The organism is Variovorax sp. P5_A3, from assembly GCF_056400665.1.
In genome coordinates this window covers 55,225-110,700 of sequence record NZ_JBFUKW010000006.1, presented here as the reverse complement: position 1 = coordinate 110,700, position 55,476 = coordinate 55,225, and the positions used below count along the sequence as shown (strand labels likewise).

At 66.8% G+C, this 55,476-nt stretch carries 54 protein-coding genes and 1 pseudogene (2 of these 55 cut by a window edge); 42 read left to right on the top strand and 13 right to left on the bottom strand.

Translation table 11 applies throughout. From position 1 onward, the window contains the following. The 3 genes in view from AC1D3B_RS11440 to AC1D3B_RS11430 are tightly spaced (at most 24 nt apart) and all read right to left on the bottom strand, a layout consistent with a single transcriptional unit that may run on beyond the window. Positions 1 to 832, bottom strand: partial view of a branched-chain amino acid ABC transporter permease gene (locus tag AC1D3B_RS11440; RefSeq protein ID WP_478190784.1) — the 5' portion only. 47 nt of this gene lie to the left of the window's left edge; the window shows 832 of its 879 coding nt (coding positions 1–832); the start codon lies at positions 830 to 832; the stop codon falls past the left edge of the window. Between the two features lie 8 nt (positions 833 to 840). After that, positions 841 to 2,052 carry an ABC transporter substrate-binding protein gene (locus AC1D3B_RS11435; protein WP_478190783.1) on the bottom strand — a complete coding sequence of 404 codons (1,212 nt, stop codon included), beginning with the start codon at positions 2,050 to 2,052 and terminating at the stop codon, positions 841 to 843. Between the two features lie 24 nt (positions 2,053 to 2,076). Further along, positions 2,077 to 2,838 (bottom strand): SDR family NAD(P)-dependent oxidoreductase, encoded by a 762-nt coding sequence (locus AC1D3B_RS11430; RefSeq protein ID WP_478190782.1) that lies wholly within the window; start codon positions 2,836 to 2,838, stop codon positions 2,077 to 2,079. 147 nt (positions 2,839 to 2,985) lie between these two features. On the opposite strand from AC1D3B_RS11430, the gene AC1D3B_RS11425 reads away from it, so the two are divergent. The 10 genes from AC1D3B_RS11425 (at position 2,986) to AC1D3B_RS11380 (ending at position 13,125) form a co-directional block, all read left to right on the top strand. Next, positions 2,986 to 3,978, top strand: coding sequence for an NADP-dependent oxidoreductase (locus AC1D3B_RS11425; RefSeq protein WP_478190781.1), 993 nt, complete (start codon positions 2,986 to 2,988; stop codon positions 3,976 to 3,978). Position 3,979: 1 nt separating this feature from the next. Further along, positions 3,980 to 5,197 (top strand): 3-hydroxyacyl-CoA dehydrogenase, encoded by a 1,218-nt coding sequence (locus tag AC1D3B_RS11420; protein WP_478190780.1) that lies wholly within the window; start codon positions 3,980 to 3,982, stop codon positions 5,195 to 5,197. 139 nt (positions 5,198 to 5,336) lie between these two features. Beyond that, a complete protein-coding gene (locus AC1D3B_RS11415; RefSeq protein WP_478190779.1) occupies positions 5,337 to 6,893 on the top strand; it encodes a long-chain-fatty-acid--CoA ligase in 1,557 nt (518 codons plus the stop codon). A 25-nt stretch (positions 6,894 to 6,918) separates the two neighbouring features. Continuing rightward, the gene (locus AC1D3B_RS11410; protein WP_478190778.1) at positions 6,919 to 8,064 is read left to right on the top strand and encodes an acyl-CoA dehydrogenase family protein; all 1,146 of its coding nucleotides are present in this window, start codon (positions 6,919 to 6,921) and stop codon (positions 8,062 to 8,064) included. 16 nt (positions 8,065 to 8,080) lie between these two features. Beyond that, positions 8,081 to 8,950 (top strand): SDR family oxidoreductase, encoded by an 870-nt coding sequence (locus AC1D3B_RS11405; RefSeq protein WP_478190777.1) that lies wholly within the window; start codon positions 8,081 to 8,083, stop codon positions 8,948 to 8,950. A gap of 4 nt (positions 8,951 to 8,954) precedes the next feature. After that, a complete protein-coding gene (locus tag AC1D3B_RS11400) occupies positions 8,955 to 9,575 on the top strand; it encodes a histidine phosphatase family protein (RefSeq protein WP_478190776.1) in 621 nt (206 codons plus the stop codon). Continuing rightward, complete coding sequence (locus AC1D3B_RS11395; RefSeq protein ID WP_478190775.1) at positions 9,572 to 10,606, top strand: phosphotransferase family protein; 1,035 nt, start codon at positions 9,572 to 9,574, stop codon at positions 10,604 to 10,606. Before AC1D3B_RS11400 ends, AC1D3B_RS11395 begins: the two co-directional genes overlap by 4 nt. Continuing rightward, a complete protein-coding gene (locus AC1D3B_RS11390; RefSeq protein WP_478190774.1) occupies positions 10,603 to 11,097 on the top strand; it encodes a hypothetical protein in 495 nt (164 codons plus the stop codon). Before AC1D3B_RS11395 ends, AC1D3B_RS11390 begins: the two co-directional genes overlap by 4 nt. 22 nt (positions 11,098 to 11,119) lie before the next feature. Next, positions 11,120 to 12,331: an ABC transporter substrate-binding protein gene (locus tag AC1D3B_RS11385; protein WP_478190773.1), complete on the top strand. Its 1,212-nt coding sequence runs from the start codon at positions 11,120 to 11,122 to the stop codon at positions 12,329 to 12,331. Beyond that, on the top strand, positions 12,328 to 13,125 hold the full coding sequence (locus AC1D3B_RS11380; RefSeq protein ID WP_478190772.1) for an enoyl-CoA hydratase: 798 nt from the start codon (positions 12,328 to 12,330) through the stop codon (positions 13,123 to 13,125). Before AC1D3B_RS11385 ends, AC1D3B_RS11380 begins: the two co-directional genes overlap by 4 nt. Before the next feature lie 117 nt (positions 13,126 to 13,242). On the opposite strand, the gene AC1D3B_RS11375 is transcribed toward AC1D3B_RS11380, so the two are convergent. The 6 genes from AC1D3B_RS11375 to AC1D3B_RS11350 all read right to left on the bottom strand — a co-directional run bounded on the left by AC1D3B_RS11375 (position 13,243) and on the right by AC1D3B_RS11350 (position 20,247). After that, entirely contained in the window at positions 13,243 to 14,358 is a 1,116-nt protein-coding gene (locus AC1D3B_RS11375; RefSeq protein WP_478190771.1) for an Rv3169 family protein, read from the bottom strand. A 66-nt stretch (positions 14,359 to 14,424) separates the two neighbouring features. Next, positions 14,425 to 15,456, bottom strand: a complete 1,032-nt coding sequence (locus AC1D3B_RS11370) for a DUF7064 domain-containing protein (RefSeq protein ID WP_478190770.1) — start codon at positions 15,454 to 15,456, stop codon at positions 14,425 to 14,427. Positions 15,457 to 15,479: 23 nt separating this feature from the next. Then, positions 15,480 to 16,487, bottom strand: a complete 1,008-nt coding sequence (locus AC1D3B_RS11365; RefSeq protein WP_478190769.1) for a TRAP transporter substrate-binding protein — start codon at positions 16,485 to 16,487, stop codon at positions 15,480 to 15,482. Between the two features lie 73 nt (positions 16,488 to 16,560). Continuing rightward, positions 16,561 to 18,441: a TRAP transporter large permease gene (locus AC1D3B_RS11360; protein ID WP_478190768.1), complete on the bottom strand. Its 1,881-nt coding sequence runs from the start codon at positions 18,439 to 18,441 to the stop codon at positions 16,561 to 16,563. 1 nt (position 18,442) lies between these two features. Further along, positions 18,443 to 18,997, bottom strand: a complete 555-nt coding sequence (locus tag AC1D3B_RS11355; protein ID WP_478190767.1) for a hypothetical protein — start codon at positions 18,995 to 18,997, stop codon at positions 18,443 to 18,445. After that, the gene (locus tag AC1D3B_RS11350) at positions 18,997 to 20,247 is read right to left on the bottom strand and encodes a phosphotransferase family protein (RefSeq protein ID WP_478190766.1); all 1,251 of its coding nucleotides are present in this window, start codon (positions 20,245 to 20,247) and stop codon (positions 18,997 to 18,999) included. Before AC1D3B_RS11350 ends, AC1D3B_RS11355 begins: the two co-directional genes overlap by 1 nt. 331 nt (positions 20,248 to 20,578) lie before the next feature. Between AC1D3B_RS11350 and AC1D3B_RS11345 the strand changes: the two genes are divergently transcribed. The 13 genes from AC1D3B_RS11345 to AC1D3B_RS11285 all read left to right on the top strand — a co-directional run bounded on the left by AC1D3B_RS11345 (position 20,579) and on the right by AC1D3B_RS11285 (position 33,695). Beyond that, positions 20,579 to 21,370 carry an enoyl-CoA hydratase/isomerase family protein gene (locus AC1D3B_RS11345; protein WP_478190765.1) on the top strand — a complete coding sequence of 264 codons (792 nt, stop codon included), beginning with the start codon at positions 20,579 to 20,581 and terminating at the stop codon, positions 21,368 to 21,370. A 3-nt stretch (positions 21,371 to 21,373) separates the two neighbouring features. After that, entirely contained in the window at positions 21,374 to 22,282 is a 909-nt protein-coding gene (locus tag AC1D3B_RS11340; RefSeq protein ID WP_478190764.1) for an acyl-CoA thioesterase, read from the top strand. Positions 22,283 to 22,424: 142 nt separating this feature from the next. After that, positions 22,425 to 23,672, top strand: coding sequence for an acyl-CoA dehydrogenase family protein (locus AC1D3B_RS11335; protein WP_478190763.1), 1,248 nt, complete (start codon positions 22,425 to 22,427; stop codon positions 23,670 to 23,672). Further along, entirely contained in the window at positions 23,669 to 24,718 is a 1,050-nt protein-coding gene (locus AC1D3B_RS11330; protein ID WP_478190762.1) for a phosphotransferase family protein, read from the top strand. The genes AC1D3B_RS11335 and AC1D3B_RS11330 overlap by 4 nt, the downstream gene beginning before the upstream one ends. Before the next feature lie 31 nt (positions 24,719 to 24,749). After that, the gene (locus AC1D3B_RS11325) at positions 24,750 to 25,415 is read left to right on the top strand and encodes a nitroreductase (protein ID WP_478190761.1); all 666 of its coding nucleotides are present in this window, start codon (positions 24,750 to 24,752) and stop codon (positions 25,413 to 25,415) included. Between the two features lie 131 nt (positions 25,416 to 25,546). Then, positions 25,547 to 26,413, top strand: a complete 867-nt coding sequence (locus tag AC1D3B_RS11320) for a MaoC/PaaZ C-terminal domain-containing protein (RefSeq protein WP_478190760.1) — start codon at positions 25,547 to 25,549, stop codon at positions 26,411 to 26,413. Positions 26,414 to 26,424: 11 nt separating this feature from the next. Continuing rightward, positions 26,425 to 27,297: a branched-chain amino acid ABC transporter permease gene (locus tag AC1D3B_RS11315; protein ID WP_478190759.1), complete on the top strand. Its 873-nt coding sequence runs from the start codon at positions 26,425 to 26,427 to the stop codon at positions 27,295 to 27,297. After that, the gene (locus AC1D3B_RS11310; RefSeq protein WP_478190758.1) at positions 27,297 to 28,358 is read left to right on the top strand and encodes a branched-chain amino acid ABC transporter permease; all 1,062 of its coding nucleotides are present in this window, start codon (positions 27,297 to 27,299) and stop codon (positions 28,356 to 28,358) included. The genes AC1D3B_RS11315 and AC1D3B_RS11310 overlap by 1 nt, the downstream gene beginning before the upstream one ends. Next, complete coding sequence (locus tag AC1D3B_RS11305; RefSeq protein ID WP_478190757.1) at positions 28,345 to 29,043, top strand: ABC transporter ATP-binding protein; 699 nt, start codon at positions 28,345 to 28,347, stop codon at positions 29,041 to 29,043. The genes AC1D3B_RS11310 and AC1D3B_RS11305 overlap by 14 nt, the downstream gene beginning before the upstream one ends. Next, on the top strand, positions 29,040 to 29,735 hold the full coding sequence (locus AC1D3B_RS11300) for an ABC transporter ATP-binding protein (protein ID WP_478190756.1): 696 nt from the start codon (positions 29,040 to 29,042) through the stop codon (positions 29,733 to 29,735). The genes AC1D3B_RS11305 and AC1D3B_RS11300 overlap by 4 nt, the downstream gene beginning before the upstream one ends. Before the next feature lie 23 nt (positions 29,736 to 29,758). Beyond that, positions 29,759 to 30,946: an ABC transporter substrate-binding protein gene (locus AC1D3B_RS11295; RefSeq protein WP_478190755.1), complete on the top strand. Its 1,188-nt coding sequence runs from the start codon at positions 29,759 to 29,761 to the stop codon at positions 30,944 to 30,946. A gap of 25 nt (positions 30,947 to 30,971) precedes the next feature. Continuing rightward, a complete protein-coding gene (locus AC1D3B_RS11290) occupies positions 30,972 to 32,528 on the top strand; it encodes a class I adenylate-forming enzyme family protein (protein WP_478190754.1) in 1,557 nt (518 codons plus the stop codon). A gap of 21 nt (positions 32,529 to 32,549) precedes the next feature. After that, positions 32,550 to 33,695, top strand: a complete 1,146-nt coding sequence (locus AC1D3B_RS11285) for a CaiB/BaiF CoA transferase family protein (protein WP_478190753.1) — start codon at positions 32,550 to 32,552, stop codon at positions 33,693 to 33,695. A 13-nt stretch (positions 33,696 to 33,708) separates the two neighbouring features. Here AC1D3B_RS11285 and AC1D3B_RS11280 read toward each other — a convergent pair whose 3' ends face one another. Further along, a complete protein-coding gene (locus AC1D3B_RS11280) occupies positions 33,709 to 34,296 on the bottom strand; it encodes a histidine phosphatase family protein (protein ID WP_478190752.1) in 588 nt (195 codons plus the stop codon). A 50-nt stretch (positions 34,297 to 34,346) separates the two neighbouring features. Here AC1D3B_RS11280 and AC1D3B_RS11275 point away from each other — a divergent pair, with 50 nt between their 5' ends. Next, a complete protein-coding gene (locus AC1D3B_RS11275; RefSeq protein ID WP_478190751.1) occupies positions 34,347 to 35,228 on the top strand; it encodes an alpha/beta fold hydrolase in 882 nt (293 codons plus the stop codon). On the opposite strand, the gene AC1D3B_RS11270 is transcribed toward AC1D3B_RS11275, so the two are convergent. Then, on the bottom strand, positions 35,206 to 36,240 hold the full coding sequence (locus AC1D3B_RS11270) for a zinc-binding dehydrogenase (RefSeq protein ID WP_478190750.1): 1,035 nt from the start codon (positions 36,238 to 36,240) through the stop codon (positions 35,206 to 35,208). The genes AC1D3B_RS11275 and AC1D3B_RS11270 overlap by 23 nt on opposite strands. A 113-nt stretch (positions 36,241 to 36,353) precedes the next feature. Between AC1D3B_RS11270 and AC1D3B_RS11265 the strand changes: the two genes are divergently transcribed. The 13 genes from AC1D3B_RS11265 (at position 36,354) to AC1D3B_RS11205 (ending at position 49,082) form a co-directional block, all read left to right on the top strand. Continuing rightward, the gene (locus AC1D3B_RS11265) at positions 36,354 to 37,145 is read left to right on the top strand and encodes an SDR family NAD(P)-dependent oxidoreductase (RefSeq protein WP_478190749.1); all 792 of its coding nucleotides are present in this window, start codon (positions 36,354 to 36,356) and stop codon (positions 37,143 to 37,145) included. Between the two features lie 34 nt (positions 37,146 to 37,179). Continuing rightward, positions 37,180 to 37,968 carry an SDR family NAD(P)-dependent oxidoreductase gene (locus tag AC1D3B_RS11260; protein WP_478190748.1) on the top strand — a complete coding sequence of 263 codons (789 nt, stop codon included), beginning with the start codon at positions 37,180 to 37,182 and terminating at the stop codon, positions 37,966 to 37,968. Positions 37,969 to 38,110: 142 nt separating this feature from the next. After that, positions 38,111 to 39,805 carry a GMC family oxidoreductase gene (locus AC1D3B_RS11255; protein WP_478190747.1) on the top strand — a complete coding sequence of 565 codons (1,695 nt, stop codon included), beginning with the start codon at positions 38,111 to 38,113 and terminating at the stop codon, positions 39,803 to 39,805. Between the two features lie 44 nt (positions 39,806 to 39,849). Continuing rightward, complete coding sequence (locus AC1D3B_RS11250) at positions 39,850 to 41,337, top strand: aldehyde dehydrogenase family protein (RefSeq protein ID WP_478190746.1); 1,488 nt, start codon at positions 39,850 to 39,852, stop codon at positions 41,335 to 41,337. An 18-nt stretch (positions 41,338 to 41,355) separates the two neighbouring features. Beyond that, positions 41,356 to 42,261, top strand: a complete 906-nt coding sequence (locus AC1D3B_RS11245; RefSeq protein WP_478190745.1) for a LysR family transcriptional regulator — start codon at positions 41,356 to 41,358, stop codon at positions 42,259 to 42,261. A gap of 136 nt (positions 42,262 to 42,397) precedes the next feature. After that, positions 42,398 to 42,763: a hypothetical protein gene (locus tag AC1D3B_RS11240; protein ID WP_478190744.1), complete on the top strand. Its 366-nt coding sequence runs from the start codon at positions 42,398 to 42,400 to the stop codon at positions 42,761 to 42,763. Then, positions 42,760 to 43,161, top strand: coding sequence for a hypothetical protein (locus AC1D3B_RS11235; RefSeq protein WP_478190743.1), 402 nt, complete (start codon positions 42,760 to 42,762; stop codon positions 43,159 to 43,161). The genes AC1D3B_RS11240 and AC1D3B_RS11235 overlap by 4 nt, the downstream gene beginning before the upstream one ends. Positions 43,162 to 43,419: 258 nt before the next feature. Next, a complete protein-coding gene (locus AC1D3B_RS11230) occupies positions 43,420 to 44,418 on the top strand; it encodes a Bug family tripartite tricarboxylate transporter substrate binding protein (RefSeq protein ID WP_478190742.1) in 999 nt (332 codons plus the stop codon). Between the two features lie 16 nt (positions 44,419 to 44,434). Then, positions 44,435 to 45,658 (top strand): ABC transporter substrate-binding protein, encoded by a 1,224-nt coding sequence (locus tag AC1D3B_RS11225; protein ID WP_478190741.1) that lies wholly within the window; start codon positions 44,435 to 44,437, stop codon positions 45,656 to 45,658. Positions 45,659 to 45,720: 62 nt separating this feature from the next. After that, positions 45,721 to 46,605 carry a branched-chain amino acid ABC transporter permease gene (locus AC1D3B_RS11220; protein ID WP_478190740.1) on the top strand — a complete coding sequence of 295 codons (885 nt, stop codon included), beginning with the start codon at positions 45,721 to 45,723 and terminating at the stop codon, positions 46,603 to 46,605. Positions 46,606 to 46,612: 7 nt separating this feature from the next. Beyond that, positions 46,613 to 47,608, top strand: coding sequence for a branched-chain amino acid ABC transporter permease (locus AC1D3B_RS11215; RefSeq protein ID WP_478190739.1), 996 nt, complete (start codon positions 46,613 to 46,615; stop codon positions 47,606 to 47,608). A gap of 124 nt (positions 47,609 to 47,732) precedes the next feature. Then, entirely contained in the window at positions 47,733 to 48,050 is a 318-nt protein-coding gene (locus AC1D3B_RS11210) for a non-heme iron oxygenase ferredoxin subunit (protein WP_478190738.1), read from the top strand. 51 nt (positions 48,051 to 48,101) lie between these two features. Next, positions 48,102 to 49,082, top strand: coding sequence for a Bug family tripartite tricarboxylate transporter substrate binding protein (locus tag AC1D3B_RS11205; RefSeq protein ID WP_478190737.1), 981 nt, complete (start codon positions 48,102 to 48,104; stop codon positions 49,080 to 49,082). 34 nt (positions 49,083 to 49,116) lie between these two features. Here AC1D3B_RS11205 and AC1D3B_RS11200 read toward each other — a convergent pair whose 3' ends face one another. Then, entirely contained in the window at positions 49,117 to 49,914 is a 798-nt protein-coding gene (locus AC1D3B_RS11200; protein WP_478190736.1) for an N-acyl homoserine lactonase family protein, read from the bottom strand. Positions 49,915 to 50,076: 162 nt separating this feature from the next. Between AC1D3B_RS11200 and AC1D3B_RS11195 the strand changes: the two genes are divergently transcribed. From AC1D3B_RS11195 to AC1D3B_RS11175, 5 genes are all read left to right on the top strand, one after another. After that, on the top strand, positions 50,077 to 51,099 hold the full coding sequence (locus AC1D3B_RS11195; RefSeq protein ID WP_478190735.1) for a LacI family DNA-binding transcriptional regulator: 1,023 nt from the start codon (positions 50,077 to 50,079) through the stop codon (positions 51,097 to 51,099). Positions 51,100 to 51,224: 125 nt separating this feature from the next. Continuing rightward, a complete protein-coding gene (locus AC1D3B_RS11190; protein ID WP_478190734.1) occupies positions 51,225 to 52,004 on the top strand; it encodes an SDR family oxidoreductase in 780 nt (259 codons plus the stop codon). Next, positions 51,989 to 53,362 (top strand): MmgE/PrpD family protein, encoded by a 1,374-nt coding sequence (locus tag AC1D3B_RS11185; protein ID WP_478190733.1) that lies wholly within the window; start codon positions 51,989 to 51,991, stop codon positions 53,360 to 53,362. Before AC1D3B_RS11190 ends, AC1D3B_RS11185 begins: the two co-directional genes overlap by 16 nt. Before the next feature lie 31 nt (positions 53,363 to 53,393). Then, positions 53,394 to 53,771 (top strand): 4-carboxymuconolactone decarboxylase, encoded by a 378-nt coding sequence (pcaC, locus tag AC1D3B_RS11180; protein ID WP_478190732.1) that lies wholly within the window; start codon positions 53,394 to 53,396, stop codon positions 53,769 to 53,771. 18 nt (positions 53,772 to 53,789) lie between these two features. Next, positions 53,790 to 54,698: an NAD(P)-dependent oxidoreductase gene (locus AC1D3B_RS11175; RefSeq protein ID WP_478190731.1), complete on the top strand. Its 909-nt coding sequence runs from the start codon at positions 53,790 to 53,792 to the stop codon at positions 54,696 to 54,698. A gap of 35 nt (positions 54,699 to 54,733) precedes the next feature. On the opposite strand, the pseudogene AC1D3B_RS11170 reads toward AC1D3B_RS11175, so the two are convergent. Then, positions 54,734 to 55,476 (bottom strand): annotated as a pseudogene (locus AC1D3B_RS11170) (NAD-dependent succinate-semialdehyde dehydrogenase) (it continues 683 nt past the right edge of the window).

The window sequence follows — 55,476 nt, the reverse complement described above, 5'->3', positions numbered from 1 at the left end:
CCAGCAGGATCGCGAGCACCAGCACCAGCATGACGGCGTTGTGATAGCCGGGCGACAGCAGCAACGCGCTGGCCGCTTCGGTCAGGCCGATGGCGTAGCCCGCCAACAACGCGCCGCGATTGCTGCCGAGGCCGCCGATGGCCGCAGCCGCGAAGCCCTTGAGCAGCAGCATGCCGCCCAGGGTGGTGGATGCGCTCGTCACGGGCGATGCCAGCGCCCCGGTCAGCGCCGCGAACGCACCGCCGAGGGCAAAGGACCAGCGGCTGATCGACACCGGGTCGATGCCGCGCAGGAGCGCCGCGTCGCGGTCCTCCGCCACCGCCATCGCCGCCTTGCCCCAGAGGCTGCCGTACAGCAGCTCGACCACGACGACCAGCGCGATGGTGAGCACGATCAGCGCGATCTGGTAGCTGGAGATGTTGAGGACACCGAGCGAGAGCATGTCGTTCGACAGCGGCGCCGGCGCATCGACGACCACGGGGTCCGCGCCCCATATCTTGCCCACCAGGTTCGTCACGATCATCGACACCGCGAGCGTAGTGATGATCCAGGCCGTTCCGTTGGTGCTGCGCTTGAGCACGGGCGCCACCGCGAAGCGCTCCACGAGCAGTGACAGCACGGCGACCAGCGCCATCGCCGCCGCCAGGGACGCCAGCCAGGGCCATTTCACCTGCGTCATCAGCAGGGCGCTGGCCATCGAGCCGATCATCACGAAGTCGCCCTGCGCGAAGTTGAAGACCTTGGTTGGCCGGTAGAGGATGTTGAAGCCGACCGCGACCAGGCCATAGAGGCTGCCCGACGTAAGGCCGGAGACGATGACATCGAACCACATGGGCTGGCTCAGGCCCGTTCCCTGAACACGCGCATCGCCTTCGGGTCCTTGCCCGACAACAGCGTCACCATCACGATCTGGCTGGCGTCGAGCGCGCAGTGATTCTCGGGCGTGAAGCTGATGCGCCCGATCATGCCGTCGTACTTCTTCGTCGCATCGAAGGCTTTCTTGATGCGCTCCGTGTCGAAGCGCTTCTCGCTCTCGACCATCACCTTCAGCAGTTGCAGGTAGTCGTAGAACGGACTGATGGCGGCGTTGATCTCCCAGGTCTTGGCCTCTGGGTAGGTGAGCACCTTCTGCGCATAGGCGACCTGCCGCGGAAGTGGCGGCTCGGTGGCGGTGTACGTCCATGTCTTGAGCAGGGTGGCATAGGCGTTCTTGATCACCTCGGGATCGGAGTTGTCGAGCACGGCGTTCGAATACATGCCATTGCCGCCCAGCAATGCCGGATACCACTTCGCCGCCTGTAGCGCGGCGGCGGTGAGCACCATGCCCTGGGCTGCGGCGTTCCACAGCACCAGCGCCTCCGTGCCTGCGCCGCGCAGCTTGTTGACATAGACCTTGAGGTCGGTGGCGTTCAGCGGATAGGTCTCGACGCCGACCGGCTCGATGCCGCGCTGCTTCAGCGCGCGCACCGTCGCAGCCGTTGCGGATTCGCCGAACCCGGTGTTCTCCAGCAGGATGCCGACCTTCTTGAGCTTGAGGTTGTCGACGATGTGGCGCGCCACGGCTTCGCCCTGCAGGCCGGTGTTGTAGGTGAACTGATATTGATAGGGGTACTTGGCGCCATCGGCCAGTTCTTCCGCCCAGCCGCCCGCGCCATGGAGCACCTTCGCCGCGGTTGTCGTGGGCACGGCTGCAAGGCTGTGCGAGCTGCCGACGGGGCCGAGGATTGCCTGGCAGCCGCTGTCGAGCAGCTTGCGCATCACCGCCGGCTCCTTGGCGGGTGAGCTTTCGTCGTCAACCTCGATGATCTCGACCTTGCGTCCGAGGATGCCGCCCGAGGCGTTGATCTCCTCGACGGCGATCTTCACGCCGACGTAGAGCGGCGCGAAGGAGCCGGCGACCACGCCGGTCATCGCGCGCGCCGAGCCGATCTTCAGCGTGTCGCCGGTCTGCGCGAACACGCTCTGCGCGGCCGCCAGCAGCGGTCCGCCCGCGACGATGGCGCCGGTGCCCAGCACCGAACGCCGCGAGATGCCGTTGGAGGGAGTTGTCATGGCTTGTCCTTTGTCTCGGAGTTGTCAGTAGGTGGCACGACCGCCGGAAAGGTCGAAGGTGAAGCCGGTGGTGAAGGAGCAGTCGTCCGAGGCCAGCCAGGCGGCCATCGCGGCAGCCTCTTCGGCGCGGCCCATCCGATGCATCGGGATCTTCTCGATGACGGCCTGCATGGCGGCCGGCGCGTTGGCCATGGTCGCCATGGCCAGGGGCGTTTCAAAGAGGGTGGGCGCGATCGCATTGACCGTCACGCCGCTGGTGGCGAGTTCCTTGCCCAGGCTCTTGGTGAAGGCGATGACGCCACCCTTGGCGGCCGAATAGGCGCTCTGGTTGGGATTGCCGTCCTTCCCCGCCATCGATGACACATTGATGACACGACCCCAGCCGCGCTGGATCATGGCGGGCACGAAGGCGCGGCAGGCGTAGAAGACGCCGTTCAAGTTGATCGCGATGTTCTGGTGCCAGGCGTCCAGCGACATGTCGATCATCGGGCAGACCTCCAGCGCGACGCCGGCGTTGTTGAAGAGGATGTCGACCTGCCCGAGTTCGCGCTGCGCCGCTTCGGCGGCGTGCTGCACCGCCGCATGGTCGGAGACGTCCACCGCGCGCCATGTGACTGCACCTTGATCGGCGAGCGAGGCGGCGGCTTCGCGCAGCTTGTCGCCATCGCGGCCCCACAGTTCCACGCGCGCACCGGATTCCAGGAAGCGGCGCGCGCTGGCGAGGCCGATGCCGCTGCCACCGCCTGTGATGACGCTGGTGCGGCCTGCCAGATCGATCTTGTTCATGCGCGGATCTCCGTGCTGACCCGGTGCCGGGTCGATTGACGTATCTAGTATGGCTGCGTATCGTACGCAAGTGCATTAGAAATACGAGCCTACATTCCTACGTGCTTTCCCTTGGTGTGTGGAACGCACGGTCAACCCCTGCCTGCCATGATCAATCGTCAATGGATCTACCTCGCCTGCCCCGACGGAACGCTGGGCACCGAGCACTTCGCCTGGCGCGAGGCGCCGCCGCCGGTCCCGCAGGCGGGCGAGGTGCTCGTGCGCGTGCGCATGATCTCGGTCGACCCGGCGCAGCGCATGTGGATGTCAGTGCACAGCTATCGCCCGCGGCTGAAGCCCGGCGAGGTGATGGCTGCGTATGCGGTCGGTGAAGTGGTCGATTCGCGTGCACCCGGCTTCGCACCCGGCGACGTGGTGAGCGGCGACCTGGGCTGGCAGGACTTCTGCGTGGCTGCGCCGCAGGCGCTGCGCAAGCGCGATGCTGGGCGGCCGCTCGAGCAACTGGCCGGCGTGCTCGACATCACCGGCCTCACGGCCTATTTCGGTCTGTTCGAGATCGCGTCGGTGCGCGCCGGCGAGACCTTGCTGGTGTCGGCGGCAGCCGGCGGCGTCGGCAACGTGGTGGTGCAACTGGCGCGGCGTGCCGGGCTGCGCGTGGTCGGCGTGGCGGGCGGCACCAGGAAGTGCCGCTGGCTGGTCGAGGAACTGGGCGCCGACGCCGCGATCGACTACAAGCGAGGCGACCTGCGTGCGCAGATCAAGGCCTCCAGCCCCGATGGGATCGACGCGATGTTCGACGGCACCGGTGGCGACATCCTGGAAGCGGCCTTGCTGCAGATGAATCCGTTTGGCCGTGTTGCGTGCTGCGGCGCGGTCGCGCAGTACGACCAGGCCTCGGCGGCCCCCGGGCCGCGCGGCGTGCCGGGGCTGCTGGTGGCGCGGCGAATCCGCATGCAGGGCTTCGTGGTGTTCGATCACTATGCGCGCCGCGACGAGGCGGAAGTGCGGCTCGCGCGCTGGCTGGACGACGGCAGCCTGAAGCTGTGCACGCAGGTGGCCGAGGGGCTGGAGGCCGCGCCCGCGACGCTGATCGGGCAACTCGCTGGCGCCAATGTCGGCAAGATGCTGGTAAAGGTCTGAGATGAACCACGACCATCCTCGCATCGGCGTCGTCGGACCCGGCCTGATGGGACTGGGCCTGTGCCATTCGGCCGCCGCGGCCGGCGTGCAGGCAGTGCTGCTGGGGCGTGACGAGCCAGCTGCGCGTCGCGGGATCGAGCGCCTGGGTGCCGACCTCGACAAGCGCGTCGCGCGTGGCCGCATGACGCTCGAAGTGCGCGCGGCCGTTCTCGACAACATCTCCGCGGCGGCCGCTCCGGTCGACCTCGCCAGGTGCGGCCTGGTTGTCGAGACGGTGGCCGAGGAGCGCGAAACCAAGCTGGCCGTCCTGCGCCGCATCGAGGCCGTGGTGGCGGACGATGCCCTCATCGCCACCAACACCTCGGGCCTCCCGGTCAGCGGGCTGGCCGCGGCCTTGTCCCGGCCGGAGAGATTCATCGGGCTGCACTTCTTCTCGCCGGTCGACCGAATGGCGCTGGTCGAAGTGGTGGTCGGCAAGGCGACTTCGAACGCGACAGTCGACGCGGCGCTCGACTGGGTACGGCGGCTGGGCAAACAGCCGATCGTCGTGCGCGACGGTCCGGGCTTCTTCACTTCGCGCGTCTTCGCCGCCTACCTCGACGAAGCGGCGGCCATGGTGGCCGAGGGCATCTGGCCGGAAACGATCGAGGCCGGCGCCGTCGCCGCAGGCTTGCCCATCGGGCCGCTTGCGATGCTCGACGAAACCGGGCTCTCGCTCAATTGGCAGCAGGCGCGGCAGGCGCGTGCCGACGCGCTGCCCGAGCGCTTCTGCCGCCCGCTCGCCTGGCCGGTGCTGGACCGCATGGTGTCGTCGTGCGGGCGGCGCGGCCGACGCGAGGGCGGCGGGTTCTATGATTACCCCGCGGACGGGCCCAAGCGACTCTGGCCCGGCTTGCCGGAACAGTTTCCGCCGCTCGAAATACAGCCGACCATGGAGGCGGTGCAGCGACGCCTGCTGAATGCCCAGGCGATGGAGGGGGTGCGCTGCCTGGAGGACGGCACGGTCGCCAGCGTCGAGGACGCCGACACGGCTTCCGTGCTCGGCCTGGGCTTTCCGCGAGCCGAAGGCGGCGTGCTGGCGCAGATTCAAAGACGCGGTCTTGTCACATTCATCGCCGAATGCGAGGCGCTGGCCGATGCGCACGGCGACCGGTTCAGGCCCTCGTCCTGGCTGCGAGAGCGCGCGGCGGGTGACCGAGGCCTTGGTCCCAGCGCCTGATCCGACCTGGCCAGGCACCCGTGCTAAGGGGAATCCCGAGGTACAACATCTAGTACGGTAGTGTACGGTACGTCCGTGTACTTGATGCCTTCGGCGTCGTGCGCATTGTCCATCGATCCTCAACGGCCAAGGACCCATCATGCAGGGAACCCAACTGCTCAAGCGGGCAGTTCAATGCAGCCCGCACCGCGTGGCAACCATCTCCGGCACGCGGCGGCGCACCTGGAAGGAAGTGGGTGCACGGGTGCCGCGCATGGCGGCGGCATTGCGTTCGCTGGGCGTACGCGACGGCGAGTTCGTCGCCATCCTGGCAATGAATTCCGACCGCTACCTCGAACTGTTCTTCTCCGTGCCGTGGGCGGGCGGCGTACTCGCACCGTTGAACATCCGCTGGTCCGTGGCCGAGAACATCTATGCGCTGACCGATTCGAAGGCGCAGATCCTGTTCATCGACGACAGCTTTCTCGACCAGGTCGAGCGCCTGCGTGCCGAAATGCCCGGCGTCCGGACTTTCGTCTACATGGGCGATGGCGCCACGCCGCCCGGGATGCTGTCGTACGAGGATCTCATCGTCCGGCACGAACCGATGCCGGACGCCAACCGGTCGGACGACGACCTTTACGTCATCTTCTACACGGGCGGAACCACGGCGCACCCGAAGGGCGTGGCGATGTCGCACAAGGGCGTGTACCTCGCGACCTGCTGCTACCTCGCGCTGCTGCCGAGCGTGGAGGACCTGACCTTCCTGTACGTGGCCGGCTACTTCCACTTCGCGGGCGCAAGCGCGCTCTGGTACATCACGCTCGCCGCCGGCACGCATGCGATCCTGCCGAAGTTCGAAGCCCTGCCGGTCATGAAGGCGATCGGCGAACACAAGGTGACCAATGCGGTGCTGGTGCCGACCATGGTCAACATGCTGCTGAGTCATCCCGATGTCGACCAGTACGACCTGACGAGCCTCAAGACCTGTATCTACGGCGGCTCGCCCATGCCCGAAGGCCTGATGCTCCGCGCCATGGAGAAGGTGCCGAGCTGGGGCTTCTATCAGATCTACGGCATGACCGAGACCGGGGGCTTCGCGACCATGCTGCGCTGGCGCGACCACATCGTCTCCGGCGAGAAGTCTTCTCGTCTGCGCTCGGCCGGGCAAGCCGGCTTCGGCAACGAGATCCGCGTGGTCCTGCCCGACGGCACCGACGCGCCCGTGGGCCAGATTGGAGAGATCATCATCCGCAGCGACTTCCTGATGGTCGGCTATCTCAACAACCCCGAGGCCACACGCGCCGCGTTGCGAGACGGCTGGATGCACACCGGCGATGCGGGCTACATGGACGAGGACGGCTTTCTGTATGTGGCCGACCGCGTCAAGGACATGATCGTCAGCGGCGGCGAGAACGTCTATTCGATCGAGACGGAGCGGGCGCTGTTCCTGCACCCCGCGGTGCGCGAGGCCGCCGTGATCGGCATCCCCAGCGAGCAATGGGGCGAGGCCGTGCACGCGGTGGTCGTCCTGAAGGACGGTGCGAGCACCACGGCCGAAGAGTTGATCGCGCACTGCCGCACCCTCATCGGCGGCTACAAGTGCCCGCGCAGCATCGAATTCCGTGCCGAGCCGCTGCCGGTGACGCCGGTAGGCAAGGTGCGCAAGAACGTGCTGCGCGATCCGTACTGGGTCGGCCACGAACGCAAGATCTGAATATCCACTTCACGAGACACATCTCATGGTTCTGACCGACGACCAGAAGGCGCTGCAGGAGTCTGCGCGCCGCTTCGCGCGCGAGCGCCTGTTGCCCGACTACCAGAAGCGCGAGAAGCTGGGCGTGCTGGACCGCGACCTGCTGGCGGAGATGGGGCGTCTCGGCTTCATCGGCGTCGATCTGCCCGAACGGCTGGGCGGCCTGGGCGCCGACGCGGTCACGACTGGCCTCATCGCGGAAGAACTGGCCTACGGCGACTTCAACATCAGCGCGGTACCGGTCGGCGTCTCGCTCAACGCGGCGATCCTGATCCGGCATGCGCAGCCCGAAGTCGTCGAGGAATGGGTGCCGCGCATGATCCGCGGCGAGGCGGTGGTGGCGATCTGCCTGACCGAGCCGCGCGGCGGCTCCGATGCGAGCAACCTTCAGATGCGTGCGCGCCGCGACGGCGACCACTACATCGTCAACGGCGAGAAGACCTCGATCACCTTCGCGGACCGCGCCGACGCCTACCTGATCTTCGCGCGCACCGGCCGGCCGGAAGACGGCGCGAAGGGGGTGTCGGCCTTCTTCATCCCGGCAGAGTCTCCGGGCATCCAGCGCACGCACTTCGACGACGTCGGCAGCGCCATCATCGGGCGTGGCTCGGTGTTCTTCGACGACGTGAAGGTCCCGGCCAGCCACCGCCTCGGTGACGAGGGCAAGGGCTTCACCCAGGTGATGCAGGGCTTCGACTACAGCCGCGCACTGATCGCGTTGCAATGCTGCGGCGCGGCGCAGGCTTCGCTCGACGAGGCCTGGAACTACGCCAAGGAGCGCGAGGCCTTCGGGCGGCCGATCGGGCAGTTCCAGGGCGTGAGCTTCCCGCTGGCCGAGGGCGAGTCGCACATCGCGGCGGTGCGCCAGCTGTCCTATCACGCGCTGGCCTTGCGCGACGCGGGTCTTCCCCACACGGCGGAGGCAGCCATGGTCAAGTGGATGGGGCCCAAGACGGCCTTCGATGTCATCCACCAGTGCCTGCTGACCTTCGGCCACTACGGCTGGTCGAAGGACCTGCCGCACCAGCAGCGCATGCGCGACGTGATGGGCCTGGAGATCGGCGACGGCACGGCCGGCATCATGAAGCTCGTGATCGCGCGCCAACGCATCGGCCGCGCCGCCGTGCAGTGACAACGGAAAGGAAGCCATGCCCTACCAATCAGTCTTTCGTCCCGGCATCTTCGAGGGCCAGACCGTCATCGTGACGGGCGGCGGCAGCGGCATCGGTCGTTGCACGGCCCATGAGTTGGCATCGCTCGGCGCACACGTCGCGCTGGTCGGCCGAACCGCCGAGAAGCTCGAGAAGGTCCGCGGCGAAATCGCCGAGGACGGCGGCAGCGCGAGCGCGCATCCCTGCGACATCCGCGACGAGATCGCCGTCGGCGAGACGGTCGACGCGGTGCTGAATGCACGCGGGCGGCTCGACGGCCTGGTCAACAACGCAGGCGGCCAGTACCGCACGCCGATGAAGACCATCTCGACCAAGGGTTTCGAGGCGGTCGTGCGCAACAACCTCACGGGCGGCTTCATCTTCATGCGCGAGGCCTACAACCGCTGGATGGAGATCCACGGCGGCGCCATCGTCAACATCATTGCGGACATCTGGCACGGCTGGCCCGACTTCGCCCATTCGGGCGCCGCGCGCGGCGGCATGCTCACGCTGAGCGAGACGGCGGCCTGCGAATGGGCCGCCTCGGGGGTGCGCGTGAATACCGTCGCACCGGGCGGCATCGCATCGAGCGGCTTCGACACCTACGCGCCGGAAGCCAAGGCCAAGATCCTCGAATTCCCGCCCACCGTGCCGATGCAGCGCTTCGGCACCGAGGCGGAGGTGTCGGCGGCCATCGTGTACCTGCTGTCGCCGGCGGCGGCCTACATCACCGGCAGCTGCGTCCGCGTCGATGGCGGGACGCCCAATGCGCGCGGGACCTGGAAGCAGGTGCCGCACCACAACAGCAAGCCGTTCGAGGGATTCCATCGCGCGACCCTGCCCGAACTGCTGAGGCGAGAGAGCTGACGCCATGAAGCTGGTGTTGGTCCGCCATGGGCGCCCCGACGAGGACGACGAGGATCGCCCGCACGACCCGCCGCTGCGCGCGGACGGCCGTGCCCAAGCCGAGGCGGTGGCCGACCGGCTGATGCAGGAAGGCATCACCCGCATCGTCAGCAGCCCGATGACCCGCGCCAGGCAGACCGCGCAACCGCTGGCCGGCCGGCTCGGCCTGCCGATCGAAGAGGTGGACGGATGGGCCGAGGCCGATCGCCACGTCGGCCGCTACCGGTCCACCGAAACGCTGCGTGCCCTCGGCAGCGACGAATGGTCGCGCTTTCTCGACGATCCGATCGCATTTTTCGGCGGCGACGCCACGCAGTTTCGTCGGAGCGTGCTCGATGCGCTTGCTGCGACGATCGGCCATGAACCTCGCAGCGATCACGTCGCCGTTTTCACGCATGGCCTGCCGATCAACGTCGTGCTGTCGCATGCACTCGGGCTTTCGCGCATCGTGCACTTCGCGCCGGGCTACGCCTCGATGACGCGGCTGCGCGCGCTTTCCGGCGGTGCGATCGGCGTCGCCAGCGTCAACGAGCGCGGCCATCTTCCCGTGCGGCCGACCGTCTCCCATCCACCTGAATCTCCATGACAACGCTCATCGACGACACAACGCTGGCACCGAAGATCGCCGACTACCTGGCCACGCAACTCGGTCATCCGGTGCAGGTCGGCGCGGTGCGGCGCTTTCCGGTGGGGTTCTCGTGGCTGACCTATGCGGTGCCGGTGACCGGCATCGACGGCGACGACGGCCCGCGCGAACTCATCCTGCGCCTGGGTCCGGACTACGGTCTCTTCGCGCCGTACAGCGCCCGGCCGCAGGTGCTGTCGATGCAGTCGCTCGAAGGTAGTGCGGTTCCCGTTCCGCGCGCCTACTGGAGCAGTGACGACCCGACGATCCTCGGCGCGCCTTTCATGTTCTGCGAGAAAGTTTCGGGCGACGCGGTCGTGCCCTGGGTATCCGCCAACGAGCCTGGGCTCGAGGAGGGCTATCGCAAGGGCCTGGCCGAGCAGTTCGTCGATGCGCTCGCGGCGCTGCATCGCATCCCCTGGCAGGAGAAGCCGGTGGCCCAGATGGCGCACGGCATCACCGCCGCGAATGCCGCACGCATCAACGTGGAGTACTGGGAGCAGCAGATTGCGCGCTGGGCGATGCGGCCGTATCCGATGGCCGAATGGGGCCTGCGCTGGCTCAAGGCCCATTGCCCGACCGCGCCGCGCGTGGCGATCGTCCATGGCGACTACCGCACCGGCAATTTCCTCGAACAGGGCGGCCGCATCACCGCCATCCTCGACTGGGAACTCGTGCATCTCGGCGACCCGCACGAAGACCTCGGCTGGGCGAGCCTGCCGATGTACATGGGCGGCAGCAAGCTGATCTGCCGGCTCGCCGAGCCCGAATGGTTCTACGCCCGCTACGGCGAAAAGGCCGGCTTCGAGGTCTCGATGCAATCGGTTCGCTACTACCAGGCGCTGTCGCTGCTGAAGCTCGCCGCGACGCACATGGCGGCAGCGCGCTGCTTCGAGGAAGGCCGCTTCAACGACATGCGCATGCCGGCGATGGGCAGCCAGATCGCCACATGCCTGCGCCAGATGGAAAAGACGATCGAGGCCGCCAAATGAACAACTCCTTCGCCCGCCTGATCGACGGCATGAACGCCACCCTTCGCAAGGAGGTGCTGACCCGGCTGGACGACGAGTTCGCGCGTGGCCAGGTGTTCGGCGTCATCAACCTGCTCAACACCTTCAAGGTGCGCGCCGACTGGTCCGCCGGGTTCCTGCTGGAGCAGATCGCGGCGCAGCGCGTAGCGATCGACGGCGTGGCCGCCCTGGTGCTCGACCGGCCCGAGGCGTCTTCGCTGCCGCCGCTGCCGGGCGGCCCGCCCCCCCAGGCCGAACCCATCGTCGCGTTGATCGCGCTGCGGGACGAGGGCAATCGCGCGGTCGGCGAACTGCTCGGCTGGCTCGACGCGCAGCGCGTGCACCTGCCGGCCGACGTGGCCGACCGGATCGAAGAGTTGCTGCGCACTGCCATGCGCGCCGAACTCGCCATCGAGCTGAAGAGTTCGCCCCGGCCGCTTTTCGCGGAAATGTCCAGCGGCTCCGAAGACTGAAATTCCCCAAGGAGACAAACCCATGACTTCGCTTTCCAGAAGATTCGTCGCGCTGTCGGCTGCGGCCGGCGCGCTGCTGCTCGCGCTGCCGCCGTCGGTGCAAGCCCAGGCGAAGGACCCGATCAAGATCGGCGTGCTGACGATCGACAGCGGCCCCTTCGCCACCTACGCCAGCCTCGTCGAAGACTCGGCGCGAACCGCCGTCGACATCCTCAACGCGCAAGGCGGTGCGCTGGGACGCAAGTTCGAGGTCGTGCTGCAAGCGCATGCCGGAACGCCGGCGAGCGCCATCGCCGCGGCGACCAAGCTGGTGCAGCAGGGCGGCGCGAGCTTCCTGACCGGGCAGACGCCCACCTCGCATTCGCTCGCGATCGCACCCAAGCTGGCCTCGCTCAACGCGCTGATGATCGACGTCTACTCGCAGGGCGACGACCTGATGACCAAGAGCTGCCAGCCCAACTTCTTCCGCGTCACGACGCCCGACGCCGTCTACACCGCGATGCTGCGCGATTTCGTCAAGAAGTCGGGCGCGAAGACATGGAACGTGATCTCGCCAGACTATGCGGTCGGCCATTCCTTCGCGGCCAAATTCACCGACATGGTCAAGGAGGAGGGCGGCACGGTGCAGCAGAGCCTGTTCGCGCCGCAGGGCACGACCGACTTCGGCAGCTACATCACGCAGCTTTCCAAGCCGGCGGACGCATTGATGGTCACGCTCTACATGTCCGACGGCAATTCGTTTGCCAAGCAGCAGAAGCAGTTCGGCCTGTTCGACAAGTACAAGACGGTGCTCGGCAACGGCTTCGCGACCGAGTTCCAGCTTTCGGCGCAGGGCGACGCCGTACTCGGCGTGCTCAACGGCCTGAGCTATCACAACACGATGCCCGGCGAGCGCAACGCCGCCTTCGTGAAGGCCTACGAGGAGCGCAACAAGCGCAAGCCGATCTACACCGATGCCGACATGATGGTCGCCCTCGAAATGCTGCGCGGGGCGATCCTCAAGGCCAAGAGCACCGACGTGCCCGCCGTGCGCGACGCCCTGGCCGGCCTGAAGGCGCCCACCGTGTATGGCGAAGTCGAGATGCGCGCCGCCGACCACACGCTGATCCGCCAGCACGGTGTGGCGCAGGTGGTGAAGACGGCCGACGGCAAGGCAACAACCTTCGCGATGCGGCAGATCGAGCCGGGCACGTCGCTGTTCCCGCCGCCGAGCCCCGATTGCAAGGTGCAGTGAGCGATACATCGGGCCCCATGGACTTCAAGACCCTGCGGCTTCTTCGCGGCGAGGAGGGTTTCGCAACCCTCGTGCTCGACCGGCCGGACAAGCTCAACACGCTCTCGAACGAACTCCGGCGCGAGTTCGTCGCCGCTGTCGAGGCGCTGGAGGCCGATCCGGCGGTGCGCGTGTTGATCCTGACCGGCGCGGGCCGCGCCTTTTCCGCCGGCATGGACCTCGACGAGTGGGGCGCCACCGGCGAGCTTGCCGCCGGCGCCTACGAGAACGATCCGGTGCGTGCGATCCGTGCGTTCTCCGGCCCAGTGATCGGCGCCATCAACGGGCTGGCGATGACCGGCGGCCTCGAAATTGCTCTCTCCTGCGACCTGCTGGTGGCATCGACCCAGGCGCGCTTCGCCGATACGCATGCCCACGTTGGACTGCTGCCGGGATGGGGCGGGTCGGTGCGCATGGTGCGCGCCATCGGCCTGAACCGCGCCAAGGAACTTGCGTTGACCGGCCGTTACCTCGGCGCGGAGGAGGCGCTGGCGTGGGGACTCGTGAACCATGTGGTCGCCCCCGAGGCGCTGATGGCCAAGTCCGAGGAAATCGCACGCCAAATGGCCGCAGCCGTGCCCGAGACCCTGTTCGCCTACAAGCGACTGCTCGACGACGGCGCCGCGCTGCCCATCAACGATGCGATAGCGCTCGAACGCCGCCTTTCCATAGAAAACAACGTCCAGGCCGACCGCGCCGCCATCGAGGCCCGGGTCGCAGCCATGGTCGCCCGCCGAAAAGGCAATCCCAGATAGCTGGCCGCAGGCCAGGCTCGATCCAGGGACGTCGTGGATCCGGCTCCGCCGGTCCACCGCCGTCGCCCCCGGAAGGGGGTGCAGAGCCACACGAAGTGGGCGAGGCTGGGGGAGATCTCAGATCGCAGGATGCGACTGCACGCCCTCGTACATCGCGTAGCCCTTGCCGACACCGTATTCGATGATCCCGTAGCCGACCTCATCGCCGTCGCGCACCTCGATCACCTGGTCGGCCAGCGTGCGGACGCGTCGGCGCGTGCCGGGGTCGTTCAGATCCCAGACGTCATGCTCGAAGTACAGCTTGCCCCGGTCGTCCCCGTGGAACCAGCCGTCGAGGCCTCCGTAGAGGCCGCCCTTCAGGAAGTACTTCGTCGGCAGCACCCGCACCGACACCGGACGTTCGCTGCCATCGGCGAACCTGAGCTGCAACTCCATCGACGCCATCGATTGGCCGTGCGGATCGTCGTGCCAGCTCGCCTCGTGGCGCACGTCGACGAGTTGGTTGCGGCCCGAGACCTTGGTCCCGGTCGTGAACACCTCTTCGCCCGAGAGGTAGATCTTCTCGCCTGGCGCGCGCTCCTTGAAGAAGATGTGCAATCCGCGGTTCGCGAATTGCGCGGTCGTCCAGCAGTAGAAGAAGGGCGGATAGAAGGTTAGCGGAGGCGTCGTCTCGTCGCTGCGCATCTCGGCGCGCACACCCCATGAATGGTCGCGCTGGCCCATCCAGCTGGCGCTGTCGATCTCGATGCGACGGCCGTCGAACTCGAGCCAGCCACTGTAGCGGCCGAGCTGCTGCGCGCGCGCCATGTTCTCGGTCACGCGGCCGTCGCGGCGGCGCAGGTGCGCTTTTTCCTCGTGCGCGTTCAGGTTCGCGATGAACTCGATGTCGAAGCGGATGCCCGATTCGTTGGCGTCCAGCGTCAGGCGATGCCGGCGCAACCCCTCGATGACCTTTATCGACAATGGCCCCACGCTCGTCGCGAGTGGGTCGGGACGCAGCCGGCGCGACGCGCGGAAGTTCCATTGCCGGCCCGGCACCGCGACACCGGCGAAGGCATCCATCACGTTGCGGTTCGGGTGGTAGCCCAGCCCGATGTCGAAGATGAGGTTGCCGTCGGGCGTGGGGTGCCCGGTGTACCAGAGCCGCTCCATCCAGGCCGGATCGCTGTTGTCGATCTGGTCGAAGGTTGTCGGCAGCTGGTGGCCGATGAGGTCGTCTTGGGCAGTCAGCATATTGCGTAATTTTAATACTGTAGCGTACGGTCTGCTATAGCACGACCCTGAAGAAGACTCAGGGTGCTAGCAGGCCACTGGCGCGTTGGCGGCGCGCGCCTGGCGCTCTGCCAGGAATTCGAGCCCGAAGATGTCCGCCATCTCGCTGTGCCCGATGCGGTTGCCGCAGCGCCATTGCATCAGCGACTGGAATGCCACGTGTGACGGGTTGTAGTTGTACCAGGGGTGCACCGCGATGGCCGTGCCGAAGACCTCGTGCCTCTGGCCGCGCACGTCGGTGGCGACGATGTGGCAGTTCATCGGACTGTGGTTGCTGTGGTTCCCCTCGACCGTGGCCGACACCAGGCCGTGCACCTCCCCGTCCTGCATCACGTAGCCGTTGCGCAAACTCTCGTAGATGGTCTTGCCGTTGCGCAGATCCAGCAAGATCGCCATGTGGAGGCCATAGTCCTCGCCGAACACCGCCGAGATCCAGCCCACCGCGCGCTTGCTGGTCTCGGTACGACGGCTCCAGCTGTGGTCCACGCAGTCGTAGCAGTCGACTTCATGGCGCACCCCGCGCAGGTTCAGGTGACCTGTGATGTGGCCGATGAGTTCGAAATGCCCGCTCGGGTCGTCAGGGTCGGTGGAAGGGTTGCCCCACTGCGTTCCGAGGCGCTCGTCCACCTGGTGACCGCCGGCGGTCTTCAGCAGCGGATTCTGCTGCGGGTCGTTGGCATCGAAGGGTGCATGCAGTCCACGAAACTTCAGATCGAAAGAGCATCCGTCGCCGAGCTTGTACTGGTACCGGAACCGGGTCTCCAGCGGCGGTTTCGTCACCTGCACGCGCAGGCCGCTCTCGAGTTCGTAGTCCGTGAAGTTGTCGGGGCATGGCAGGTGCATCTGCGCGTCGCTGAAGTCGACCTCGTGCGGATAGAAGCGAAAGCCTTGCACGATGCCGACCGACGACAGCGCTACGCCGAGGTTCGGACGCGCGGCGATATAGAGGTTGCCCAGGATCCCCGCCTGGGGCACGGAGAAGCTCAACGGCGTCGTTTCGGCCCAGCGCCAGTTGTCCTTGCGGACGGGGTGGAAGTCTGAGTCTTTGTCTGTGATCATGCGGAAGTCCTCGATGTGTGTGGTCAGGCGAGCGGTCCGGTGTATTTCTCCAGGGCGGTCCAGGCTTCCTCGCCCATCTTGCCTCGCCATTCCTTGTAGTAGCCTGCCTTGCGCAACTGCTCGCGCATCGGGGCGATGTCGATGTCGTTGAACTTGAGGCCCGCGGCCTCGAGCTTCATGCGCACGTCGGCGTACATCTTGCGCATGTCCTCGCGCTCCTGCAGCGCCGAGGCGTTGAGATTGCGCGTGATGATGTCCTGGACTTCCGCGGGAAGGGCCTTGAACTGGTCGAGGTTAGCCGCGACGAACATGCCTTCCCAGCAATGATTGGTCAAGGCGATGTATTTCTGCACCTCGTAGAGCTTTGCCGCGTAGACGTTGACCAGCGGGTTCTCCTGCCCCTCGACGAGCCTTGTCTGCAGCGAGGTGTAGAGCTCCGAGAAGTTCATGCTCACGGGCGCCGCGCCGAGTGCCTTGAACATGCCGAAGAACATCGGCAGAACCGGCACCCGGACCTTCATGCCTTGCATATCGGCCAGCGAGGTGACCGGTTTCGACCCGCTCGAAAGCGTGCGGAAACCCAGGTCCCAGAACTTTTCGAAGACGTGGATGTTGACGGAGGCGGCCGCCTTTCGCGCCACCCGGCCGACGTCGCCGTCGACCGCGTTCCAGATCTGGGCATAGTCCTTGAAGGCAAAGCCCAGCGCGCTCGCACCCACTGCCGGCGACAAAGTGGTCATGAAGGAGGCCGAGGTGGTGTACAGGTCGAGGGCGCCCGATCGGACCTGCGCGAGCATGTCGGTGTCGCCGCCCAGCTGGCTGGACGGAAAGTACTTGACGGCCACCCGACCCTTCGATTCCGCCGCGATCCGCTCCGCGGCCCGCATCGAGTTCGCGCTCAGCGGGTGATCCGGCGGCGCGAACGAGCCCCACTTGAGTTCGATTTCGGCGGCTCGGGCCGGCCGCGCGAGCATGGCGACGAGGGGCGCGCCGACTGATGCGGCGAGGAGGGAGCGGCGTTGAATGGTCATGTCTGTCTCCGGTCTGTGGTTGATGCAGTTGAAGCGCTCGGATCCGTCGAGTGGCCTCGCATGCGGTATGGGTTCAGAGGAAACCTGTCGAGATCCACGGAATCGCGGCCACCAGCAGCAGGCCCGCGAGCAGCGCGCCCAGGTAGGGCCACATGGGTCGCATGGCCGTCGCCGGCGAGACCTTGCCGATGGCGCATGCGATGAAGTAGCCGATGCCCAGCGGCGGCGCGAAAACGCCGATGCCCATGGACAGGATCACCACCATCGCGTACTGCACCTCGTGGATGCCCAGGCTGCGCGCGAGCGGAAAGACCAATGGGGCGAAGACGACCAGCGCAGGAATGCCTTCGAGGACGCTGCCGAGCACGACGAAGGCCAGGATCGAGATCAGGAGAAAGCCCCACCTGGCACCGGGTACGTCGGACATCATCGAGGTCAACTGCATCGAGAACCCCGATTGGGTCAACCCCCAGCCCATGGCCGTCGCCGTGCCGATGATGAAGAGGATCGCGCCCGACATCGAGGCAGTTTCGACCAGGATGCCGTAGACCCGCCGCCAATCGAACTGTCGATAGACGAATACGCCGAGCAGCACCGTATAGACGATTCCGATGGTGGAGACCTCGGTGGCTGTTGCGACGCCCTCGGTCACCACGAACCGGATCACGAACGGAAGGGAGAGCGCCGGCAGGGCGACCACAAGCGACTTCCAGACCACCGCCCGCGAAGCCTTCACGACCGACCGCATGTCGTCGCCGCGGGACCGAAACCAGACGACGACGCCGAGCGCGAGCGCGACCACGAATGCCGGGAGCAGGCCACCGGTGAACAAGGCCGAGATCGAGATGCTGGTGACGGAGCCGACCGTGATCAGCACTAGGCTCGGCGGAATCGTCTCCGCCATGGCGCCCGACGTGGCGAGCAAGGCCACCATGTCGCCCGGTTTCTGACCGCGCTGCTTCATCTCGGGGAAAAGCACCGGTGCCACCGCGGCCATGTCGGCGACCTTCGAGCCCGAAATGCCCGAAACCAGGTACATGCCGCCGAGCAGCACGTAGTTGAGGCCGCCGCGCACATGGCCCAGCAGCGAGGCCAGGAATGCCACCATTGCGCGCGCGAGGCCCGCCACCTCCATCAATGCCCCCAGCAGGACGAAGAGCGGCACTGCCAGCAGTATCAGGTGGGACGATCCTTCTTCCATGCGCCCGACGATCACCGCGATCGGCGCGCGCGTGGCGAGCAGCACGTAGGCCAGCGTGGCGACGCCGAATGAAAAGCCGATTGGCACACCCAGCAGTAGCGTCACGACGACAGTCATCGCAAAGAAGACCAGCAGGTTCCAGTTGCCGATGGACTTCAACGCAGGGCCGAGCAGGTAGTAGGCGAGCGCGGCACAGGCGACCGCCAGGACTGAGATGCCGATGTCCCGCAGTCTCGCGGTACGCAGGAGCCGTGCGAGCGCGATCAGGATCATCAGCGCGAAGGCGACCGGCAACGCAGCCACCCGCAGGCTGTTGGGAATGCCGAGCGCCGGCGTAGTAATGAGGTGTTCGTGTCGCGTGAAGTTCACGGCGGGTCCGATCAAGACCATGAGCAGTGAGGCCGCGACCACCAGTCCAAAGGCTTCGGCAAGGGCGCGCGCGCCGGGCGTCATGCGGTCGAGCAAGAACACCAGCCGCATGTGTTCTCCGCGCTGGAAGGCGATCGTGGCGCCCAGCATGCCGATCCACAGGAAAAGCACACCGGCGAGTTCGTCCGTCCAGCCGATCGGATTGTGGAAGACATAGCGCGAGATCACGCCCGACAGCAGGATCACGATCTCGGCGAGGATCAGCACCACGGCGGGAAATTCGATGACACGCGGCAGGAAGCGCGCCAGCACGGACTGGCGGCCCGCCACCGGGTGCGCCGTGTCTTCGGCGCCGAGGCGCGAGCGCGCGATCGCGTCGGACACGTCAGCCGCCTGTGCGCTGGTTCGGCGCGCGCGACGCCAGGACGCTCGACAGGTCCGGCAACTGTTCGGTACGCAGCTCGAAGCCGTGCGGAACGTACCAGGCACGCTGCATATCGACCCAGCGTCTGGATCCGGCCAGCACGGCATGCTCGATGCGGTGACGCAGATTGGCGTCGGCCCGTCCGGCGATGCGCGCGAGACCACTGATGGCCAGGGAAAGCGCCGCGGTGGCCTCCCGTGTTTCCACGAACGCGGGCGCACGCTCCTGCTTCAGGCTCCGTGCCTTTTCGATGGCCTCTTCCATGCGCTGCGCGACCTCGCGCGAGGCGAGGCGCGCCTCCGGCACGAGCTGCTCGGCGAGCGCGAGATAGTGATCCAGCTCGAACACCAGACGGGGATACAAGTCCGGCAGGCGCGTGCGCAGGAACTTGAGCATGCCCGTCACAAGCCGCAACTGCTCGCCGGCGAGCGGGTCCGCCGGATCCAGGGCGGGCTGCACCACGTGTTCGAGTGCCTTGATCGAAGACAGCAGTGCGTTGTCGGTGTAGTCGGTCATCAGACGTCCCTCTCGAGTTCGTGGCGAAGCTCTTCCATCGCGCCGTAAGCCGCGGCCTCGATCCACGCGATCAATACGTCCTGGTGCGTCTTGCCAAGGCGCACCACGCGGTAGGAAGAGGCCAGCGCGGTGACCACGATCTGGTAGCAGTTGAAGATGCGGTAGTAGCGCAGCCGGGCAGGGTCCACCGGAAGCCCCGACGCTTCTTCATAGCGTTCGAGAAACTCGTCGATCGGGGCGATACCCGAGGCGAGAAAGGTGCGACCGTCCTCGCTCCAATGGCCGTACTGCTCTGCCGTGGTCCAGGCGAGATCGCGGTGCCGGTCGCCCAGGTAGCCGCGCTCCCAGTCGAGTACTGCCGTGATGCGCGCCGTGTCCTCGTCGAACAGGAAGTTGCCGCTGCGGTAGTCGCCATGCACGACACTCACGCGGTCGAGCGTGGGCATGTGGCGCTCGAGCCAGTTCGCGGCGACCTCCATCAGCGGAAGCTCCTCGCCCCGGTCCTCCTCCCAGACGCGTCGGGCCCGGTTGAGCTGCCAGAGCGCGCTCTGCGTGGTGCCGACGGCGGGACGGTCGAACGCGGCGAACGCGCAGCGGTCGGGGTCGAAGGTGTGGATCTTCGCGAGGTACTCGATGAACTGCGGCACCAGGCGACCGCGCAGTTCCGGCCCGAAGTTGGTGCCGATGCCCGCCACTTTGCCCTGCCGTGCCCTGGGCTTGGTAGAGCCTTCGGCGAAGGCGTAGATCAACGCCGGCTCGGGAAACCAGTGCCCGTCGGGATCGACCCAGTAGGCGCGCGGTACCGGGACGACGCCCGCCAAGGCGGACACCAGCTCGAACTCGCGCTGGCGACTGGTGGCGTTGAGAGACTCCGCCGGCTCCATCCGTGCGACCAGACGTGTCGCCGTGCGACCGACGCCCGGCTCGTCCCAGTGCAATGTGAAGCCCATCTGTATCTTCGAGGCACCGCCCGAGAACCAACGCTGGTCGGAAAGACTGAAATCCCCTTCGACCTTGCTGCGCAGGAGTGCGGTGATGTAGCGGTTCATCGCCTCGAAGCTTGCACCGTTGAATGCCGGACCCGCGCGACGCTGCAACTTGCGCGTGAGCATCAGGTCGTTCTCGCGCTCCGTCGGGAAGGCTGCCCGCATTCGCTCGATGAAGGACGGCGAAGGAGCGTCACGGTCGGCGTTCGTGACCGCCCAGGGCAGATGAATCGCTGCTGCCTCCATCGATGTCGACTCGGTCATCTGTGTCCTTCATTTCGTACGCTAGCGTAATAGTAATAAGCGCACATTGCGCTGTAACTAGGGATTACCTGAGGCTGCGCTGGCGGTGCCGGTGGAGCGCCGCCTGGTGCGGGACACGTCGCTTCGGCAAAACGCCGGGCTGCGGAGAATCCGGTTGACGCATGTGGTACGCATGTATAAAGTCATAAATGCATACCGAAACGGAGCGCTGCCGACCGCGACCGGCATTGCGTCGTGAAGCGCTTTCCATCACTTCTCATCGTGCCTCGGCAGACTCTCTTCTCGTCCGGCACCGGCGCGCCTCATCTTGAACCCAGGAGACAGAAAGCCCATGAATTCAACCGATTCCATCCGCGTCGAATTGCAGGACGGACTGGCCGTTCTCTCGCTCGCCCAGCCCGCGCGGGGCAACCCCTTCGACGGAGGCTTTGCACGCGACTTCAGGCAGGTCGCCTCGGACATGCTGAACTGCATCGGCCTGCGCGCCGTGCTGCTGCGCGCGGACGGCGCGAACTTCAGCTTCGGCGGCGACCTCAAGGTCTTCTATCCGGCGCGGGACCGCCTGCCGCCGCTGGTGCGTGAGTGGACCAGCGACCTGCACATGGGGCTGCAGCGCTTCTGGCGGCTCCCGGTTCCGGTCGTCACGGCGGTGCAGGGCTTCGCGATGGGCGGCGGCGTGGCGCTGCTGGCGGGCTGCGACGTCGTGGTCGCCGGCACCTCGACCCGCATCGGCTCGGCCTTTGCGCAGCTCGGCTTCAGCTGCGATTCAGGATCCAGCGTGACCTTGAGCGCGCGCATGGGCGTGGCCCGCGCCCGCCGCTTCGTGCTGCTTGCCGAAGTGCTCGGCAGCGAGGAGGCCCAGCGGGCCGGGCTGGTCGACCAAATCGTGCCCGATGCGCAGTTGCAGGAGGATGCGCTCGCCCTCGCTCGCAAGCTCGCGGCAGGACCGACCTTTGCGTATGGCGAAACCAAGCGACTCTTCATGCAGGCCGGCGCGGCCCAACTCGAAGCGCAGCTCGAAGACGAGGCACTGACCCTGGCCCGTGTCTCGGCCACGCTCGATGCGCAGGAAGGCATCGCCGCCCAGGTGGAGAAGCGCAAGCCGGCCTTCCAGGGCCGCTGAGCGATGAGCGGCCCTCCCAGCCTCGCGCCGTGGAATCTGCATGACCTGGAAGCGCTGCTGCGACTGGAGCAGGTCGGGCCGTCGCGCTTTCGCAGCCGCCATGCCAGCGCCAACGCACGCGGCACCGTCTACGGCGGACAGCTCCTTGCGCATGCGCTGATGGCGGCATCGATGACAGTGCCGTCCGGGCGTGATGCCACGGCGTTGCAGTTCATGTTTCTGCAGAGTGCGTCCCCGGATCGCGCAATCGACTACGAGGTCACGCCGCTGCAGGACGGCAAGCGCTTTGTCTCTCGCCACGTGCGCGGGACGCAGGAAGGCGATGCGGGCGCGGGCGGCCGCATCGTGCTGGACGCCCAGGTGAGCTTCGCCACGCCGCTGCCCGGCCCGGATCACGCGACGCCGTCGCGCGCCGGCGAGGTCGATCCTCGATCGCTGCTCCGGCTGGAGGATATGTCGAAAGAGACGGCCGAAGCGATCTGGCAGACACTCGGCTACCCGCTGGAATCGCGGGCGCTCGACTTTCGCGTGGCGGACCCGTCCCAGGCGTTGGGCCTGTCGTCGTCCGCCGCGGCCCTGCGCTTCTGGCTGCGCGCGCGCAACCCGCTTCCCGACGAGCCCGCCTTGCAGGCCGCGGCGTTCGCCTACCTGTCGGACTGGTGGCTCAACTTCCCGAGCGTGGGCGTCCATGTGCCGCAACTGCAACGCGACGGCACGCGCCTGCATGTGGCGAGCCTCAACCACGCGATCTGGTTCCACCGTCCGCTGCGTGCCGACCGCTGGCTGCACTTCGACGTACAGAGCCCCAGTGCGGGACGCGGCCGTGGCCTGTCGATCGCGACCGTGCACGACCTCGACGGCGCCCTGGTGGCGAGCGCGACCCAGGAAAACCTCATGACCCCGATGGGCTGATCGGCCACAGCCCGGCGCCATCGTCCGATCGCAGGGACGATCCCGTTGACGATTGTCGTACGCATGTGTATGGTCATTGATGCATACATAGAGCCGAATGAACCACCGGCGACCGGATCGCCATCATCAGGAGCACATCCCCATGGACTATCAGTTTTCTCCCGAGATCGTCGCCAAGCTCGCCGAGCTCGACGCGTTCATCGACGCCGAGATCAAGCCGCTCGAACGCGAGAACATGCAGTTCTTCGACCATCGCCGGGAATACGCCCGCACCGACTGGGAAAACGACGGCTTCCCGCGCAAGGAATGGCATGACCTGATCGCAGAGATGGAGCGCCGCGCCGACAAGGCGGGACATCTGCGCTACGGGCTGCCCAAGGCCTGCGGCGGACAGGCGGCGTCGAACCTCGCGATCGCCGCCATCCGCGAGCACCTGGCGGCCAAGGGACTGGGGCTGCACAACGATCTGCAGGATGAATCCTCGATCGTCGGCAACTTCCCGATCGTGCCGGTACTCAACGCCTATGGCACGCCCGAGCAGAAGCGCTACATCGAGGGCATCATCCGGCGCGACCGCCACCTCTCGTTCGGCCTGACCGAACCCAACCACGGCAGCGACGCGACCTGGCTCGAAACGACCGCGGTGCGCGACGGCGACGGCTGGGTCATCAACGGTATGAAGCGCTTCAACAGCCAAGTGCAGCGAGCGCACGCGAACCTCGTATTCGCGCGCACCACCGGCAAGCCGGGCGATGCGCTCGGCATCACCGCTTTCATCGTGCCCACGGACACACCCGGCCATCGCATCGCCTTCAACCACTGGACTTTCAACATGCCCAGCGACCATGCCGAGGTCGAACTGAAGGACGTGCGCGTGCCCGAGAGCGCGATCCTGCATGAGGAAGGGCAGGGCCTCGTGCTTGCGCAACGCTTCATCCACGAAAACCGGATTCGCCAGGCGGCGGCGAGCGCCGGTGCGGCGCGCTACTGCATCGCCGAATCGGCGAAGTACGCGGTGTCGCGCATCGCCTTCGGCGAGCCGCTGTCGAAGAAGCAGGCGATCCAGTTCCCGCTCGTCGAGCTCTACGCCGAATGCGAGATGGTGCGCAACTTCATCTTCCAGGTCGCGAGCCGGATGGACCAGCAGGACCCGCTGGAGATCAGCGATCTCGTCTCGATCTGCAACTTCCGCGCAAACCGGCTCTGCTGCGAGGCCGCCGACCGCGCGATCCAGGTCCACGGCGGCATCGGGTACACGCGCGCGCTGCCGTTCGAGCACATCTATCGCCACCATCGCCGCTATCGCATCACCGAGGGTTCGGAGGAGATGCAGATGCGCCGCGTCGCGCAGTACCTCTTCGGCTTCGCGGGCAAGCGCGCGACATCATGAGCGCCACCCTCGAAGCGCCTGCCGGGCGCGGCATCGACTTCGAGCCGGCACGGCTGGATGCGTACCTTCGGCAGGCCCTGCCGGATCACACGGGCGAACTGATCGTCGAGCGCACGGTCGGTGGCATGTCGAACCCGACCTACTTCCTGCGCCGCGGCGACTGGCATGCCGTGCTGCGCAAGCAGCCCAACGCGGTGCTGATGGCCTCGGCCCACGCCATCGATCGCGAATACCGCGTGCTCGCCGCGTTGCGGGGCGGCACCGTACCGGTGCCCGCGCCGATCCTGTATTGCGACGACCGCGAAGTGCTGGGCACCCCGTTCTACCTGATGGAGCGCATCGAAGGCCGCGTGTTCGAGGGCTTCGCGATGCCCGGCGTCGAGCCGGACGAGCGCCGCGCCATGTACGACGCGATGGGCGCCACGATGGCCGCGTTGCACCGGCTGGACTTCGCCGCGGTCGGACTCGCCGACTTCGGCCGTCCCGGCAACTACTTCGCGCGCCAGCTCAGCCGCTGGTCGCAGCAATGGACGCAGTTCCGCCGCGGCGACGACGACAACCCCGACCTCGACCGCATCGTGGCCTGGCTCGGCGAGCGGGTGCCCGACAGCCAGACGCTCGCGCTGTGCCACGGCGACTTCCGCATCACGAACATGATGTTCCACCCCACCGAGCCGCGTGTCGTCGCGGTGCTCGACTGGGAGCTGTCGACGCTCGGGCATCCGCTGGTGGACGTGGCCTTCAACAGCCAGGCGTGGCGTATGGCAACCGATGAGAACGGTGGGCTGTTGGGTCTGCCGCTGGCCGAACTCGGCATTCCGACCGAGGAGGAATACCTCGAGCGCTACTACCGCCTTGCCGGATCGGGCGAACGCATGACGACCTTCCACCAGGTGTTCGCGATGTTCCGCGGTGCCGTGGGCAGCGCTGGCGTGGCGGCGCGAGGCGAAGCAGGCAACGGCTTCCTCCCGGACGCCGCGCGCGTGGGCCGCAAGCTGGCGCGAGCCTATGCGAAGCGGGGCGCCGCATTGATCGCGGGCCAATGAGCGGCTGGCAGAACTCACCCACGCAAAAACCATGATGACGGTCGACGAAGCGATCCTGCAGCGGCGCTCGGTGCGCGGCTTCCTGCGCGAAGAGGTGCCGCAGCACACGCTCGACGAGGTGTTCGCGATCGCCCAGCGAGCGCCGTCCAACTGCAACGTCCAGCCCTGGATTCCGCACGTTGTCTCCGGATCGGCGCTGCAGCGGCTTCGCACGGCGCTGGTCGAGGCCGGCCGCCAGGAAGCCCCGATCGAGCCCGACTGGCCAGCCGACGGCAAGTTCGACGGGGTCTACCGTGCTCGCCAGGTCGATGCCGCGGTGCAGCTCTACGGGGCCATGGGCGTCGAACGAGGCGATCTGGTCGGAAGGCGCGCCGCATACCTGCGCAATCTCGATTTCTTCGGCGCGCCGCATGCCGTCTTCATCTTCATGCCGCATCCCTTCGATACCCGCGAGGCGACCGACATCGGCATGTATGCGCAGACCTTGATGCTGGCCATGACCGCGAGGGGCATCGCGACCTGTGCGCAGGGTGCGCTCGGCCTGTATCCCGCCATCGTGCGGGCAACACTGGGCCTGCCCGACTCGCAGCGGCTGCTGTTCGGCGTCTCGTTCGGCTATGAGGATCACACCGACAAGGCCAACGCCGCGCGCGTGGGCCGCGCCGCGACGGGCGAAGCCGTGCGCTTCCACCGCTGATGCCGCGGTGCGGCCTTCGGCGACCCCGTACTAACCATAGGTAGTACGCATGCGTATGGTACGTTATGCTGATGGTTCGGATCGTTGATCCGAAGCACCCCATCTCGCCGGGACGGAGACAAGCCCCCAACATGAACCTGCAGAACGTCATCGAGCGCAGCTTCGAGACCACCGTCCAGCGCTACGACTGGCGCGACTCGGCGCTGTATGCGCTCGGCCTGGGCATCGGCTCCGATCCGCTCGACGAGGACGAGTTGCCTTACGTCTTCGAGGGGCGGGCGCAGCGCGCCGTGCCGAGCCAGTGCATGGTGCTCGGTTGGCCTGCGTTCTGGCATGCCGATCCCGAGGCGGGGATCGATTGGGTGAACATCCTTCACGGCGAGCAGCGCTTCGTGCTGCACCGGCCCCTGCCGCTGGAGGCAGACATCCGCGCCACGCACGGGGTGCGCGCCGTCGTCGACAAGGGCGTCGGGCGCGGCGCCCTGATCTACTTCGACACCGAGATCTCCGACGCCCGTTCCGGCGAGGCGCTCGCGAGCCTGAACTCCACGCAGTACCTGCGCGGGGATGGCGGATGCGGCAGCCATGGGGAGGCGCCGCCCGTCGTTTCCCCCTTGCGCGACGGTGCCGTGCCCAGCGCCAGCATCGAGTACCGCACGACGCCACAGGCGGCATTGCTCTACCGCCTGGTCAGCCGGGACTACATGCCGATCCACGCCGACCCCGAGATCGCGCGTCGTGCCGGCTTCGACCGGCCCATCTCGCACGGGCTCAACACGATGGGCCTGGCCTGCCGGGCGATCCTCAAGCGCTTCAGCCCCGGGCATCCGGAGCGTCTGCGCTCGATGTTCGTGCGCTTTGCGCAGCCTGCGTACCCCGGCGAAACGCTTCGCATCGACCTGTTCGACGAGGGCGACACGGTGCGCTTCCGGGCACTGGCGGTCGAACGCGACGTGATCGTGCTGGATCGTGGCGAGTGCCGGTTCGGCGAGCAATGAACGGAGCTGTCATGGACTTCTCGCACATCTTCAACATCGCGCAACTCGCCAATGCGCTGGCATTGGCCTCACTCCTGACCATCCTTGCCAGCGGCCTGGCGCTGATCTTCGGCCTGCGCGACGTGATGAACTTCGGCCACGGCGCGCTGTTCATGCTCGGCGCCTACCTGGGCTACACCTTCTCGGGACTCTTCAACTTCTGGGTCGCCCTGCTGATCGTGCCGCTGCTGTTGGCACTGCTGGGGGTGGCCTTCGAATACGCGGTCATCCGGCCCCTGCAGCATCGCTCCCACATGGACGTGGCGCTCGTCACTTTCGGCCTCGCGCTGGTGCTCAGCCAGATGGTGATCAAGATCTGGGGCACTTCGCCGCTGCAACTGGATGCGCCGTCGGTGCTGGCCGGATCGATCGACCTGTTCGGGCAACGCTATCCGGCCTACCGGATCTTCCTGATCGGGGTGGGATTCGGCACCTGCGTGGCGCTGGCCGTATGGCTGAAGTACACGCGATCGGGCATGCACGTGCGCGCCGTGAGCCAGCAGCCGATGGTGGCCCGGATGATGGGGGTCAACACGGACCGCCTGAGCCTGCTCGTCGTGTGCCTGGGCACGGGCTTCGCCGGATTGGCCGGCGTGCTGGCCGGGCCCTATCTGTCGGTCGATCCCGCGATGGGCGGCGGCATCCTGATCAGCTGTCTGATCGTCGTCGTCATTGGCGGACTGGGCAGCATTGGCGGCGCCATCGCGGCGGCCGTGATCTACGGCCTGATCCAGGTGATCGGCACGCTGGTGTCGCCGACGCTGGCCGTGATGGCACCGTATCTGCTGCTGTTCTTCGTTCTGTTGTGGCGGCCGCAGGGGCTGGGCCGAGGGAGGGTTGCCTGATGGCCATCGTGCAAGGATTCGGCGCCGTCGCTCCAGCGGCTCCTCCCATCGTCCGCGCCAAGGTGCCGGGCCTTCTCAAACCGGCATTGGTCGTGGCGGTGATTGTCGTGCTGGGCCTCTTCCTGCCGCAAGTCGTGAAGAGTTCTTTCTATCTGGGACTGCTGATCAATGCGATCGTGCTCGGCGTCGCGGCCGTCGCGATCGGGTTCCTGGCGCACCAGAGCGGACTCATGATGTTCGGCGCCGCGGCCTTCACGGGCGGCGCCACCTACCTCTTCGCCATCGCGGTCACCCAGCTGGGCTGGGGCGTGATGACGGCGGTCCTGTTCACGCTGCTGGCATCGACGGTCCTGTCGGCCCTGATCGGCGCGCTCGTCGTTCGCGCACGACCGCTGCCGTTCGCGATGCTGACCCTGGCCCTGGCGCAGATGCTTCGCTCGATGGTGATGATTACCGACTTCCGGCCGGTGACCGGCGGCGACGACGGGCTCGCACTGAACTTCTCCGGAAGCTTCTTCGGCCTGACCCAGGCGCAGCTTGCAAGGCCCGAGCTCTTCTGGCCGGTGGCCTGGCTGGCGCTGTGCAGCGTGATGCTGCTGGCCTGGGCGGTCGGGCGGTCGCGCACCGGGCGCGTATTGCGCGCCATCCGAGCCAACGAGGAGCGCATGCGTTTCTCGGGCTTCAACACCTACGCGCCTCGCGTGCTTGCCTTTACGGTGTCGGGATTCATCGCGGCAGTTTCCGGCCTGCTGACTGGCCTCAACACCGCGTTCGCATCGCCGGAACTGCTCGACTTCGTGACGGGTGGCCACGCACTGGTCTCGACGCTGATCGGCGGTGTCGGCACGGTGGCCGGGCCGGTGCTCGGCGCGCTGCTGTACGTCATCGGACAGGACCAGTTCGGCGCCACCGGACATCTGGAACTGCTCACAGGCCTGGCGGTCGTGCTGGTCATCGTGGCGTTCCCGGAGGGCATCATGGGCTTCATTCGCAACAATCTCTCGAAGCTCTTCAACAAGGGCGCCGCGGCGACTTCGGGAGGCCGCGATGCTGCGCGTTGAAGACCTGAGCGTGGCCTACGGCAGCGTCAAGGCGCTGGAAGGCATCAACCTCGAAGTCGCACAGCGCGGCGTGCTGCATGGCGTGATCGGGCCGAACGGTGCCGGCAAGTCGACCCTGATGGATGCCATCACCGGACGGCGCAAACCCACGCGCGGACGGGTCTTCGTCAACGGCGAGGACATTACGCACCGGTCGGTCGTGCAACGGCGAAGGCTCGGCATGTCGCGCTCGTTCCAGCGCACCAGCATCTTTCCCGGCATCCGCGTCGGCGAGCAACTGGAACTCGTGGCGTCACAACTCGGCGAGAAGGATCTTGCGGGCATCGTCGATACGCTCGAACTCGGCGCGGTGTACGACGAGATCGCCGACAGCATCGCGTACGGAGATCAACGGCGCGTCGATATTGCATTGGCCCTCGTGGGCCAACCTACCCTGATGCTGCTCGACGAGCCCGCGGCCGGCCTCTCCACGAGCGAGACCGTCACGCTGTTCGAGCACCTCGCCACGGTGGTCCGCAAACGCAACGTCTCAGCGCTCGTGGTCGAGCACGACGTCGATGCCGTCTTCCGCTTCTGCGATTCGATCACCGCGCTCGACCTGGGCCGACTGCTGGCGCACGGCTCGCCGGCGCAGGTGCGCAGCGACCCGAAAGTCATCGCCGCCTACCTGGGGACCGCCGCATGAGCTTCATCGATGTCAAGGGTTTGCGTGCCGGCTACGGCAAGTCGGTGGTACTGCGCGAGGTCGACCTGCAGGTCGAGGAGGGCGAGGCCGTGGCGGTGGTCGGGAAGAACGGCGCCGGCAAATCCACGTTGCTGATGTCCTTCTTCGGCGGTACGACCGTCAGCGGCGGTTCCATCGAGGTCGGTGGTGTCGCCTTGCAGAAGCTGCCCGCCTACCGGGCGGCCATGCAGGGGGTCACGTTGTCGCCCCAGGGCCGGATGATCCTGCCGCACCTGACGGTCGGCGAGAACCTGCAACTCGGCGCCGCCTGTAGGCGCAAGGGCCACTGGACCATGGAGTCGGTCTACCAACTCTTTCCGGTGCTTCGCGAGCGGCGCGACAAGATGGGCACGGAGCTCAGCGGCGGCCAGCAGCAGATGCTGGCGGTCGGCCGGGCCCTGCTCGGCAACCCGCGCGTGCTGCTGCTCGACGAGCCGTCCGAGGGCTTGTCGCCGGTGCTGGTCGACGAACTGGCCGACATCTTCAACAGGATCCGCGCCGCCGGCACCGGCGTGCTGATGGTCGAGCAGCACCTGAACCTCGTGCGTCGCGTCAGCCAGCGCTTCGTGGTGATGGCCAAGGGCGAAATCATCGACCGCGGACGTACCGCCGACATCGACACCGAGCAGCATCGGGCTGCGCTGGCTTTCTGAATTCACCACAACAGGACATCATCATGATCCGGAACTTGCTCGCCGTCTTGGTCACCGCGGCCGCCTTCCAGGGTGCGGCCTTTGCGCAGGAGACCATCAAGCTGGGTGTGGTCAACATCGACACCGGACCGTTCGCGGTCAGCGGCGCGTTCGTGAACGACGGCGCGGCCTTCGCGGTGGAGCGCCTCAACGCCCAGGGTGGCGCGCTCGGCCGCAAGTACGAACTCATCACGCAGAACCACGCAGGCACGCCGGCGACGGCAATTGCGGCCGCCAATCGCCTGGTGGAGCAGCAGGGCGTTTCGTTCTTCACCGGGCTGAATCCATCGGGCACGTCGCTCGCCATCGCGTCCAAGATGTCGGGCCTGAATGCGCTGTTCATCGACGCCACGGCCGCATCGGACGACCTCACAGGCAAGAACTGCGGGCAGAACTACTTCCGCATCGGCATCACCGATGGCATGCAGGTCAACAGCCTGCGCGAGCAGAGCAAGGCGAGCGGCGTCAAGACCTGGGACCTGCTGATGGCCGACATCGCGGTTGGGCACGACACCGCGAAGCGCTTCACGGCCGCGATGCAGGAAAGCGGCGGCAAGGTCAACAAGACGCTGTTCGCGCCGATCACCGCATCCGATCTCGGGAGCTACATCGCGCAACTTCTGGACAAGCCGGCCGAGGGGCTCCTGATGTACTACCCGTCGTCGGGCGGCATCGCGCTGATCAAGCAGCAGCAGCCATTCAAGCTGTTCGAGAAGTACAAGACCGTGGTCTCGGCCTCGATGGTGAACGAGATCCTGATCGGCGCGCACGGCGACGCGAGCGTCGGCCTGTGGTCCGCGCAGAGCTATTTCTGGACCATGCCCGGCGAGCGCAACGCGGCCTTCGTGAAGGCCTTCGAGGAGCGCTACAAGCGCAAGCCGACCTACATCGACGTGGATGCCTACCTGTCGTTCGAGCTCGTGCACCAGGCGATCCTGAAGGCGAAGTCGGCCGAGGTGCCGGCGGTGCGATCGGCGCTGGAGGGCCTCAAGGCGAACACCGTGGTCGGAGAAGTCGAGATGCGTGCGGCCGACCACCAGCTGCTGCGTCCGCTGGTCGTGGTTCAGGCGGTCAAGGCCGGCGACGGCAAGGGCGAGATCGTGATGCGCTCGATCGAGCCGACGGCACAGATCGCACCGCCGGTCAGCCCCGAATGCAAACTCAAGACATAGCCGCTCCGGACGGCCAGGAAGGAACATGCGCCTTTCCGAGTTCCTGGAACAGGACTTCGGCACGCTCCCGGCACTGATCCGGGCGCATGCCGAACATCGGCCCCGCGATCCCGCGCTGGTGCTCGACGACCGCGTGGTGGACTACGGCACGCTCGACGCGATGATGGACCAGGTCGCCGCGGCCCTGCAGCGTGATGGCGTGCAGCCGCGCGAGGTCGTCGCGATCTGCGCCTCCACATCCATTGAATACGCCACAGTCTTTCTCGGCAGCCTGCGAGTTGGCCTGGCCGTCGCGCCGCTGGCGCCCGACACCACGCCGGCCGGCCTGGCCGCGATGGTGGCTGATGCGGGCGCGTGCCTCTTCTTTCATGACGCGGCGGTAGCGAAGTCGCTCGAAGGCGTGCGGGGCATCGCCGCACGCCGGATCACCCTCGACGATTCGCCGGCCGGCGAGGCCCTGTCGGCCTGGCTGGCGCCGTCCGGCGCGGTGCCGCAGGCCGTGGATGTGCAGCCGGACTGGACCTTCAACATCATCTATTCGTCGGGCACCACGGGCACGCCCAAGGGCATCGCAGTGCCCTACTCGTACCGATGGGCGCACGTCAGGCTTTTCACGAGCCTGGGCTACGGCACGGATGCCTCGGTCCTCGTGTCGATCCCGCTGTACTCGAACATGACGCTGTCGAGCTTCCTGCCGGCCTTGTCGCTCGGCGCGAAGGTCGTGCTCATGAAGAAGTTCGACGCGGGCGCGTACCTGGCGCTGGCCGAGCGCCATCGGGTCACGCACAGCATGATGGTCCCGGTCCAGTTCCAGCGGATCATGGCCCATCCCCAGTTCGACCGGTTCGACCTGTCGTCGTTCCGGATGAAGTCCTGCGGGAGCGCGCCGTTCCCGCCGGGTCTCAAGGCCGACGTGCTGGCGCGATGGCCCGGCGGACTGACCGAGTACTACGGCATGACCGAGGGCGGCGGGGTGTGCTCGCTCGCGGCGCACGAGCGCCCCGACAAGCTGCACACCGTCGGCAAGCCCGCGCCAGGCCACGACATGCGCGTGATCGACGAGGACGCGCGCGAACTGCCGCGAGGCTCGATCGGCGAGATCGTGGGACGCTCGGGCACGATGATGGCCGGCTATCACAACCTGCCGGCCAAGACGGCCGAGGTCGAATGGTTCGATGCCGAAGGCCGGCGCTTCATCCGCAGTGGCGACGTCGGCCGCTTCGACGAAGACGGCTTCCTCGTCCTCCTCGACCGCAGGAAGGACATGATCATCTCGGGCGGATTCAACGTCTATCCAAGCGACGTCGAAGCGGTGATCCGCACGCATCCGGATATTGCGGACGTCGCCGTGTTCGGCGTGCCTTCCGAACGATGGGGCGAGACGCCCGTCGCCTGCGTCGTATTGCGCGAAGGCGTCACCGCATCACCGGAGCGGTTCCAGGCCTGGACCAACGAACGCCTGGGCAAGCCGCAGCGGCTGTCCGCGGTGCAGGTCGTCGACAGCTTGCCGCGCAGCGACATCGGCAAGGTGCTCAAGCGCCAATTGCGCGAGCGCTTCGGCGCGGACGCTCCGAACCCGTAACCGACAAGGACGAAGACAGCCATGGGACCACTCAAGGGAATCAAGGTCGTGGAAATGGCGGGCCTGGCCCCCGGGCCATTCGCGGCGATGATGCTGGCCGACATGGGCGCCGAGGTGTTGCGCATCGAGCGGCCCGGCCAGGCGCATCCGCCGGGCCATCCGCGCATTGAACTGCTCAACCGCAGCCGCTCGGCGATCGCCCTCGATCTCAAGACGCCGGCTGGCCTCGAAACGCTGCGGCGCCTGCTTGCCGATGCCGATGCGTTCATCGAGGGATTCCGGCCGGGCACGATGGAGCGTCTCGGGCTGGGCCCGGAGCCCGCTCTCGCGCTGAATCCGAAGCTCGTGTACGGCCGCATGACCGGCTGGGGCCAGGATGGCCCGCTCGCCAAGGCCGCCGGCCATGACATCAACTATGTCGCACTCACAGGCGCCCTGCATTCGATCGGCCGAAAGGACGGGCCGCCCGTCGTGCCGCTGAACCTCGTCGGCGACTTCGGCGGCGGCGGCATGTACCTGGCCTTCGGCATCGTCTGTGCGTTGCTGGAGGCACGGCAGTCCGGAAAGGGCCAGGTCGTCGACGCCGCGATGGTCGACGGCGCGGCGTCGCTGATGACCTACATCTACGCCATGCTTGCCGACGGCAAATGGAGCAACCGGCGCGGCGAGAACTCGCTGGACGGGGAGACCGCGCCGTGGTACGGCGTCTATGAGACGGCCGACGGCGCCTACATCAGCATCGCGTCGGCGGAACCGCAGTTCTACGCAGAGCTGCTGCGCCTCACCGGCCTGGCGGGGCAGGCGCTGCCGGATCAACTCGACCGGAACAGTTGGCCCGCATTTCGCGAGCGGCTCGCGACGGTGTTCCGCGCAAAGACACGCGCGGAGTGGTGCGCGATCATGGAAGGGAGCGACGTGTGTTTCGCGCCCGTCCTGACGCTGGCCGAAGCGGTCGCGCATCCGCACAATCGCGCGCGCGGAACCTTCGTCGAGATCGAGGGTGTGATGCAGCCAGCGCCCGCGCCCCGTTTCAGCCGCACCGTGCCCGATGCGCCGACGCTTCCGAGTGCCGCCAGCAAGGATCCCGGCGCGGTCCTGTCGTCCTGGGGCTTTGCCACCGGCGAGGTGGCGACGTTGGAGGCCCAGGGCGCCTTCGGGGCGCGCTAGGGCTTGCGCTCGCTCAGGGTGTGGATTCGTTGAGCGTGCGCACACGCACGTCCTCTAGCGAAGTGCCTACCGCGCGTGTCATCGAACAATGGTCGATCGAGAGGAGCTCCGTGGACGGCATGCGCAGCGCGTGCGCCACCAGCGTCTTGATCGGCATGCCATGCGAGAACACCGCGATCGTGGTGCCGCGCGGATCCGCAAGCAACTGCGCGAAGGCAGCGAGCGCGGTCTGTCTGAACTCGTCGGGGTCGACGCCCAGGAAGCGCGGCGGCGAGGCGAGGAACTCGGCCCAGCGATGCGGTTCCTCGCGTCGGATGGTTTCCGGCGATCGGTAGCGCGTCGTATGCAAGTCGCATTCGGCCAGCCCCTGCACCACCTCGATCTCGATGCCCAGGAGCCGCGACAGCGGGGCCGCGGTATCGAGCGCGCGCTGCTGCGGACTGCACACGATGCGGTCGACGGGTTCGAGACAGAGGCGCCTGACGGCTGTCGCGCGCGCCTGCGCGTGCCCGACCGCGTGCAGCGGCGGATCGCCGGGATTCAAGGCGTAGCCTTCGTCGGGACGGCCGTGGCGGATGAGCAGAAGTTGCTTGGTCGACATATTGCGCATAATAACCGTATGCACGTGTACGACATAACCGGATCGCCATCATGAGCCCGCGCGACGAACTCCCTCCGCCCACACTCCAATGGACAGCGCCCGACGGCGTGCAGCTGGCCGGCGACGCCTGGGGCGATCCCGCGGGTCCGCTCGTGGTCCTGCTGCACGGCGGTGGCCAGACCCGTCATGCGTGGAAGAACGCCGGCAAGTCGCTCGGCCGCCGGGGCTATCACGCGGTGGCCTTCGATGCCCGTGGTCACGGCGATTCGCAATGGTCGGCGGAAGGCGACTACTCGCAGGATGCGATGGTCTCCGACCTGCGCGTCGTGATCGACGCCCTTGGCGGTGGACATGCCGCGTTGGTAGGGGCATCGATGGGCGGTGGCACCAGCCTTGTCGCGGCCGGCGAAAGGCAGGTCGATGCGAGCGCATTGATCCTGGTCGACATGGCGCCTCGCCTCGAGGTGGAAGGCGTCGACAGGATCCGCGCCTTCATGACGCAGAAGCCCGAGGGCTTCGAGTCACTGGAGGAGGTTGCAGAGGCAATTTCGCGCTACCAGCCGCAGCGATCACGCCCCACGAGCCTCCATGGCCTTCGCAAGAACGTCAGGCTGACGTCCGAAGGCCGCTACCGCTGGCACTGGGATCCGAAGTTCATGTCCGGCAAGGCCGACCTGCAGCGGATGGAACAGCGGATGTCCGCCGCGGCGCGCAGCCTGTCGCTGCCGGCGCTGCTCATCCGAGGGGGCCTCTCCGACGTGCTGAGCGAGCAGGGTGCCGAGGACTTCCTGCGCCTGTACCCGTCCTGCGAGTACATCAACATCGACGGCGCGGCGCACATGATCGCCGGGGACCGCAACGATGCCTTCGCCCACAGCCTGATCGCGTTCCTCGAGAGGAACGTCCCGATCAGGCCGCCGCGCCCATCGTGATGACGATCTTCCCGAACTGTTCGCCGTGCGCGAGGCGATCGAATGCGGCGGGCAGCTCATCGAGTGTGTAGCGCCGGTCGATCACGGGCTTGATGCTGCCGGCCGCGAAGAGCGCGAGCAACTGGCGGCATTCCTCGATGCTGCCGCCGGTCGAGCCGTACACCTCGAGCTGTCGGATGAAGAGCCGCTGAAGGTCCGCCGAAGGGTTGGAGCCGGTCGTCGCGCCGCAAGTGACGAGACGGCCACCGCGTCGCAGCGATCTCAGGGAATCGTCCCAGCTCGCCTCGCCGACGCTGTCGATCACCATGTCGACACCTTCGCCACCGGTGAGCTCCAGGATGCGCCTGGCGACCTTCTCGCGCCGGTAGTTCGCTCCTGCCGCGGCGCCGAGCGCCAGGGCACGCTCGATCTTCTCATCGCTCGATGAAGTCACCAGCACCCGCGCGCCCGCCTGCAAGGCCAACTGCAAACATGCCACGGCGACACCCCCACCCACGCCGACGATCAGGACGGTCTCCCCAGGCCGGAGCGCGCGCTTGCCGAACAGCATGCGCCACGCAGTCAGGTAGGCGGCCAGGAGGGCGCCGGCCTCGACGAGGTCGACATGATCCGGCAGCGGCAGCACGCAGCGCGCCGGCATCGCGACGTACTCGGCAAAGCCGCCGTCCCGGTGCTCGCCCATGATGTTCGCGCGCAGGCACAAGGGCTGATCGCCGGCCAGGCAGTAGCGACAGGTTCCGCAGTAGGCGTTGGAAAACACGACGGCTTTCTGCCCCGCCTTCAGCCCGCTGTCGGCATCGGCCTCGACCACCACGCCGGCCGCCTCGACGCCCAGCGTCTGCGGCAGCTCATGGGTGATGCCGATGCCGTTGTCGCGCATGTAGAGGTCCACGCGATTCAGGCCCGCGGCGTGCACGCGCAGCAGGACCTCTCCTGCGCGACGAACCGGCATGGGCGCTTCGCGCACGAAGAGACCGTCACGGCCCCGCTGTTGCAGTACGGCGGCTTTCATCGATGCATCCTTTCAGAATTACCGTTAGTATGTGGATAGTGCGATAGCGTACGACATATGGAAAACACTGACCGGAGGGGTCGCCGGTCGCTCGATCTACAAGGAGACTTGCGATGCCGGGATCATCGGAAACGAACCTCGTTGTGCCGCGCCGCCTCGCCGGCACGGTCTGTATCGTCACCGGCGCGGCGCGCGGCATCGGGCTCGCGATCGCCGAGCGCTTCGGTTCCGAGGGCGGCCGGATCGCCTGCCTCGATGTCGGCGCCGGTCGCCTCGACGGCGCGGTTTCAGGCCTCGTGGCGCGCGGCATCGATGCGAGAGGGTACGTGGCCGACGTCGGCCGTCGTGAAGCCGTCGCTTCCGCGTTCGAAGCGATCGAGCGGGACTTCGGTGCACCGGTCGGCGTGCTCGTCAACAACGCCGTGTGGGCCCGCTTCCAGCCGCTCGAGGAGGTCGACGAGGACAGTGCCGCGCACACCTTCGACGTCGGTCTCAAGGCGCTGATCTGGACGATGCAGGCCGCCGTTCCGCAGATGAAGCGCCGCGGCTCGGGCGCGATCGTCAATCTCAGTTCCTCGTCCGCGGTGCAATCGCTGCCCCATTCCATTGCCTACGCGGCGATGAAGGCCGGCGTGCTCGGCCTGACCCGTGCGGCTGCCGTGGAGTTGAGTCCGCACCACATCCGCGTGAATGCGATCCTTCCCGGGATGGTCGCCACGCCGGCTTCGATCGGCAAGTTCGACGACGCCACGGTGAACGCGCGGCTCGCCGCGATGCCGCTCGGTCGTTTTGGCGAGCCCGAGGAGATCGCGTCCGTCGCGGCCTTCCTTGCGAGCGACGACGCGCGCTACGTCCAGGGCGCGCAACTGGCAGTCGACGGCGGCTGGACGATCGCGACGCGCTGATTTCCACCAAACCCGATTTCCAAGGAGACACAGCATGAACAGACTCACCGACAAGCGCTGCGTGGTCACCGGCGCGGGCAGCGGCATCGGGCGCGCGAGCGCGATCCGCCTGGCGCAGGAGGGAGCCTCGGTGCTGGCCGTAGGCCGCAGTGCCGACAACATCGAGGAGACTGCCGAGATCATCCGATCGGCCGGCGGCCGTGCCTTCGCGATGGTGGCCGACGCAACCCAGGAGGCCGATGTCGAGGCCGTCGTCGCGCGCTGCATCAGCGAGTTCGGTGGGCTCGACGTGTTCTTCGCGAACGCGGGAACACCGGGAACCAACACGCCCCTGCTGGAGCAGAGCGTCGAAGAGTGGAACGATGTGTGGCGGGTCAACACCATCAGCGCCTTCCTCGCGGTGAAGCATGCGGGCCGCTTCATGACGCAGAAGGGCAGCGGTTCGATCATCCTCACCTCGTCGGCGGCCTCGCTGCGTGCCAACGCAGGCTCGATCCAGTACAGCGCAAGCAAGGCCGCCGTGAACAGCCTGGCGCAATGCGCGGCCAATGCCTTCAGCGGCACGGGCGTGCGAGTCAACGCGATCCTTCCCGGCCTGGTGGAGACCAAGATGACGCGCAAGGTGTTCGAGCAGGCGCGCGAGCGCGGCGTCGAGACACGCATCGGCCACATGACGCCGATGAAGCGCGCCGGTCATCCTGAAGAGATCGCGGCGATGGCCGCCTTCCTCGCCAGCGACGACAGTTCATTCGTGACCGGACAGTGCTACGCGGTAGATGGCGGCGTGAGCAGTACTCATCCGCATGGACGCATCGCGCTCTGACGCGAAGACTGTGACCAGGATTCACAGATGATGTGCCGCGCGCGGCCTTGTTGCGGCGGTGACCCGACGCGATGCTGACCCTTTGCACAAGCAGCGACGCCGCACGGAACGGCGCGCGTCCCATGAGCAGGAGACAGACCGCATGAACCGCTCGCCCGAAGCCTTCGACTACATCGTGATCGGTGCAGGATCGTCAGGCTGCGTCATCGCGAACCGCCTGTCGGCGGACCCGGCCGTCCGCGTCGCGTTGATCGAGGCCGGGCCTTCGGACCGCCGCTTTCCTGTCAACCTCAAGACCGCGCTGCCCGTGGGCAACATCTTCCTGCTGCCGCATGCACGCTACAACTGGCAGCACAGCTTCGCCGGCGGCGAAGCCGTCAATAACCGCACCATCGGTTGCCCGCGCGGCAAGTTGTTTGGCGGCTGCAGTTCGGTGAATGGCTCGGTGTACATCCGCGGCCACCGCGATGACTACGACGAGTGGGAAGCCCTCGGCAATCCGGGGTGGGGCTACGATGACGTGCTGCCGGTGTTCCGCCAGCACGAGAAGCGCCACGCGGGCGGCTCGGCGTACCACGGCACGGGCGGCGAACTGGACGTGAGCCTGCCGAAGTCGCCCAACGTGCTCTCCCGCGCTTTCGTCGATGCGGCCGTCGAAGCCGGGCATCGCCGCAGCGACGATTTCAACGGGCCCGCGCAGGATGGGTACGGCATCTACGAACTCAACCAGCGCGACGGCGTTCGGCTGAGCAATTCGCGCGCGTTCCTCCATCCGGTGCTGGAGCGGCCGAACCTCACGGTGTTCGCAGACACGCTGGTGGAGAAGATCGAAGTGGAAGCCGGCCGTGCGGTGGGTGCGCGCATCGTGCAGGAGGGCCAGCGACGGCTGTTGAGTGCGTCCAACGAGATCGTGCTGTGCGGTGGCGCCGTGAACTCGCCGCAACTGCTGATGCTCTCGGGCATCGGCCCCGAAGCGCACCTGCGGCGCACGGGCATCCCCGTGAAGCTCGACTTGCCCGGCGTGGGGCACAACCTGCAGGACCATCCGACCGTCTATGTCTCGCACCGCAATCCGAGCGGCGAGTCCTACGCGCTGTCGCCGCAATCATGGGCGCGCATGGCGCTCAGCCCGTTGCGCTACCTGTTCAATCGCACGGGCATGCTGTCGTCGAACGCGGCCGAGGCCGGCGGCTTCATTCGCACGCTGCCCGGGCTCGATCGCCCCGATGTGCAGATGACCTTTCTGGTCGGCCTGAAGGGCAACGCGCGCGTCATTCCACGGGAGCACGGGTTCATGGTCCTCGTGCAGTTGCTGCGACCGGTCTCGCGGGGGCATCTGGAACTGGCCTCGGCCGATCCGGCAGCCAAGCCGGTGATGCACCCGAATTTCCTCGAAGACCCGGCAGACATGGCGACGCTGGTGCGCGGCGTGCGCGAGGCGCGCCGCATCTTCGGCGCGCTGGCCCTCGCGCCGTTCTCGGGCGGCGAGATCGAGCCCGGTCCCGGCGTTCAGGGCGATGCCGACCTCGAAGCCGCGCTGCGAGCGCAGGTCAACACCGCCTATCACCCCGTAGGCACTTGCAAGATGGGGCGGGCGAGCGATCCGATGGCCGTCGTGGATGCCCAATTGCGAGTCCACGGCGTCCAGGGCCTGCGCGTCGCAGACGCTTCGATCATGCCCAACATCGTGGGCGGCAATACCAGCGCGCCCGCAACCATGATCGGCGAGCGAGCGGCTTCCTTCCTGCGCGGCGAAGGGCTCGCCGCACTTCGCGAGGCACCCGCCAACGCCGGCCGATTCGATGTGCGGCAAGTCACTCCGGCCGAGGTGGACTGACACGCCTGGCGAACCATTCAACCCTTACGACGAGGCACACGACCATGCAGCAGCCAAGCCCCCTCCCCATGCCGGCCTTCCTCGACGGCAAGGTCAAGCGGATGTTCATCGACGGTAAGCATGCCGCAGCGATCTCGGGACGCACCTTCAAGACGCTCAACCCCAGCACGGGGGAGGTGTTGGCCGAAGTGGCCGAGGCCGACGAGCAGGACATCGCGCTCGCGGTCGCCGCCGCGCGACGCGCCTTCTCCGGCCCGTGGAGCAAGTTCAAGCCCTTCGACCGTCAGCAGGTGATGCTTCGGCTCGCCGACCTCGTCGACCAGCACTACGACGAGCTGGCGATGCTCGACACGCTCGACATGGGCGGCCCCATTTCGCGCACCACGCTGGGCCGGCGCCGCGCGGTCGGCCTGCTGCGCTACTACGCGGGACTGGCAACCTCGACGCACGGCGAGACGATCGAGAACTCCGCGCCGGGCGAGGTCTTCAGCTATACGCTCAAGGAGCCCGTGGGCGTCGTCGCCGCGATCAATCCGTGGAACGGGCCGATCGGCCTGGCGATCTGGAAACTTTGCCCGGTGCTGGCCTCGGGATGCACCATCGTGCTCAAGCCGGCCGAGCAGGCACCGCTGTCGCCCCTGCGCCTGGCGGAGTTGTGCGCCGAGGCGGGCCTGCCGCCGGGCGTGGTCAACGTCGTCACGGGGATGGGCGCGGCCGGCGCCGCGCTCGCTGCCCACCCTGGCGTGGACAAGATCGCATTCACGGGATCGACCGAAGTGGGCCAGAAGATCATTCGCGCCTCGGCCGGCAACATCAAGCGCGTCTCGCTGGAACTCGGCGGCAAGTCGCCCAACATCGTGTTCGCCGACGCGGATCTCGATGCGGCCGTGCCCGGCGCGGCGATGGCTGTGTTCGGCAACTCGGGCCAGATCTGCAGCGCCGGCACGCGGCTGTTCGTCGAGCGCAAGGTCCATGACGAGTTCGTGCACAAGGTGGCCGAGTTCGCGCGCACCCTGCGCGTGGGCAATCCGCTCGATGCCGACACGCAACTCGGCCCGCTCGTGTCGAAGGAGCAGCTCGACCGCGTCTGCGGCTATCTCGCCGCCGGAAAGGAGGAGGGCGCCCAGGCGCTCGCCGGCGGCAAGCGCATCGAACGTGACGGCCTGTCCAACGGCTACTTCGTGGAGCCCACCGTGTTCGCCGGGGTCAGGGACGAGATGAAGATCGCGCGCGAGGAGATCTTCGGACCCGTGATTTCCGCGCTCCCCTTCGACGACATCGACGACATGCTCCGGCGCGCCAACGACACCGACTACGGGCTCGCAAGCGGCGTCTGGACGCGCGACGTGAGCAAGGTCCACCGCATCGCGAAGGGCCTGCGGGCCGGCTCGGTCTGGGTCAATTGCTACCAGGTGATGGACCCCGCCGTGCCCTTCGGCGGCTACAAGATGAGCGGCTACGGCCGCGAATCCGGCGCGCAGCACATGGAGGAGTACCTCCAGACAAAGGCGGTGTGGATCAAGACGGATTGACGGGGGATACTGCCGGGCATGAACGATCGCATCCGGGAGCTGGACGTCTTCCTTCGGGTCACCGAGGAGACCAGCTTCTCCGCCGCGGCGCGCAGCCTCGACTGCAATCCGTCGACCGTCAGCAAGTTGATCCAGCGCATGGAGGACCGGCTCGGCGTGCGGCTGTTCCACCGGACGTCGCGCGTGCTCAAGCTCACCCGTGAGGGCGAGCGCTTTATCGAAGGCGCGCACCGCGTGATCGACGCGCTGGAGGAGGCGGAGAGCGGTCTCGGGCAGTCGCAGCTGGAGGCCTCGGGCGTGCTGCGCATCAACTGCCCGTTGCTGCTGGCGCAGTTCCAGATCTCACCGTTGATGCCGGAGTTTCTTGAGCGCCATCCGAAGATGCGTGTCGAGTTCATGTTGACGGCGGCGCCGATCGACATGTTCGAGAACCAGATCGACGTCTCGTTCCAGAGCGGCAGCATTCCCGACTCTTCGCTCGTGGCGCGGCGCATCGCCACCACGCGCTGGAGCGTGTGCGCAGCGCCGAAGTACCTGGCCCGGGCCGGCATTCCGCTGACCCTCGAGGACTTGTCGCAACACAATTGCCTGAACTTCCTGCCGGGGTCTTTTCGCAGCGGCTGGCCGCTGCGCAGCGGTGACGATCACATCACGCTCGACGTCAAGGGCAACATCGGCAGCAACTCGGCAGAGCTCCTGCGCACCTTCGCGGTCAACGGGCTCGGCATCGTGCGACTCTCCGACGTCCACATCGGGCCGGACGTCCAGTCCGGGCGCCTCGTGCGCGTGCTCGAGGGGCTGCAGGTGGATGCGGAGGAGCCGCTTTACGTGGTCTACGCGAGCAAGCGCAACCAGAGCCAGCGCGTACGCGCCTTCCTCGACTTCGTCAACGAGAAGTTTTGCGCCGGCCGGGTCGAGGCCTGAGGGATCGGCGCGCGGGCCTGACGGACGGCGACCCAATCGAAGCGATGGACGCCTGAGGCCGAACTTCCTAGGATGGCCGAGCAAACGGCACCGAGCCGTCCAAGGAGCGCAGATGCATCGACTCAGGACTTTGGCAGTGATCGGATCGATTTTCATCGGGCAGGCCGTCATGGCGCAGGTCTCTCAACCTTCCGCGTCGGCGCCGGCTATCCCGGACGACGCGTCGACCCTGTCGTGCGCCGACTTCAACGCCGCAGCCTCACAGGTACTGCCGGGCGCGAACGCGAGCGAGGTGCAGCGCCGCCGCGCCGTCGAGGCCCAGGACTACCTCGGCAACGGCATGGTCTGGCTGCACGGCTATCTCACAGGGCGCAACGGACCGTCGACCGGCCGGCTCACGCGTGACTGGATCAGCACCACCATCGCCAGGCTCGGCAAGGCATGCGCTACCGCGGCTAATCCGGCTTCGACCCGCCTCGTCGACCTGGTGCAGAAGCCATGAGCGCGACGAACGCTCTGCGCGCCCGGGGAGCAGTGGCCCTGGCACTTGCGCTGATGCTGGTTGCGGGCACGGCCGACGCGCAGCGCCACCATTCGCGCCATCGTCCGCCGCCGCATCATTGGGACAGCGGGTGGAACAACAACCACTGGAACAACGACTGGCACAACCGCCGCGATGCGCAGCGCGCGGGCGTGGTGACTGGCGTGGTTGCCGGCGGTGTCGCAGGCGCGTCAGAGCGCAACCGGGCCGACCAGCGCCATGCCGACTGCCTCTGGATCACCGGCGACGCATGGGAGTGCGACCGCCGCCGCTGGGACGACGAGATGCGCGCCCGCGAGCGAGCGCGCCGCACCGGCGTGGTCGCCGGAGTGGCGGCCTATGCGATCGTGCGCAACTGAGAAGCCCGGCTGACGGTGACGGTGACGGTGACAGCAGGGCGCGCCCGCGCACCCGGGGGCCCGATTCATCAACCTGACACCGGAACCGTGGGGCGGCATGAAGATCTACGAACAGATCCGCAAGCTGTCGCCCGACTTCTTCCTGCACGCTGCGCGAGATCAAGCGGGCACGCGAGCTTTCGCGGCACCGGTTGACAGCGCTTCAAGGCGAGACTAGAGTGATAGCGTTAACACTTCGGCTGGACGCTAATGGAGACAATGAGATTGGTCAGCTGGTGCCGCGCGCAACAGCGCTCCGCCCTCGTGCTTGTCGCGATGGTGCTTGGCTTCGGCGGGGTCCTGCCGGCGCAGGCGCAGGATTGGCCTTCGCGACCCATTCGCTGGATTGTTCCCTACACCGCTGGCGGCCTCTCCGACACGATTGCGCGACTGGTGGCGCAAAAGCTGTCCGATCGGCTCGGACAGCCCGTGGTGGTCGAAAACAGGACGGGCGCGGGCGGAAACATCGGCACGGAGCTTGGCGCCAAGGCCGCACCGGACGGCTACACGATCGTGCTCGGCAATCCGGGGCCGGTGACGGTGAGCCAGAGCCTTTATCGCAATCTTGCCTACGACCCTGAACGAGACCTGGCACCCGTCAGCCTCTTGCTGGCGTATCCCAATGTCCTGATCGTCAGCGCCTCCTTTCCCGCGAAGACCCTGACAGAGTTCATCGACTACGCGCGCGCCCAGAAGGATCCCGTGCCCTACGCCACAGCAGGTGTCGGCACCTCATTGCATCTGGCGGGTGAGTTGTTCGCGCACACGACCGGAGCGAAGCTGATCCATGTGCCGTACAAGGGCGGGGCCAACTCGCGCACAGACGTCATCGGCGGCGTGGTCCCGGTCACTTTCGAGGTCATCTCGGGTTCGCTCGCGCAGTTCACCAGCGGAAAGCTCCGGCCGCTCGCCGTGACTTCGGCGAAGCGATCGCCGTTGCTGCCGGACGTCCCGACGGTCGCCGAGGCCGGCTACAAGGACTTCGTGGTGGAGGGCTGGATCGGCGTCCTGGCGCCCCGCGGCACGCCGACCCCTATCGTGAACCGGCTCGTCTCGGAGATCTCGGCCATCATGAAGATGCCGGACATCGCGCAGCGGGTGAACAAGTGGGGCGCGTATGTCCCGCCGCTTGGGCCTGAGTACTTCGGCCAGTTCATCCAGTCTGAATCAACGAGGTGGCGCGGGGTTATCCGCGCCGCCAGCATCAAGGTGGATTAGCGAGGCAAAGGACCCCATGTTCAAGCAACAGTTCAATCCGAGGCGAAGCCTGCCGGCCATTCTCTCGGCGTTCGCCCTGAGTTCGTCTGCGCCTGCGCTCGCACAGTATTCGGGCGACACGATCAAGATCGGCTTTCTGACCGACATCTCCGGGGTCTACTCGGACAATGACGGACAGGGTGGGGTCGAGGCGATCAAGATGGCCGTGCAGGACTTCGGCGCGGTCAACGGCAAGAAGGTCGAATTCCTCTACGCCGACCATCTGAACAAGGTGGACGTTGCGTCGTCGAAAGCGCGCGAATGGTTCGACCGCGACGGCATCGACATGCTCGTGATCGGCGCCAATTCCGGCGCCGCACTTGCACTCGCCAAGCTCGCTGCCGACAAGAAGAAGCCCATGTTCGCGATCACGGCAGCCACTGCGCGGCTCACCAACGAAGAGTGCACCCCGTACACCGTGCACTACGCTTACGACACGGTCTCGGTCGCACGCGGAACCGGCGGTGCCATCGTCGACGCGGGTGGCAAGGACTGGTTCTTCCTGACCGCCGACTATGCCTTCGGCACCTCGCTCGAAAAGGAAACCGCGGACGTGGTGAAGGCCAAGGGCGGACGCGTCCTCGGCAGCGTCAAGCATCCCGTCGGCGCGACGCCCAACTTCTCGGCCCTCCTGCTGCAGGCGCAAGCCTCGAAGGCGAAGATCCTCGGCCTCGCGACGAGCGGGGACGACTTGATCAACGCGATCAAGGTGGCCAACGAGTTCGGCATCAACAAGACCATGAGCCTCGCGGCGATCCTGACCCACATCACCGAGATCCACGCGCTGGGGCTGCCGCTGACGCAGGGGATGTTCCTGACCGATGGCTGGTACTGGGACCAGGACGAGGCCTCGCGTGCCTGGGCCAAGCGCTACTTCGACCGGATGAAGAAGATGCCCAGCTCGATGCAGGCGGGCGACTATTCGGCCGTCACCACCTATCTGAAGGCGGTCAAGGCCGCCGGCACCGACGACGGCGACAAGGTCATGGCAACGCTCAAGTCGACGCCGATCAGCGACATGTTCACCAAGCACGGCGAGATCCGCACCGATGGGCGCATGGTCTACGACATGTACCTGCGCCAGGTGAAGACGCCGGCGGAATCGAAGTACCCGTGGGACTACTACAAGACGGTTCGCAAAATCCCCGGCGACGAGGCCTACACGACCAAGGCCGAATCGAAATGCGCGCTGTGGAAATAGGCGCTGTCCCCCGCACGTGATTCACCCGCAGCGTCGTCGCATTGACGCGCGGCGCGCATGGTATGGAAATCTTCGGCATTCCCTTTCAAGTCCTGCTGGCCCAGTTGTTCCTCGGGCTCGTCAGCGGCAGCTTCTACGCACTCCTCTCGCTGGGCCTGGCGATCATCTTCGGCCTGCTCAACGTCATCAACCTGTCGCACGGCGCGCTCTACATGCTGGGTGCCTTCCTCGCGTGGATGGGGCTCAGCTATGCCGGCATGAACTACTGGGCGATGCTGATCCTTGCGCCGCTGGTGGTCGGTGCTTTCGGCATCGTCATCGAGATGATCCTGCTGCGCCGGCTCGCACGGCTGGACCACCTCTACGGCATGCTGCTGATGATCGGCCTGGCGCAGGCGCTCGAGGGGTTGTTCCACTCCCTGTATGGGGTCTCCGGTCGGTCGTACGCCGTACCGGCATTGCTCAGCGGCGCGACCGACATCGGATTCATGGTGCTGCCCAACTACCGTGCGTGGGTGGTGATCACGTCGCTGGTCGTTTGCTTCGCGACCTGGTTCGCTATCGAGAAGACCCGACTCGGCGCCGTCCTGCGCGCCGGCACCGAGAACCCCAAGCTGGTGGAGGCCTTCGGCGTCAACGTGCCGCTGATGGTCACGTTGACCTATGGCCTGGGTGCGGCGCTTGCGGGCTTGGCCGGCGTGCTCGCCGCGCCCATGGTGCAAGTCTCGCCGCTGATGGGCAGTAATCTGATCGTGGTGGTCTTCGCCGTGGTCGTGATCGGCGGGCTGAGCTCGATCCTTGGCGCCATCCTCACGGGCCTGACCCTGGGCGTGGTCGAAGGCATCGCCAGCATGCTCTATCCGCAACTGTCCGCGACCGTCGTCTTCATCGTGATGGCGATCGTGCTGCTGCTGCGCCCCAGCGGGCTCTTTGGCAGAGAGAAATAGGCAACACATGAACCTGAGAACGCTCGGCTACGTCATCGCGCTGCTCGTCTTGCTGGCGGCGCCCGCGGTGGTGTACCCGGTGCTCGTGATGAAGGTGCTCTGCTATGCGCTCTTTGCGTGCGCCTTCAATCTCCTGATCGGCTTCGCTGGCCTGGTGTCCTTCGGGCACGCGACCTACTTCGGTGGCGCGGCCTATCTGTGCGGCTATGCGCTCGCATCCCTCGGATGGCCGACCGAGCTCGGCATCCTCGCGGGCACCGCCGGCTCGGCATTGGTGGGCTTCGTGGTCGGCGGACTGGCGATTCGCCGACAGGGCGTCTACTTTTCGATGATCACGCTCGCGATGGCGCAGATGCTCTACTTCCTCTACCTGCAGGCGCCTTTCACCGGCGGCGAGGACGGACTGCAGGGCATTCCCCGCGGAAGGCTCCTCGGTTTCATCAACCTCGGCGACGACCTGACGATGTACTACTTCGTCCTGGCCGTCGTGGTGGGCGGCTTCGGCCTCACGGTGCGCATCGTGCACTCGCCCTTCGGCCAGATTCTGCGGGCGATCAAGGAAAACGAGCCGCGGGCGCTTTCGCTTGGCTACGACGTTTCGAAGTACAAGCTGCTCGCGTTCGTGCTGTCCGCGGCACTCGCCGGCCTCGCCGGCGCGACCAAGAGCGTGGTGCTCGGCTCGGCGACGCTGACGGATGTGCACTGGTCGATGTCGGGACTCGTGATCCTCATGACGCTGATCGGCGGCATGGGCACTTTCATCGGCCCGATCTTCGGCGCCGCGGTCATCGTGGCGCTGGAGGACAAGCTCGGCGACATCGGCAACTTTCTCGCCGCGGCGACCGGCATCGACTGGTTTCGCGCGATCGGCGTGTCCGTGCCCCTGGTGACCGGCCTCATCTTCATGGCGTGCGTCATGACCTTCCGCCGGGGCCTGGTGGGCGAGTTGGCGCATGTGCTTCGGCCGGCTGCGCGCACTTCGAAGGCGCCCCCGCATGACTGACGCGATTCCTGCGGGTCGACGCCTTTGCGCAGGCTTGACAGGACATCGATCGCCGCCTAGAGTTGATTCGAGTTAGCGCTATCACGAATTCAAGACCACAGGCTTCGACCGGAGACGAGACGACATGAGTGATTGGCATCGGGCCGGCGTGCTCGAAGACATCTGGGACGGCGTGCCGCTCGCCGTCGAGCTGGCGGGGAGGTCCATCGCGCTCTACCGGTTCGGCGACGAGATCTGCGCCGTGGGAAACATCTGCCCGCACCAGTCCGACGTGAAGCTGTCCGACGGCTACCTGGACGGCGACACGATCGAGTGCCCAATGCACCAGTCCTGCTTCAACGTCAGGACGGGGAAGGTGCTGAGTCCACCCGCAAGGGAAGACTTGCCGGTCTTCGCCATCCGCATCGAGGACGGCCAGGTGATGGTCGAGATCGGCGACTGAAACCGCCGGCCGTACATCGCAGCGTCCGGATCTGAAACGACAGGAGACACCATGCCGAGACTCGCTTCGCTTGTCGCCGCCGCGCTTGCGGCCGCTTCCTTTCTCATGCCCGTGGTTGCAAGTGCGCAGACTCCGGCACAATTTCCGACCAAGCCCATCCGGCTGATCGTGCCATTTCCGCCGGGCGGCAGCGTCGATCCGTTGGCGCGGGTGCTCAGCGAGAAGCTGAGCGAGTCGCTAGGACAGCAGATCGTCGTCGACAACCGCCCGGGCGGCAACGCCGTGATCGGCACCGAACTCACGGCCAAGTCGCCCGCCGATGGCTACACACTGCTGCTGGCGTCGACCTCGCACGTCACCAACCCACTGCTGGTGCCGACCAACTACGATCCGCTGAAAGACTTCGTGCCGGTCGCGATGCTCAGCGAGAGCCCGGTGATCCTCTGCGTCAATCCCTCCGTGCCCGCCAAGAGCCTGAAAGAACTGATCGCACTGGCCAAGGCGAAACCGGGCGAGCTGAACTTCTCGTCGGCAGGCAGCGGCAACCCCAATCACCTCGCGGGCGAGTTGCTCAACATCATGGCCGACGTGAAGACCACCCATGTGCCCTACAAGGGCGGCGCGCCGGCCGTGACGGACCTCATCGCGGGACAGGTGCAGTTCACCTACGGCAGTCCGATCATCGTGCTGCCGCACATCCGCAGCGGAAAGCTCAGGGCGCTGGCGGTCTCGGGCACGGCACGGCTGCCTTCGCTGCCCGACGTGCCGACCTTCGCCGAAGCGGGGCTACCCGACTACAACATCCGTATCTGGTATGGCGTGCTGGCGCCTGCCGGTACGCCGAAGCCAGTGGTGGCCCGGCTCTCGTCGGAAATCGACCGCATCATGGGGTTGCCGGAAGTCAAGGAGAAGCTCGACGTCGGCGGCATGGGCCGCTTCAGCCTCCCGACCGACCAGTTCCAGGCGCTGATGAAGAGCGACTCGGACATGTACCGGTCCATCATCAAGACCGCCAACGTCAAGCTGGACTGAGAAGGACGCAAGAAGGCCTGCGCCGCCGCTCACCTCATGCCGGCGTATCGAGGCGCGCGATCCAGCCTTCGTGTTCCCGGCTGCCGGCAGCGAAACGACGCAGCACTTCGGGGTCATGGCCCGGGATCACCCATTGCGGCGCATCGGCCAGCGCATAGAGGCGCGCATAGGCTTCGAGCATGTCGCCGACGTTGTCGACTGCGGGAAAGGGTCGCTTCTGCTCCATGTTGGCGTAGAAGTGCGAAGCATCCGAAGCCAGCACCATCCAGCCCTGCCGGGTGTGCACCCGCACCACCTGCATGCCTTGCGTGTGGCCACCGACGCGGTGCACGCTGAGGCCGGGCGCAACGTGCGAGTCGCCGTCATGGAAGCGCACACGCCCTTCGAAGACCCGGTGCACCATCGACGCGACGTCGTCGGGCTCGAAGTGATGGGCGATCGGCCGATGGCACATGCAACGGCCCGTGCAATAGGACATCTCGCGGTCCTGCAGGTGGTAGCGGGCGCGCGGAAAGAGCTCGCGGTTGCCCGCATGGTCATAGTGCATGTGCGTCAGGATCACATCCTCTACCGACGCGGGCTCGATGCCGATGGCCTTCAGCCCGTCCTCGATCGGGCGCGTGATCCTGCGGCCCCGTTTCGTGCCCACCTGGCTGTCGAAGCCCGTATCCACCAGGAATGTGCGGGATGACCCGACCACGGCCCAGATGAAATAATCCAGCGGCATCGGCACGTCGTGGACGTCTCCCCCCAGGAAATTGGCACCGGAGCGGCGCTCGTTGTGGGCGTACTTGATCGCATACACGCGATAGTCTTCCGTGGGGGCGGGCATGCGCAGCTTCTCCTTCGATCCTGAATGCGGAATGGGCTCGAAAGATGATACCGCTATCACGCATATCCGTCACGTATCATTTCGCGATGCGACACCAACCAAGCTGCGACATGGCACAAGAAACCGACCGGCACGGCCGCCAGGCCCGCGGAGGCATCGACCGTGACTGAGACCAAGATCCGTACCGGCGGGCCGGGTGTCCGCATGCGGGACGTCGCCAAGGCCGCAGGGGTCTCGCTCATGACGGTGTCGAGGGCGCTGCGGCAACCGCAGAAGCTCTCGGAAGAGACGCGCAAGGTCGTTCTGGATGCCGTGCAGAAGATCGGCTATGTGCCCAACAGCATTGCCGCCAACCTGGCCTCCAACCGGTCGAGCGTGGTGGGGCAGATCATCCCGAGCATCCAGAATTCGCTCTACGCCGAGACGGCCAAGGGCACCGCCGACGTGCTTCGCACCGGCGGCCTGCACCTGATCCTCGCGGACAGCGGATATTCGCTGCAGGAGGAGGAGGCACTCATCGGGGCCATGCTGGCGCAGCGGGTGTGCGGACTCATCCTGCACAACACGGACCACACCCCCCGTGCGCTACAGATGATGGCCAGCGCCGGCGTCCCGGTGATCGAGACCGGCGACATCCCACGCTCGCCGATCGACATGGTCGTGAGCTACTCCAATGCCGAGGCCGCCAAGGCCATGACCCTGCATCTGGCGGCGCGCGGCTACAAGCGCATCGGCTTCGTCAGTCTTGACACCAAGATCAATCGCCGCGCGCGGGAGCGCCAGCGCGGCTACCTGGCGGCGCTCAAGAGCCTGGGCCGCGCCAAGGACCCGATCCTGATCAGCGAGGTCGGCCCTGGCCTGACGTCTGGCGCCCACGCGATGGTCGACATGATGAATCGCGCGCCGGACGTGGATGTCATCTTCTTCGCTGGTGACGTCCTGGCCATCGGTGCGCTCTTCGAGACGCAGCGTCGCGGCTGGAAGGTACCAGGCCGGATTGCCCTCGCGAGCTTCGACGACCTGGATATCCTGCAGCACACGGTGCCTCGACTGACCTGCCTGCGCCTGCCGCGGCTGGAAATCGGGCGCCGCAGCGCCGACGCGCTCCTTCAGCGCATGCGGGGCTCGGAAGATACCGTTCGCATCGACCTGGGCTTCGAAGTCATCCAACGCGAAAGCACCTGACGCCGCCGCCGCGGACAAGCTGTTTTGAAAAGCTTGCGCGGCGGCTTTTTTGGGCGCATGATGTTAACGCTATCACCTATTCCAGGCCGATCCGGCCAGAACCTGAGCAACGGGAAGCATCGACCATGAAGGGAAAAATCGCGCTTGTCACAGGCTCCGCGGCGGGCCTTGGCTATGCGATCGCCGAGGGACTGGCGGGCGCCGGCTGCAAGATAGTGCTGCATGGCATCGAGCCGCCGGAGAGCGTGCAACCGCAGCAGGCGAAGCTGGAGCGCGAGCACGGCGTCAGTGTCGCGTATGTTCGTGCGGACTTGGCGGATGCGGGAGCCACCGAGCGGCTGGTTCGCGACATTCAGGAGCGCCACGGCGGCATCGACATCCTCGTGAACAATGCCGTGACCCGGCACTTCGCCGGCATCTCCGCCTTTCCGGTCGAATGCTGGGATCGTGCGCTGGCGGTCAACCTCAGTGCCGCTTTCCACACCATTCGCCTGAGCCTGGCCGGCATGCGCGAGCGCGGCTGGGGTCGCATCTTCAACATGACGTCGGTCTACGGCGCGCGCGCGGTGGCCAACCGCATCGACTACGTGACCACCAAGACCGCGTTGATCGGGCTCACGCGAGCGGTCGCGCTCGAGACGATCAACCAGGGCATCACCTGCAACGCAATCTGTCCAGGTGCCGTGCTCACGCCCACCAGCGAGGGGCGCATCAGCGCGTTGATGGAGGAAACCGGCCTGGCACGTGAAGAGGCCACGCAGCGCTTCCTGGCCGGCAAGCAACCGATTCAGCGCTTCGTCGATCCGGCCCATATCGCCGACCTGCTGGTCTTCCTTTGTGGTGACGCGGGGAACGACATCACGGGCTCTGTGCTGCCGGTGGAGGGCGGATGGCTGGCGAGCTGAGCGAGGGTAGGGAAGCCATCTCGGCCAGCGGGCGGTTGGCGCAATATGTCGCCCGAACGCGATGGGAAGAGGTGCCCGCACAAGTGCAGCACGAGGCCAAGCGCGCGCTGCTGAACTTCTTCGCCACGGCGCTCGCCGGCTGCCGAGACCCGGCACTGAATGCCGCGGCCAGCGTGTTCTCCACGTTCAGTGCCGACAGGACGTGCACGGTCATCGGCCGCACCGGAAAGACGGATGCGCTGCACGCGGCCTCGCTCAATGCCATGAGCGGCAACGTCTTCGACTTCGATGACACGCACCTGCCGACGATCATCCATCCGACCGCGCCAGTGGCGCCGGCGCTTCTGGCGCTGGCGCAGATGCGTCCGATGACCGGACGCGACCTGCTGCTGGCCTTCGTGCTCGGCGTGGAGATCGAATGCCGGCTGGGCAACGCCATCTCGCCGGGCCACTACCAGCGGGGCTGGCACATCACTTCGACCTGTGGCGTGTTCGGTGCGGCGGCGGCGTGCGCGCGCGCGCTCGGACTGAGCGAGGCTCGCACCTTGTGGGCGCTGGGCAACGCGTCGGCGCAGTCGAGCGGGCTCGTCGAGAACCTGGGCAGCATGGCCAAGAGCATCGGCGTCGGCAATGCGGCCTCCAACGGGATCCTCTCGGCACTGCTGGCCGCCCAGGGTTTCGAGGGACCGGCGATGCCGCTCGAAGGGCCTCGCGGCTTCCTGCGCGTGACGGGCGAGAAGCCCGACATCGACGCGTTGACGCAAGGCCTCGGCCAGCGGTGGGAGTTGATGAACAACACCTACAAGCCCTATCCCTGCGGCGTGGTGCTCAATCCGGTGATCGAAGCCTGTCTCGCGCTGCGGCAGGAAGCGCCGCTGCCGCTGGTCGACATCGAGCGGGTCGAACTCATCGGCCATCCGCTGCTGCGCGAGCGCACCGATCGGCCGGCGCCGCGTTCGGGGCGCGAGGCGCAGGTCAGCGCGCAGCATGCCGTGGCGGTGGCGCTGGCACGCGGCAAGGCCGGGCTGGACGAATTCAGCGATGCCAGCGTCGCGCGACCCGAGTGGGCCGCGTTCGCCGGTCGGCTCGTGTTCGTCGACGACCCGCGCTACGGCATCGAGTCGGCCACCGTCGTGCTGCATGTCCGCGATGGGCGAAAGCTGTCGCACCACGTGGACGCGGCGCGTGGCAGTCTCGCCAGACCATTGAGCGACGATGACCTGGAGCGCAAGCTGGTCGAACTGGCCGCATGGGGCGGCAGTGGTTGCGACCCCGCACCGCTGGCCGATGCCATCTGGTCACTGGGCCAGCGCGGCGATGCGGCCACGCTGATGCCATTGGCCGCCGGTATCGTCTGATGAATCCATCCAACCATCCCGAGGAATTGCAATGAACAAGGAACTCTACGAACAAGGGCTGAAGGTGCGTCGCCAGGTGGTCGGCGACAGCTACGTCGACGCCTCGCTGAAGGCGGCCGACGACTTCAGCATGCCCATGCAGGAACTGGTGACGCAGTACTGCTGGGGCGACGTCTGGTCGCGCCCCGGCCTGGACCGCAAGTCGCGCAGTCTGCTCAACCTCGGCATGATCGCGGCGCTCAACAAGCCGGATGAACTCGCGATCCACGTGCGCGGCGCGATCAACAACGGCATGACCAAGGACGAGATCTGCGAGGCCTTCCTGCAGGTGGCGGTCTACTGCGGCATGCCGGCCGGCCTGTCGTCGTTCAAGATCGCGCGGCAGGTCTTCAAGGACATGGGCATCTGACGGCAGGAGGGGATCACCATGACTGAGAAAAGAACCATAGGTTTCATTGGTGTCGGCGTGATGGGCAACCCCATCGCGAAGCATCTCATCGCAAAGGGCCACACCGTACTGGCCTACGACAAGAGCGAGCAGGCCGTCGCTGCGCTCGTCGCCGCCGGCGCCAGGGGCGCGGCCAGCATCGCGGAGGTGGTGGACACCGCCCCGGTCGTATTCACCAGCCTGCCGAGCCCGGCGATCTTCACCGAGGTGGCATTGGGCACCGGCGGCGTGAAGGACGGCAAGGCCGTGAAGATCATGGTGGACCTGTCGACCGTTGGTTCGCGCGCCACGCGCCACGCCGCCGCCGGGCTGCTCCAGAAGGGCATCGACCTGGTCGACGCACCGGTCAGTGGTGGCGCCGCGGGCGCGCAGAAGGGCACGCTGGCGGTCATGGTGGCGGGCCGGCCCGAGGCCACGGCGCAGGTGCGCGAGCTGCTGGAGACCTTCGGCAAGCTGTTCATGGTCGGCCCGCAGCCCGGGCAGGCGCAGCTGCTGAAGCTGCTCAACAACATGCTGTCCTCGACCGCCTTCGCGATCACCTCGGAAGCCTTCGTCGCGGGCGTCAAGGGCGGTCTCGATCCCGAGGTGATGATGTCCGCGATCAACGCCGGCAGCGGACGCAGCGGCGCGTCGCAGGACAAGTTCATGAAGCAGGTGCTGCCGCGCAGCTTCGACTTCGGCTTTCCGATCAGCAGCGTCTGCAAGGACATCGGCCTGGCCGTCGAGGAATGCGAGGCGCTCGGCGTGCCGATGTGGGTGGGCAACACCGTGCGCCAGCTCTGGAACTTCGTGGGGCGGCAGGACGGCATGCAGCGCGACATGACCGAGCTTGTCACTTCGATCGAGCACTGGGCCGAGCCCGGCGCCGCACCACAGCCGAAGCCCTGACCAGGAGGGCCGCCGGGGGTCCGGCCCCGCGGCCTTCAGTCCATCTGCGTCACGAACTTGGTGTTGAGATAGCCGTCGAAGGTCTCGACGCCGCCTTCGCTGCCGACGCCGCTGTCCTTGATGCCGCCGAAGGGCACTTCGGCAAGCGCCTGGCCGAAGTGGTTGATGTTGACGTTGCCCGACTCGATGCCGTTCTGCAGCGCGAGGGCGTTGCGGGTCGAGTTCGTGAAGGCATAGGACGACAGGCCATAGGGCAGCGCGTTCGCGCGGCGGATGGCCTCGTCGAGGTCCTTGAAGCGCACGCAGGGCGCGATCGGGCCGAAGGGCTCCAGTGTCATCACCCGGCTGTGGCAGCTCGGTCATCACGGTCGGCTCGAAGAAGTTGCCTGCGGTTCCGATGCGGTGGCCGCCAGTCTCGATACGCGCACCGCGCTCCTGTGCGTCCTGCACGAACTCCGCCATCGCCGGTAGCCGCCGCTCGTGCGCGAGCGGACCCATGCGCGTGTCGGGATCGAGCCCGGCGCCGACCTTGATGCCGCTCGCGTGACCGATGAAGCGCGCCATGAAGCGGTCGTAGATCTTCTCGTGGATGTAGAAGCGATTGGGTGAGGTGCAGATCTGCCCGGCGTTGGCGAACTTGAGCGTGGCGAGCTGGTCCGCCGCGCGCTCGGCGTCGGCGTCCTCGCAGACGATCGCCGGGGAATGGCCGCCGAGTTCCAGCGTCATCCGCTTGAGCCGCGCGCCCGCAAGCGCCGCGATCTGCCGACCCACGGGCACG

Excerpts from the sequence above, each read along its gene's own strand:
- AC1D3B_RS11435 (WP_478190783.1), bottom strand. The coding sequence starts at position 2,052 with ATGACAACTCCCTCCAACGGCATCTCGCGGCGTTCGGTGCTGGGCACC.
- AC1D3B_RS11430 (WP_478190782.1), bottom strand. The coding sequence starts at position 2,838 with ATGAACAAGATCGATCTGGCAGGCCGCACCAGCGTCATCACAGGCGGT.
- AC1D3B_RS11425 (WP_478190781.1), top strand. The coding sequence starts at position 2,986 with ATGATCAATCGTCAATGGATCTACCTCGCCTGCCCCGACGGAACGCTG.
- AC1D3B_RS11420 (WP_478190780.1), top strand. The coding sequence starts at position 3,980 with ATGAACCACGACCATCCTCGCATCGGCGTCGTCGGACCCGGCCTGATG.
- AC1D3B_RS11415 (WP_478190779.1), top strand. The coding sequence starts at position 5,337 with ATGCAGGGAACCCAACTGCTCAAGCGGGCAGTTCAATGCAGCCCGCAC.
- AC1D3B_RS11410 (WP_478190778.1), top strand. The coding sequence starts at position 6,919 with ATGGTTCTGACCGACGACCAGAAGGCGCTGCAGGAGTCTGCGCGCCGC.
- AC1D3B_RS11405 (WP_478190777.1), top strand. The coding sequence starts at position 8,081 with ATGCCCTACCAATCAGTCTTTCGTCCCGGCATCTTCGAGGGCCAGACC.
- AC1D3B_RS11400 (WP_478190776.1), top strand. The coding sequence starts at position 8,955 with ATGAAGCTGGTGTTGGTCCGCCATGGGCGCCCCGACGAGGACGACGAG.
- AC1D3B_RS11395 (WP_478190775.1), top strand. The coding sequence starts at position 9,572 with ATGACAACGCTCATCGACGACACAACGCTGGCACCGAAGATCGCCGAC.
- AC1D3B_RS11390 (WP_478190774.1), top strand. The coding sequence starts at position 10,603 with ATGAACAACTCCTTCGCCCGCCTGATCGACGGCATGAACGCCACCCTT.
- AC1D3B_RS11385 (WP_478190773.1), top strand. The coding sequence starts at position 11,120 with ATGACTTCGCTTTCCAGAAGATTCGTCGCGCTGTCGGCTGCGGCCGGC.
- AC1D3B_RS11375 (WP_478190771.1), bottom strand. The coding sequence starts at position 14,358 with ATGCTGACTGCCCAAGACGACCTCATCGGCCACCAGCTGCCGACAACC.
- AC1D3B_RS11370 (WP_478190770.1), bottom strand. The coding sequence starts at position 15,456 with ATGATCACAGACAAAGACTCAGACTTCCACCCCGTCCGCAAGGACAAC.
- AC1D3B_RS11365 (WP_478190769.1), bottom strand. The coding sequence starts at position 16,487 with ATGACCATTCAACGCCGCTCCCTCCTCGCCGCATCAGTCGGCGCGCCC.
- AC1D3B_RS11355 (WP_478190767.1), bottom strand. The coding sequence starts at position 18,997 with ATGACCGACTACACCGACAACGCACTGCTGTCTTCGATCAAGGCACTC.
- AC1D3B_RS11350 (WP_478190766.1), bottom strand. The coding sequence starts at position 20,247 with ATGACCGAGTCGACATCGATGGAGGCAGCAGCGATTCATCTGCCCTGG.
- AC1D3B_RS11345 (WP_478190765.1), top strand. The coding sequence starts at position 20,579 with ATGAATTCAACCGATTCCATCCGCGTCGAATTGCAGGACGGACTGGCC.
- AC1D3B_RS11340 (WP_478190764.1), top strand. The coding sequence starts at position 21,374 with ATGAGCGGCCCTCCCAGCCTCGCGCCGTGGAATCTGCATGACCTGGAA.
- AC1D3B_RS11335 (WP_478190763.1), top strand. The coding sequence starts at position 22,425 with ATGGACTATCAGTTTTCTCCCGAGATCGTCGCCAAGCTCGCCGAGCTC.
- AC1D3B_RS11330 (WP_478190762.1), top strand. The coding sequence starts at position 23,669 with ATGAGCGCCACCCTCGAAGCGCCTGCCGGGCGCGGCATCGACTTCGAG.
- AC1D3B_RS11325 (WP_478190761.1), top strand. The coding sequence starts at position 24,750 with ATGATGACGGTCGACGAAGCGATCCTGCAGCGGCGCTCGGTGCGCGGC.
- AC1D3B_RS11320 (WP_478190760.1), top strand. The coding sequence starts at position 25,547 with ATGAACCTGCAGAACGTCATCGAGCGCAGCTTCGAGACCACCGTCCAG.
- AC1D3B_RS11315 (WP_478190759.1), top strand. The coding sequence starts at position 26,425 with ATGGACTTCTCGCACATCTTCAACATCGCGCAACTCGCCAATGCGCTG.
- AC1D3B_RS11310 (WP_478190758.1), top strand. The coding sequence starts at position 27,297 with ATGGCCATCGTGCAAGGATTCGGCGCCGTCGCTCCAGCGGCTCCTCCC.
- AC1D3B_RS11305 (WP_478190757.1), top strand. The coding sequence starts at position 28,345 with ATGCTGCGCGTTGAAGACCTGAGCGTGGCCTACGGCAGCGTCAAGGCG.
- AC1D3B_RS11300 (WP_478190756.1), top strand. The coding sequence starts at position 29,040 with ATGAGCTTCATCGATGTCAAGGGTTTGCGTGCCGGCTACGGCAAGTCG.
- AC1D3B_RS11295 (WP_478190755.1), top strand. The coding sequence starts at position 29,759 with ATGATCCGGAACTTGCTCGCCGTCTTGGTCACCGCGGCCGCCTTCCAG.
- AC1D3B_RS11290 (WP_478190754.1), top strand. The coding sequence starts at position 30,972 with ATGCGCCTTTCCGAGTTCCTGGAACAGGACTTCGGCACGCTCCCGGCA.
- AC1D3B_RS11285 (WP_478190753.1), top strand. The coding sequence starts at position 32,550 with ATGGGACCACTCAAGGGAATCAAGGTCGTGGAAATGGCGGGCCTGGCC.
- AC1D3B_RS11280 (WP_478190752.1), bottom strand. The coding sequence starts at position 34,296 with ATGTCGACCAAGCAACTTCTGCTCATCCGCCACGGCCGTCCCGACGAA.
- AC1D3B_RS11275 (WP_478190751.1), top strand. The coding sequence starts at position 34,347 with ATGAGCCCGCGCGACGAACTCCCTCCGCCCACACTCCAATGGACAGCG.
- AC1D3B_RS11270 (WP_478190750.1), bottom strand. The coding sequence starts at position 36,240 with ATGAAAGCCGCCGTACTGCAACAGCGGGGCCGTGACGGTCTCTTCGTG.
- AC1D3B_RS11265 (WP_478190749.1), top strand. The coding sequence starts at position 36,354 with ATGCCGGGATCATCGGAAACGAACCTCGTTGTGCCGCGCCGCCTCGCC.
- AC1D3B_RS11260 (WP_478190748.1), top strand. The coding sequence starts at position 37,180 with ATGAACAGACTCACCGACAAGCGCTGCGTGGTCACCGGCGCGGGCAGC.
- AC1D3B_RS11255 (WP_478190747.1), top strand. The coding sequence starts at position 38,111 with ATGAACCGCTCGCCCGAAGCCTTCGACTACATCGTGATCGGTGCAGGA.
- AC1D3B_RS11250 (WP_478190746.1), top strand. The coding sequence starts at position 39,850 with ATGCAGCAGCCAAGCCCCCTCCCCATGCCGGCCTTCCTCGACGGCAAG.
- AC1D3B_RS11245 (WP_478190745.1), top strand. The coding sequence starts at position 41,356 with ATGAACGATCGCATCCGGGAGCTGGACGTCTTCCTTCGGGTCACCGAG.
- AC1D3B_RS11235 (WP_478190743.1), top strand. The coding sequence starts at position 42,760 with ATGAGCGCGACGAACGCTCTGCGCGCCCGGGGAGCAGTGGCCCTGGCA.
- AC1D3B_RS11230 (WP_478190742.1), top strand. The coding sequence starts at position 43,420 with ATGAGATTGGTCAGCTGGTGCCGCGCGCAACAGCGCTCCGCCCTCGTG.
- AC1D3B_RS11225 (WP_478190741.1), top strand. The coding sequence starts at position 44,435 with ATGTTCAAGCAACAGTTCAATCCGAGGCGAAGCCTGCCGGCCATTCTC.
- AC1D3B_RS11220 (WP_478190740.1), top strand. The coding sequence starts at position 45,721 with ATGGAAATCTTCGGCATTCCCTTTCAAGTCCTGCTGGCCCAGTTGTTC.
- AC1D3B_RS11215 (WP_478190739.1), top strand. The coding sequence starts at position 46,613 with ATGAACCTGAGAACGCTCGGCTACGTCATCGCGCTGCTCGTCTTGCTG.
- AC1D3B_RS11210 (WP_478190738.1), top strand. The coding sequence starts at position 47,733 with ATGAGTGATTGGCATCGGGCCGGCGTGCTCGAAGACATCTGGGACGGC.
- AC1D3B_RS11205 (WP_478190737.1), top strand. The coding sequence starts at position 48,102 with ATGCCGAGACTCGCTTCGCTTGTCGCCGCCGCGCTTGCGGCCGCTTCC.
- AC1D3B_RS11200 (WP_478190736.1), bottom strand. The coding sequence starts at position 49,914 with ATGCCCGCCCCCACGGAAGACTATCGCGTGTATGCGATCAAGTACGCC.
- AC1D3B_RS11190 (WP_478190734.1), top strand. The coding sequence starts at position 51,225 with ATGAAGGGAAAAATCGCGCTTGTCACAGGCTCCGCGGCGGGCCTTGGC.
- AC1D3B_RS11185 (WP_478190733.1), top strand. The coding sequence starts at position 51,989 with ATGGCTGGCGAGCTGAGCGAGGGTAGGGAAGCCATCTCGGCCAGCGGG.
- pcaC (WP_478190732.1), top strand. The coding sequence starts at position 53,394 with ATGAACAAGGAACTCTACGAACAAGGGCTGAAGGTGCGTCGCCAGGTG.
- AC1D3B_RS11175 (WP_478190731.1), top strand. The coding sequence starts at position 53,790 with ATGACTGAGAAAAGAACCATAGGTTTCATTGGTGTCGGCGTGATGGGC.